This is a genomic window from Rahnella aquatilis CIP 78.65 = ATCC 33071 (assembly GCF_000241955.1).
Classification (GTDB): domain Bacteria; phylum Pseudomonadota; class Gammaproteobacteria; order Enterobacterales; family Enterobacteriaceae; genus Rahnella; species Rahnella aquatilis.
On sequence record NC_016818.1, the window covers coordinates 3,908,649 to 3,966,319 of the forward strand.

Consider the following 57,671-nt stretch of genomic DNA (forward strand, 5'->3'; position numbering starts at 1 on the left):
CGTTTTCCCGGCCACGGCGACTTTACCGATGTAGGGGTAAAATATCGTGCCGTCGGTGTTTACCCAGTTACCCGTATCGCTGGCGCTGCGGTACTGGCCTGCCGGCGTCGTCAGTTCAGGATGGTCCCACACAGTAACCATCAGCACATCACCGGAACCGATACGGTATTGGTAGTTTTGCAGTTGCATATCCAGCTCAGGGTTTGGCCGTGCCTGAACAGTGTCAGGGCGCAGTTGATCCACCAGACCTGGCGTCATCGGGTAAACGTTCACTAATTTATCAATGTCATAATTGCTATCAGTAGGTTGAACAACGTCTTTGTCCATTGTACTTAACGACTGCCCTGGAATAACCGTACATCCGCTCAGTAACAAAGCCCCGAATAATGCAGAAATCTTAAACGTTTTATTTTTCATAAAATCCATATCATGTGGTTCAACAGAAATTGATGTTGGCCATGACGCTAATGACTAGCAGCCAATACATGAGGGTGATGCATTATTTAAATGACTGTTAATAAGCACCGTCTTTTCTAAGCACAACACTTACCGTTTTAAATAAGATGGCAATGTCATTCCACATCGACCAGTTTTTTACATACCAGGCGTCAAGATAGACGCGGGTCTCGTAATCCACATCACTGCGACCACTTACCTGCCATAATCCGGTCATTCCCGGTTTGCTCAGCAAGTAATAATCCACCTCATCACTGTAACGCTCCAGTTCAGCGTTAATAATAGGCCTCGGACCAACAAGGCTCATCTCTCCTTTTAATACATTAAATAACTGCGGCAATTCATCCATGCTGGTTTTACGTAATAAATGTCCGATGCGCGTAATACGTGGATCGTTTTTCAGCTTAAATGTCTCATCCCACTCGGCACGCGCTTCAGGGTTATTTGCCAGCAATTCTTCAAGCACTTCTTTGGAATTAATGACCATTGAGCGGAATTTCAGGCATTTGAAAGGACGACCGCCTTTACCAATACGCTCGTGGCCATAAATCGCCGGGCCGCCATCTTTCCTCACTTTGTAGCTGATATACAGCAACAGCGGAGAGAGTATGGCAATAATACCCAGTGAAGCCGCAATATCGAAAGCACGTTTCAGGAAGCGTGATGACCATTTGGCCAGGTTCTGATGAACACGTAAGATCATCACTTCATGGCTGAAAATAAACGACATATCCGTGCTGTCGAGCGGCATACCGCGCAGGGTCGGGATCACAGAGACATACCGGTAGCCGTGGATCATAAACATCCGTAGCCAGTAATTGCGGATATCACCCTGGTGTGATTCCACGGCAACAATAAACTGCGTTTTTTTGTCGCACGGGGTTAATAACCACAGGTCATCGCAGAATATGATCGGGATGCCATTAATACTGTCGCCCGGTTTATCCGTCGGTTCACTGGATATAAATCCGGTGACATTTAGCCCGAGATTCTTCTCGCTTTGAATCGCTTTGAAGGCCTCATGGGCATTTTTACCGGTGCCGATAATAATCGCATCACGTCGCCAGATCCCCAGAACCGTTAATATGTGTTTAGTCATCATGCGGGCACAAGGGACAAGTATCAGCACCAGCAACCAGGTGAGGATCCACATATAGCGTGAGAAATTCCACTCGGCGAAAGCCATTACGGCAATCTCAATGACGGCAAAAATGACCAGCGTACGCAGGATTTCTTTCAGTTCAAACCAGAAGGTCTTACGGTAATAATAATGCCGTAAACGTATTGAGAACCAGCCAACACAGCAAAATGCCAGCGTCCAGTGTAATAAAATAAGGGCAGTAACATGTTCAGCGGGAATATAGTCATCAAACTCGCTGAGCATGAATCTTAATAATATTTTAGCGACATAAATCGACAGCACAAAACTGAAAAAATCCGAAAGAGCAAGGAACAGGCTTGAGTAAAAATTTCTGGTGAGAAATGTCATATTTCCCTCACAACAAGTATCGAAAATAATTATTACCTGAGGACATCAGGTTAATAGGCTTATAATAATGGACTTCATTAACTGTCTCCTGACATGCTGAAATATCAGAAAAAGAATAAATAAGTCATTTTGTAGGTGCCTGTCTATTCCAGTCAGGCACAACCTTTCATTAAGGCAACTGCGGCGTATCTCTGTCTGAAGTAATACCGTATAAACCGTACTGTCTGCCCAGCATCTGGCCACCATCACGCGTCAGCGGTGTCCAGCTGACCGTTGGCGTGCTGCGTGTTGGTTTGACCGTCAGCAAGTCCAGCGGAACAGAGATATAGAAACCTTTAGTAAAGGAACCTTCACCGTATTCCTGTTTCGAGACATTCGTCAGCGTCGCATAGGCTCCCACGGTGACACCACTGTCAAAGCGTTTGGAGAGATCCAGCGTGCCGCCCTTGTCTTTAGCCAGATATTGCCCGACGCTCATTTTCACCAGCACATCATCCATAAACGCTGGCCGCCAGTAGGCTGTCAGGTTGCCGGTGGCAGTTTTGTAATCGGTGAAACGCATCATGTCGTCCCAGTCGCGCTGTTTGACATAGTTGGCATCAATGCCCAGTGCCCAGTCAGAATCCAGTGGCCGGTAAAGCACTTCGCCCCCGACGCCGCCGTACATCATCTCCAGATAACCGCCATAAACTTGCCCGTAGAAACCGTTGCCCAAATACCGGAAGTAGTTGGCCTGCAGGTTATTCACATAAGCATCGTTCTGGACGTATTCACGGATATGCGTTCGTACGCGTGGCAGAGAAGAGTCATTACTGACGCCGTTATAGCGGAACTTATCGTAGTTATTGGCGATGTTGCCAAACACGCCGCCATCGACAAGCAGATGATCTGTCAGCCAGTAGTTGGCATCCGCCAGCAAGCCGACCTGATACATGTAAAAGTTTTCAGGGCCGCCGACGGACTGTCTCAATACCGGCGACAGGCTGTAATTAAACCGGTCTTTGCCGATAAAGAATCCCTGACCGACGTCCGTGACAGGTTCGATCCGTTGCGGGTTCAGGGATTGTTCCTGGCCCAGCGGATAACCCTGTTGCTGCTGGCGCAGACTCGCCACGCGGGTACGGGTGGTGACCATCGGCATGCCAAAGCGGTTTTGGGTAACATCCAGCGTGTCGACATTCTCCGGCAGATTATTCAGCATGATGAGATTGGCACGCTCTACGCCTTTGGACGTATTGCGATATTTATCCTGCTGACCCGTGACGTTAAGCGTGTTGTCACGAATGTCGATACGCGGTTCGCTAAACCCGGCATTTCCTTTCAGCTGAGCCAGCTGACCGGTCGCGACACTGTAATTAACCATTCCCGCGCTTTGCGGCTGTGGCTGATAGGCAGGAACCGGATCATCAATCTGATGAGGTACCCACTCGTTCATGTTACTGCGCAGGGTAAAACCGAACATAAAGGTATTGCCGCGCTCGTAGCTGGCGTTGACATCCATCCAGCTGGCCAGGCGATAAACAGCACCGAAGTTAAACTTACTGTTCTGTTTTAATGCCCCGGCGAAGTCATCGCGGTAATTATTGCCATCGTATTCCATTTTCAGGCGTAACGGCTGCCAGGGGGTCTGATACTCCACGCCACCGAATACCCCCGCAGGTCCGCGGAACATATCATTGAGTGAGATATCGCCGGTGGAATGGCTTTGCGCGCGGGTACAATATTTATCGCTGGCTTTGCAGAAAGGGTTCGTGATGTTGCCGCTGTTGCCGATATAACCCCAGCCGACCCCCAGCGTGAAATCTAACGGTCCGGCCGCTTTACTGGCGACCAGATACTCACTGTCGAACAGGCCCGTGCCGCCGATATCACGCTTGCCGAACGAGACCTGCGGCAGATAGTAGCCCTCTTCCCACAGCCTTAATTTCACATCGAAAGACTTGTCTTTATAGGTCTGGCTGCCGCTGAAGTTCGGATCACTACTGTAAAGCCGGTTACGCACGTCGGTATAACGCAGCGTGGTCTCCAGCCAGGGAAACAGCGCCATCGAGACCGAGTAAAAACGATAGAGATCGTTATCGCGGTAGTTGGCGCTGAATTCCCCTTCTTTGGGGACCCGTGCCGTCGGTGTTTGTAAAAGTCCCGCGCCGCCAAAGTCGGACTGCGAAGGGCCAAGAGGTTCATCATACGTTTGCGCCCGGGCAGCATTAGCGCAAACCACGGACACAGCAAGCAGGCTGAGAAGATATTTTGGTTTCATCATTCAGGGATCCGGTGCGTCAAAACAGAGATGATGTTCTGATTAAGGTTTTTATACTGGCGCGGCAGCGTCCAGTCAGAAAAACCGACCCAAATGATACTGCCCGGCTGGGCTTCAACGTGGCGATAGTTCCAGTACGCGACCGGTGCAACCCGGACGGCTCCATTGGGATCAATCACCACGGCTTCATTCAGATTGGCACCAGAAAGAAACTGATGATCCGCGAGATATTCACGCACCGTGCGTCCCGCGACCCACGGCTGCTTTCCCGTACCACTCACCGCCCCCAGCAGCAAGACGCTGCCGGGACGGGTTGCGGTATAGACACGATAATCGCCCTGTAACTGGCGGTTAGCGGCATTGTTGTTGAGGATCAGATCCGCATCCATCGGGGTAAACTGACGGCCGGTAACCCGCAACCCCTGCAACTGCTGAATAACGCGGTTAATGGTCTGCTGCGTATCGCCACTTTCGGTGGCCCCCCAGGCTTTCAGCTGGTTCTGCATGTACAGATACTGTTGCTGCGCCTCAGGCGTTGCGGCAGGCACGGCAATGACGGTGCCGGGCGCCCAGGACTGGCGGATCAGGTCAGACTCCGCCATCATCTGACGCATATCTTTAATATGGCTGAGTACCTGCGCAGGCTGCCCCTGAGAGGCGCTGGTGTATACGGCCACGTTACCTTCGGAAAATGCCATCCCCGGCAAGGCGCTAAACATGAATAAAAGCGTTTTTATTTTCATGCTGGTGGGATCCCCGCGTTGGCAGGTTTGAGCAATGTCATACTCACCGGCATAGCTGCTCCTAACCTCTGATGACTTTTGAGTACTAATCCGCTCTGCGGATCCACCCAGAACGTGTTTTGCCAGCGGTCACCCGTGGCCTGAAGCGTCACATCCTCGCGCCACACCTGGCAGGCAACGACTTTTCCGGGAAGCGTCAGGGTTTCGTCGTCCTGACGGCTGAAACGGGATGCCACCACCGATGACAAGGGCTGCCGGTTCTCCGTCCAGCGCATCAGGCGTGTCCAGCCCGCCCCTTCATGCAAACCGGCGGCATGCAGCAACGGGTCTTGTTGCAGGTTGGTAACTTCCAGCAGATCGCCTTGCGAATAACCGGTTGACCGGACCAGGCGACCATTTTGGGTGATAAATACCACCTGGTCGCCGGTACTCCATTTTTCGAAGCCATCCTGGAGATAGCCGACCACAAAGATTTGTGCTGACGTAGGCAGTTTTAAATAAATGCTGCCGTAAGGAATAGCGGCAATTCTTTGGGGTGGCACCACAACATCCTGCGGCCCCTTAACGGCAACCTTGAAAGTATCAACCAGACTGTTTTGCGAAGGGGTACATGCTTGTAACAAGAGGCAGAGGAACAATAAGGAATAGCGCACAAGTGATTCCCTATATCTTTATTATCATGTGGGAAAATAACCACACGGATGTGTGGTTATAATTAAGTGACTTAATTAGCGTGAGGTTGTGGTGGTAGTTGAGGTATTTGTGTTGCTATTACCATCACTATCATCGTTACCTACAGCAATCAGACCTGCGGCTAATATTGCGCCACTGGTGCCGACCACGGCCGCTACTGTTTCCCCTGAGCTGAGTTCAGCAGCAGATGTTGTCTGCGAATATAGCGGCAGCAACATCAGGGTAATAACAGAAAATATGAATTTTCTCATAATGACTCCTCTTCAATTGACAGACGAATTGTTCACCCAATAACCAATGGGCTCTTTGAGTATATCAACAGAAAATAATTATTCTACCCTTTAAGACCGCGCCATATTTTAGCTATGCTACCGCCCCTGGTTTACGGCTACCAATTTGCCAAACTATAATCCCGGTAATAATTCGCACAGGTTACCCTCGCCAAAATATTTCAGGCGATAGGTCCCGCACGTTTAAAACAACCGCAATAATTAGCTATTCGTGCTTATTATGGGGTTATTATAAACACTTGATCTTTTCAAAAAAATGACTGTACTAATTCATCCTGACTATAAGGTAACCATAATGTACCTTGCATAGCCCGAATATCACTGCCGCTTAAGTACTCAATATGCTGCGAATTCTCGACACCGTTGATAATAACGCCACTGCAATAAGGCCGGAGATGGGTGATCATTTTTCTTAGAGATTGAGTTCCCTGATGTTGCCAAAAAAAGACCTTACTGATTTTTATATATTCAAACTTTTCGCCCATCACAAGCGTAAGACTGGTGTTACCTGCGCCAAAGTTATCCAGCCATAAAGGACAACATGCAGCTAAAGACCGAAGCACAGGGCGTTCCTGCCCGGTATTGAATTCCTGAAAATCCTCACTCACTTCAAGTCTTATATAGTTGTGCTGCTGTAAAACCTTTTGTATAGCCTGATTGCTGGCAATGTGCACCGCAATCTCATAGTCAATATTGATCGACAATAAAAAGCCGTTGGTGATAAAGATGCTTTCATTCACACAGGCTGTCGTGACCTGCTCGAAGAAGTTCTTCACCTTCTCTTCAGCAGAGAGAGGCAAAGCGTAATCCTCTGAATTGCCGTTGCTTTCCCGTATGTTCCTTTTCTTAACCAGCTCAAAACCAAGCATCACTCCCGAGACGGACACGATGGGTTCATACATGAAGCCGGGATGACTTCTTTTGAGTGATCGCATTTCTTACCCCTGAAAAATAGCAACGCCTGGTGCACTGACCTGCACTGTGCAGGGTCGGCTTAAAAAGTTTTCTTTTTATCTGACAATTCTGTTACCCACGGCATGTTTGTGCAAAAAGAACAAAGCTGAACTGCTGCTGGCATCGACGCCTATTTTTCTTAATGAGTTGCATTTATGAACACTTATCGTTTTAACACTGAGCTTTAGAATATTTGAAATGCTGGTGACAGACAGACCAGACATCATCATCACCAAAACTTTTTCTTCCATCTTGGTAATATTATAATTGAATTCTTGCTTGTTAATCGCACTGCCCTGAAGCTGAATGAATTGCTCGACCGATCTCTCGACATCTGCCAGATCACTCTTCTTCTTAAGGAACTTAAACTCCTTTTTCAGTAAAAGTTCGAGCATTAACATATCAACCGCTGAAGACACAATCAGAATTCTCTCCGGGTCCAATATATTCAGATTTTCTCTTAAAAACTCATAACACCTGTGGAAGCCACCGCCTGACGGATCGATGATTAAGTAATCTTTCGCCAACAAGTTCACCCCATCGCTCTGGTCATATGAGATGACATTGTCAACGTAAGGCAGCTTCTTGGAGATTATTTCTTTTAACGCCAACTTGGTAAATTGGCACTCACTCCAGATTATTACCCGAGGCATTGGGCCGCCTAATTATGTGGTTTTAAAAACGCTCAAATTCTGCCTCGTTAATCCGGGGAAGAATAAAGCACTCTCAGAAAGAGATAAGAAAAAAGAATGTTTAGATCCGCTCTAAAACATATTTAAAACTTTTCAGTATCTGTACGTAGAGTAATACGCAGCCGAAACTCTTCAAATCGTTTTTCTCGCTCATAATAAGACCTAACAATAGGTTTGACCGATCGATTTACACTTTCTTATCGTTAAATGCATGCCTGTTTTCTAGGCGCATTCTTACAGTTATTCCCAATTAATAATCAAAATGTGACGTATACGACGCTTTTAGGCTTAGCGGCTCCAAAAATCTAAGAACTTTCTCAGTAAGAATCTCTCTCATTTAAACAACTCCACGAATGCACTTAATTATCTGAATTTTTGTTTTAAAACAGGATATTTCACTTTTTTAAGTATGATTTCAGATTTAGCTTTTTACGAAAGCTAAACATTTACATTTCATTACTGAGTCATTATCTGAAAATTCTCTCAAAAAAACTCACCTATTGCGCTTTTATACACAGTTGTGCATAGCGATTAACCGGGTAATTAAGCTATAAATTTTCCAAGAGTATTCCTAGTGATGGTGACAGACCATATTTAGCCTTTATTTTCAGACAAATAACAGTATTTATCCGATTTTATTATCCAGTAACAACATGGACTATTCTTATATAAAAGCCGTTTTAGCGTACATTATTGCAGTCAGGCCGGAACGATTAACACTGGAATCTGTATGGCTATCAGATAACTCGGATAAATATTAAAAAAACCAATTTTTCAATATGATGAATTTACACACAATGACGGGAAACGGATGGCCCATAAAAAACCAGCCTTTCGGCTGGTTGATGTTTTTGAGCAGGCTGATGACAGGTAAAAGAACGGTTTGTTTACGCTTATCCCGCGACGTCGCTGAAAACGCTGCGGGTCACATCTTGCACACTAAAAGCCAGGTCAGACCGGCGGAAAATAGCGTGGCGAAAAAGCTGCTGACGTTTTGATAGCGGGATTAACGACCTGTCATTCCCCTTTCGCCTGTCGGACTTTCCTTTCAACCGGCCTTCCGGCGGTATCGAAATACCGGCTCGGCCAGATTTTTTCTGGCGGAATACCCATTGCCTCTGCGATCAGCTTTTCCCCTTTCGGCCACGGACGCGTCAGGGCATTCGTCAGCGTTGATGAGGCAAGTCCTGCGGCACGCGAAACGGCGGCAAGCGTTGTCTTTCGTTTTCTAAGCGAAGCGATAATGTCGGCCTGGTGCCAGTCATGATTTTTCATGCCAGTTCCTCCAGACCCTGCGCCGTTCTCAGATACCGGGGTGCCTGTAAATCCGCAGCGAAGTAACTGACCAGATCATAAAGAAGCCCGGTCAGGGATTTTTCGGACTGAGCGCTGACCTCGCGGTTTATCAATATTTGCGTCAGGGTGAGACAGTATTCCGCCAGTTGTTCAGAATCAGGCTCAAAACGGGGGACAGAGGCAGGAATTGCATCTGCCGTCAGGCTGTTAATCAGATGAGGTGGAACAGGATTGTGCAGGCCGGATTGCAGCCTGTTCAATGCCGTGGCCAGAGAATCAGAGATTTGGCGGCGTTGCAGCGGATTGTCGCTTTCTAACAGCGCTTCAGCACATTGTTCGCAATGCGCAGCCAGCGCAGTGAAATCCGTGGCGACATTAAAAGGAAAGGCTTTTAAAGAATGAACTTGGGTTGGGGTCGTAGCCATAGTGGTAGTCTCTGGTAAGGGTTACCAGTAAAGTCAGGCAGGAGGTCAATCCCGGCACCTGATTTTGCAGGTGCGGGGAGAAGATACAACGGTGACGAAACCACGACAAGAAACACCGGCTGGTTTTCCAGGACGTCTCGCAAAAATTATTAACGCACCTTCTGTACCCGGACCGCCGCTAAAAAACAATGTGACGAAGAAGCGCGTTAATTATTCTGCTTATCTCTGCCGGTAAGCTTCGAAAGCGTAATAAATAGTAAAGGTAAAGATCTTTGAGGCAATACTGAGTAAGGACCGGATAAAGCGGATAAAACAATTATTATGCTGCATTGAGTTTATTTCTCATGCGAACCATAATTTTTATGAATTTGGGGCCATCTTTTATAAGGCCATATACAGAATCAGGAGAAATAATAATCCCGGCAATGCGCGTTGCAATATCATCAATGTCAGTCATGTAGTCCCTTAGCGATAAATAATTCCCATGTAAATTGTAGGGCATTCATCACTCCGCAACCAGACTCTTCATTGCGCCTGTCTGTCGCAAAACCTTTCCGGGATCACAACTTAATCATTAACACAAAACCTCAACTCTGCTCTGATACCAGTACCGCCATGGTGTCCGGTTCCAGCGCGCGAAAGATGTGTTCTACGTCGGCAGGATAGGAAATGTAATCTCCGGCATTCAGTTCTACCGGTGAATCCACCAGCCCGACCAGGGCGCGCCCCTGGGTGATGATGATATGCTCGACCGACCCCTGCGGATGCGGGCTGGAAATACGGTCGGCTCCCGGCTGGGTGGTCAGCAGATAAATATCCCGGCGCGCAGCGGGCGGACAGGTCGCGAGTAATACCGCTTTATAGTCCGCCAGTTCTGCCACCACCGCCGGGCCTTCACCCCGTCGGATCACCTGCATCTTATTCACTTCCGGCTCCATCAGGCGCGCAAAAGGAATATTCAGCGCCACACACAGCGCCCATAACGTTTCCAGACTTGGATTCCCGTTGCCCGCTTCAAGCTGGGAAAGCGTCGATTTGGCGATACCGGCACGGCGGGCGACTTCCGCCAGTGACAGACCAGCCCGCTGGCGTTCACGAACCAGTCCCTTCGAAATAACGCTAATAGGTTGTGACATAATCTTATCCTGATCAGTATAACGAACGATCGTTCGACTTGAAGAACGATGCAGATGCGTTCATTATAATGGAGACTTGTTCGTTATGGGATTAAATTATGTCTGCGCGTTTCTTTTCACCGCTGGGAAATGATGTGCTGAAAGCCATCTTTCTGGTGTGTCTGGCCGATGGTCTGGTCGGAATTTCTTATGGCTCACTGGCGGTAGCCGGCGGTTTCCCGCTGTGGGTGCCGCTGATGCTTTCGCTGCTGGTGCTGGCGGGGGCGTCGGAGTTTCTGTTTATCGCCATTGTCGGCGGCGGCGGCAGCCCGTTTGCGGCGGCGGCGGCCGGATTACTGGTCAATGCGCGCCATTTACCGTTCGGGATTGCGGTGAAGGATCTGGTGGGCAGCAAAGCCATGAGCTGGCTGGGTTGTCACATCATGAACGATGAAAGCGTCGTGTTTGGCATCTCGCAATCTACCCATGAAAAACGCAAAACTGCTTACTGGTTATGCGGCGCAGGCATCGCCCTGGTGTGGCCGGTCAGCGTGGTAGCCGGGGCGTACATCGGTCAGTTCATTGCGGATATCAAAGCTATCGGCCTTGATGCCGTGTTCCCGGCGATTTTGCTGGGATTGATTTTTCCGGCGCTGCGCAGCCGCAGAACGCGCATTCCTGCCACCTCAGGCGCGCTGATTTCGCTGGCGGCGGTGCCTTTCGTTCCGGCCGGTATGCCGGTGCTGTTTTCACTGCTCGGATTGCTGGCGTGGAGGAACCGAAAATGACCTCACACAGCCTGATGATCGCGGGAATTGCGCTGCTCGCCGCCGGAACGTTTCTGATGCGCGTGGCCGGTTACCGGCTGGGTTCACGCCTGAATTTCTCCCCCGCCACGCAGACAATGTTATCGGATGCCGCGACCACGTTATTGCTGGCCGTGGCCGCCACGTCGGCATTGTTCGAAGATCAGCATTTCGCCGGATTCGCACGGGTCACCGGCGTCGGCGTGGCGTTGCTTTTAGCCTGGAGAAAAGCGCCGCTGATGGTGATTATTATTGCGGCGGCAGCCGTCACGGCGCTGCTGCGCGGATTGGGCATTCCGTAAACAGAAACGAAAATGGCTCCCGCAGGAGCCATTTTTCACACCGGTGGTGAGTTACGCCACGTCTTCGTATTGCGGTACCGGATTGCGGAAACTTTTAGTCATGCAGGCCAGATATATAAAGCCGATTGCGCCCCAGATAAGCCCCAGCACCATCGAGCCTTCTTCCAGATTGACCCACAATGCGCCGACCGTCAGCGCGCCGCACAACGGCAACAGCAGATACTGGATATGATCCATAACGGTTTTGTTGCGCTTCTCGCGGATCCAGAATTGCGAAATTACCGACAGGTTGACGAAGGTAAAGGCCACCAGCGCACCGAAGTTAATCAGCGCCGTCGCCGTGACCAGATCGAAATTAATCGCCAGCAAGGCAATGGCACCGACCAGCAGCACGTTGAAAGACGGCGTGCGCCATTTCGGGTGGATATAACCGAAAAAGCGTTTCGGGAACACGCCGTCGCGGCCCATCACATACATCAGGCGGGATACGCCCGCGTGCGCCGCCATACCGGAAGCCAGTACGGTGATGCTGGAGAAAATCAGTGCGCCAAACTGGAACGCCCTGCCCGCCACCTGCAACATGATTTCCGGCTGTGAAGCGTCCGGATCTTTGAAGCTGGAGATATCCGGGAAATAGAGTTGCAGGAAATAGGTTGCCGCAATAAAGATTATGCCGCCGATGAGTGCCGTCAGGAATATCGCCCGTGGGATCACGCGCTCGGCGTCTTTGGTTTCTTCCGATAAATTACTGATGCCGTCAAAACCGGTGAAGGAGAAACACAAAATGGTCGCGCCGGTAATCATCGGTACGGTATGCGCATTTTCCCCCCAGAAGGGTTGGGTACTGGCCAGCGTGCCATAGCCGGTGCCGTGATCAACGCCATAAATCACCATGCCGGTGATCACCGTGATCAGCACAATCTGCAAGACAACCACCAGCGTATTAATGTTGGCGACCGTTTTGATGCTGCGCAAATTCGACAGCGTCATAAAACCGACCAGCACGACGACAAATATCCACGACGGCACTGACGGCACCAGCGCTTCAAAATAGATTTTCGCCAGCAGAATGTTGATCATCGGCGCGAACAGGTAATCAAGCAGCGACGACCAGCCGACCATAAAACCGACCACGGGATGAATGGCTTTTTGCGCATAGGTATACGCAGAACCGGCGGAAGGATAACGGCGCACCAGCTTGCCATAACTCAGCGCGGTGAACAGCACCGCGATCAGCGCGAAAGCATACGCCGTCGGCACATGGCCGTCCGTCAGGCCGGAGACAATACCGAACGTATCGAACAATGTCATGGGCTGCATATAGGCCAGGCCTATCATAACAACCGGAATCAGCGTAAGCGTTTTACGTAATTCCACGCGGGAAGCGGTACCTGTCACGGCATTATCCGACATGATGTTGATTTCCCATGACGGAGAACGCGGCATATTGAGAGTGCTGCACCATTTATGTTTCCTTGCGACAAGACTGTCGGTATTTAAAAGTGAATATCTATCCGGTACTTAGCCCGGCCTCTGGTATTTGAAGGTTTTCTTGTATGAAGAATGCGTCGTTCAATGACCGAATAACAGGCCATCCCCGTTTTGCGGGGCGCATATTTTGCCTTATTAAGTATTGAATTTACAAGCCGGATAAGAATAAACACGGTCAATAAATAAAACAGACAGCCAAAACGAGCACGTATTGCCAAAGCCGTCTGCCGGTGGTTTTGTTAATTGTTTTTATCCTGTAAAACAAAAATGAATTCCCGGTTATTACCGTTATAAAATATCGGCAGCGCCTGAGTGAAAATAACGACTGCGGCTGTTAATTAACATTCAGACAACATTACGCCGCGTCACGCCGCCGGTTTGACCTATGGGCAAAATCTGAAAATTTCACCCGTTGAGATGAGAGATGAATTTTCCTCGCTTTTGTGGTTAACAATTTGTGCTATAAATTTTATATAAGAAAAACCGATACCCTCTCTTTTCAGCACAGCAAAGATTTTCGGAGTGCAACGTGTCTCTTTCTATTTCTGAATGGACGATGGCTAATGACATTGAATGCTCGCATCTGACGGCGAGCAACGCTGCATTTCCGCGTCACACTCACGATGAATATGTCATCAGTGCCAATCTGAGCGGTACGGAAGAAATCTGGCTGCACGGTAAAACCGAACTGGTGCGCGGCGGCGATGTGACGATTTACAATCCGGCCACCGTTCAGTCGTCGCTGTTCGGTAACGACAAGGTCGAATTTCTCAGCGTGCATATTCCGCAGGCTTTACTGCGTCAGGTGTCGGTTGATCATAATCTGCGTTCCGATCATTGCGCGCCGGTGTTAACTGAAGGCGTGCTCAGTAATCCCGCGCTGTTTTCCGCGCTGTGTCATTACAAACGCACGCTGAACGATGACGATCAGGAACAGAATTTGTTGTGGCTGCTGGGAGCATTGCTGGAAGAGCCCGCCAGAGAGCAGGAACAATCTTTGCGGCCAATTACACTGGCGCTGGATTTTATGCGCGAACATCTGACCCGGAAAATCCACCTCGACACGCTGGCGCAAATCAGCGGACTGAGCAAGTTTCACTTTGTCCGCCTGTTCAGCCAGCACATCGGTATGCCACCGCTGCAATACCATATGCAGTTGCGTTTGCTCGAGGCCAGAAACCGGCTGCGTAAAAATAATAATGCGCTGGATGTGGCGATAGGGCTGGGCTTTTATGATCAAAGCCATTTCATTAATACATTCCGTAAGATGATGGGGATCACTCCCCATCTTTATTCGCTGTCACTTCATGCATCGCAGACACTTATACCAGGATGAATTCGCGATAACCGGTGATCACCACATACAGCGCGAAGTAAGAGAAGATCGCCGCTGAGGCCACATAAGAATATTTCAGCATTTTGGTGCCGAGCATTTTTCCGCCAAGGCTGCCGACGGAACAGATCACCATCGTCCAGAACACGCCCGCAATAAAGAAACCGCCCAGGAACCACGAGGCATTCACCGCGCTTCCCTGCCCCATGCGGGAAATCAGCGCACCACCGACGGCGGCAAACCATAAAATAGCCGTCGGCGAAGACATCGCCAGTACGATGCCGCGGCCAAAATTACGGATGACAGAGCGCGGCTGCACGCTGTCACCGGCGCCCAGATCCTCCGCCGGTGCCAGGGCGGCGCGGATCATTTTATAGGTAAACCACATCAGCATCAGCGAGCCACCGACCCACAGTATCCAGCGCACGCTCTGGTATTGCAGCAAAATCGTCATGCCCGCCAGCGCCAGCACCGCATAAATTAAGTCGCCGATGCAGGTGCCGATGCCCAGCCAGAATCCATGGAAATAACCGCGCTGCATCGCCAGCGTCATCATGGCGATATTCGCAATCCCAATGTCCAGACACAGCGACAGGCTGAGTAAAAATCCATTTGAAAACGGCATCATAACGGGACTCTCTTAATTAACTGGTTGTATTCAATCATGTCATTAGTGGTACCGAGGCGCGCCATCAGTATGTCGACATCTTCAGGGTGGTTGTGCGGACAATATTGCAGCATAAATGCCTGCGCACGCTGTGCATCGCCGCTCAGCAGTTCTTCACTCATCAGGCGGGTAAGATCTGCCATTTGCGGATAAAACAGGTCGGGGTGGAAATCAAGGGTCTCCGCCGACAGATCAATGCAGCCGTGTTCGCGCAAATAGTTGAACTGGATCCAGGCCGCCCCCGCATCCGGATAACTTAACGGGCCGCGGCGCAGGTAACGCAGCATTTCGAGGAAATAGATCCGCGCCAGCACGATCCGGTCGAGTTGCAAACCGGCGGCCACCTGCGGCGTGAGGCACATCAGCAAACCAAACTGATCGGCCAGCGCTTCCTGCACCATCATCGATCCCCAGCGGTCAATTTTGCTGAGTGCCGGGAAGACGTTTTCGTTACGCACCAGCGAATGCCCGAGGTCGTGCCCGCGGAACCAGGCAATCAGATATCGCTGGCACACCTGGCTGTCTGGCAGCATGCCTTCGGTCCAGCCCATTCTGGCGGCTTCGGTACGTGAAAACAGCTCGAACAACTGCTGATAAGTATTGGCAAACACCACCGTGCGTTTGACCGGCGAATACTTCAGCCCCTCGTCTTCCGGGAAGAAATAGGCAAAGTGTTTGGGATAGGTATTGGCTTCACCGGCAATGCCAAAGAGGTTGATAATTTTGTAGGCACAGCCCGGCATCGCCAGCAAATCGGCGGCGATTTCTTTTTGCAGATACAGCAGACTTTCCGGAAACAGGCTGTCCATCACGTCGGACACTTCCTGTAAAACCGGTGCAGGTTCGCCGAACCACGACGAGTAGAAACTCTGTCTGGATTTCCCCACCCATGTGGACGTGTTACCGATGCCCAGCACCAGTTGCTGTTCATTCAGACCCGCAATTTGCGGTAATACCTTTTTTCCGCAACTGTCATCTGCCAGCATTTCCGCGCGTAAAAACAGCCCGCGACGGGTATCAGGATCGTCAAACAGCGGCGCTAAACGGAAACACTGAATCGACATCTCTTCGCGCAGGGCATCCAGCAAGCGGCTTTCACAGGCCGCCTCGAGCTGGTTGATGGCTTCGGTCAGACGCAGGCAATAATGAATAGTTTGCAGAGCTTTAGGACTTAAATTTTCCGGCGCATCCAGATCCATCATGGAGACCTGATATGCTGCGGCGGCTGGCCAAAATGAGGTAGTAAACATAGTTTCAAACCCTTGAGCACAATGGAGGGAAACTACTTAAACACTCCCCCGCGGCGGGGTATTGGAAGAAATTGCGCATAAGTCTGAACGCCGGATATTGCCCCCGGCGACTACAGTTAAGCTAACGTCAGGGTGGGGTGACTGAGTTAGCCAGCCGCCAAAGTAATGCGCTGCATTTCGGGGGTTTTTCCGCAGAGTTCACTGTAAGTCTGAAAAGGCACAATGCAGACTTCTATACGTCTAAAACTTAGTGTAGGTTTTTACAATTAACTCCCACTCTGGTTACATTTAAGGAAACTCTGTTTATGCGCACTCCGTTTGTAGCTGTGACTCTCCTTGCCGCCACCCTGTTTTCTGCTGCCTCATTTGCCGGTGCGACGCTGGATCGCGTGACCCAAACCGGTGTGCTGCGCAATGCCATCGTTAACGATTACCCGCCGTTTGGTTTTATTGATGATAATAACCAGTTGGCTGGTTTTGACGTTGATGTGGCGAAAGCCGTGGCGCAGCGTATGGGCGTAAAACTTGAGATCATCGCGCCGGGCTGGGAAACCATTGTCGGCGGCAAATGGCAGGGTCGCTGGGATACCTGTATCTGCTCGATGACGCCAAACACCGAGCGCGCCAAAGTGCTGGATTTTCCGACGCCGTATTACAATTCTCCGGCGGTGTTAGTGGTGAATAAAAAAGACGACCGGATTAAATCGGCAGCCGATCTGAGCAATAAAAAGATTGGCGTCGGCATCGGTTCGACTTACGAAACCTATCTGCAAAAAACGCTGGTGATCCCTGGCAGCAAACCCATCGCATTCCCGTTCGATAACGTACACGCGATCCCAAGCGACGAAGAAGTGGCGTTCCAGAATCTGGCGCTCGGGCCGGGTGTGCGCCTCGACGGCGTGATATCAGATTTAGCCACCGCCAATGCCCGCATCAAACGCGCGCCGGTGTTTAAAATTGTCACCGAGCTTTACGCTGAACCGAACTGGGTGGCAACCGACAAAGGCGACGCCGAATGGGACAAGAAAGTGGCCGACACCATCAAATCGCTGCGCGACGACGGCACGCTGGCAAAAATCTCTCAGCACTGGCTGGGTGAAGATATTACCCGCGAGGTACCCTGATGCCACAAATCCCGGACAGCCAGCCGACAGTGGAAACGCCGGAGCGCTGGCACCACGCACACGCGTTTAAATTTAAAACCGGGCTGACGTGGCTGATTTTGCTCAGTCTGCTGCTCGGTACGTTCAGCAAAATGGGGCTGGACTGGAGCCTGATCAGCCAGAAATTGCCGTTCCTGCTTGGCCTGCGCCTGTCGCCGGACGGCTTTATTCAGGGGGCGGCGCTGACCATTATGATCACCGCCTGCTCGATGTTTTTCTGTCTGCTGATTGGCCTGATCACCGCGCTCGGACGGATGTCGGAAAATGCGCTGGCGTTTGGCTGCGCAACGTTTTATGCCTCGCTGTTTCGCGGCACGCCGCTGCTGGTGCAGGTGCTGATTATCTATCTGGCGCTGCCGCAGGTGGGTATCGTGCTCGGGGCGCTCAGCTCAGGCATTATCGCCCTGTCGATGAACTACGGTGCGTATCTGGCGGAAACCATCCGCAGCGGCGTGCTCTCGGTGCCGCGTGGTCAGCAGGAAGCCGCGCTGGCGCTCGGCGTGTCACGCTGGACGGTGGCGGTGCATGTCACCGCACCCCAGGCGCTGCGCATCATTATTCCGCCCGCCGGTTCGATGTTTATTTCGATGCTGAAGGATTCCTCGCTGGTCTCGCTGATGGGGCTGTGGGAGCTGAACTTTCTGGCACAGTCTTACGGGCGCAGCACCTACCGGTATATGGAAATGCTGGCGACCGCCGCCGCGATATACTGGATTATGTCGATTGTGTTAGAGCTGCTGCAAAGCCGCCTCGAACGCCGTTTCGCACAAGGTCAGCGCCGCTAAACGTTGTATTTTCAAATGTTCTGACTTTTTATCGCAGGTATATCATGGCCTTCCCTGAAGATTTTCGTTTAATCAGCTACCTTTCGCGCCTCGAACAGGCTGTGCGTTTTCCGCTGTCCTCTTCCTATCCTGAATCGATGAACCTCGATACGCTGTTTGAACTGGCAGGGAAAGAACACCGCGCGCCGTTCATGCAGACCATGCTGGATTACCCGCCGTTGCGCGGAACGCCGGAACTGCTCGATGCCATCGCCTCGACCTATAAAAATATTACCGCGCAGGACGTCATCAGTTTTGCCGGTGCCGACGAAGCGATTTACGCCAGTTTTCAGATGCTGCTCAAATCCGGCGATCACGCCGTGGTGATCACCCCGAATTATCAGTCGCTGGAAAGCGTGCCGTTATCGCTGTGTGACGTCACCGGCGTAGCGCTTGATGAAAATAACGACTGGGCGCTGGATACCAATCAAGTCCGCGACGCGCTGCGCGCCAATACCAAAGTGCTGGTGATTAACTTTCCGCACAATCCGACCGGCGCGCTGATTAACCGTCAGCAGCTCGACGAACTGATCGGGTTATGCCGCGATCGCGGGATCTGGATTTTCTCGGACGAAGTGTACCGGCTGACAGAATTTGATCCGGCAGACCGGCTGCCGCAACTGGCGGATGTTTATGAGCGCGGCATTTCACTGAACGTGACCTCAAAAGCTTACGGCTTGCCGGGGCTGCGCATCGGTTGGGTGGCCTGCCAGGATAAAGCGTGGATGCGGGAACTCGAGCGCATGAAGCAGTATCTGTCGATCTGTAATTCCATGCCCGGCGAGTTTCTCACCACGCTGGCACTCAATGCCCGCGCACCAATCCTTGAGCGGGTGATGGAACGCTCACGTCGCCAGCTCGTAACACTGACTCAATTCCTGGCACAATACCCGCACCTGTTCAGACTCAGCGTGCCGAAAGCCGGTGTGCTGGCGTTCCCACGTTTTACCGGTGAGCAAGGGGCAGAAGCCTTTGCCACACAACTGGTGGAAGAAGCCGGTGTGATGGTGATCCCTTCTGTCGCCTACGCGTCAGAACTGAACAGGGTGTCGGAAGATTTCCTGCGTATCGGTTTTGGTCGCGAAAATCTTGATGAAGCACTGGGCGAAATGGGGAGATGGCTGGACAAAAGCGGCCGGTGAAGGGATGAAAAAAATGGGCGCGGAAATCGCACCCATTTTAGTTTTCCCCGATAAACGGAAACCTGACTTGCTACTTACAGCTTACTGACAGGCTTTGATCTCTTTCCACTGTGACCATTCGCCGGTGAACGACGGGTTACCTGGCTCATTATTCTGAGTCCAGTAATTCGCGAGATACTCTTTCCCTTTCCAGTTAACACTTTCGCCGCCGTAATACACTTTACCGGCATCCCAGTTGTCGGCGCAGCCGGTGCTGGTGCCTTCCTCAGGGATCGGCAATACCTTCGGTGTCACCGTCAGCACGTAGGTTGCCACACTGCTTTTCTTCGCGTCGGAGACGGTGAGGGTAAAGTTAAAGCTCTTTTTAGTGGTGACGACAGGCGCGACAAAACTCAGCGACTCACGATCGTTACCCGCGAGCGTAGTGCCGTTTGGCAGCAACCAGCTGTAAGTCAGTTTATCGCCGTCAGCGTCGGTAGATTCTGCTGCATTGAGCGTCACATTCGCCTGGCTTTCCACATCACCAATCGGACCGGAGAGTTTTGCCACTGGCGCAGAATTACCGTCAACCGGGGCGGGCGTCGGCTCCGGTGTTGGTGTCGGCGCAGGTTCAGGCGCAGGTGTCACCGCTTCCTCTTTCCCGGCATCATCGACCACTTTCACGTTAAAGAAGTGCTGAACGCAGCGTTTGTAATCGCCCTCTTTAAACGCGGAGAACGGTGTCTGATAACCAACCAGTTGACAGGAATACGTCAGACCGGTTGGCGTTTCGGCGGACCATCCCCAGTCCTGTTCCCAGTACTGCGGCAGCGCACCGGCTCCACCTTCATCAAACTGTTTCATGTTTTTACAGCCCAGCACTTCATTAGCCGGAACCGGTACTTTCAGGTATTCCGCTTCACTTTTGTAATATGAAATACGGTTCAGGCCCTGGGCAATTTCCTGTGCGCCACCACATTCAACACCACCGTTGATGATCTGAATGGTCACGCCGAATCCCGGTACCAGACCGTTGGCTTTATCGCGGTCATTCGGCTGCCAGGTGCCGTCGATCACATGCAACATACTCGGCTTCGGTGCCTGCGGCGTCACATAGAAGAACACCGCGCTGGCGAGGTTCAGCCAGGTGTCAGCCACCAGCTCCGGTTTATCCAGCAGGGTTCTGACCGTACCAAACATCGCATCGGAAAACGGCCCGTAGTTATAGTTATACGAAAGCTGCTTGGCACCGCGACCGAAGTAACTGATAAAATCCCCGTCGGCATCTTTGCCGCAAGGCCAGGTTTGTCCCTGCCAGACGGCCGGATTGCACTCACCGTTATAGCCGCCTTTCTGCCCTTCTTTCCAGCCCATTTCGCGCAGATAGACCAGTCCCTGACGCCACTCGGCTTCGGGACGCCAGTTCTCGTGACCGCCGGTTTCCTGGGCGAAGTGGGCAAACATGGTCGCCAGCCCTTTACGGCAAATGGCGTCCGAATCACGCCCGTCGGTGTAAGTGCCGCATACTGCCGGGAACTTGCCGATGGCTTGCAGGAATTTGGTGTAGGTATAACTCGGATCACGCAGCGGGAAAATGTGTTCCCATTTATCACTGCCCAGAATGCTGTCCACACGCTTTACGTTGGCCGGATTATCACTGCGGCCGGGGGCGATTTTGTCGACGGAAGCATTATCCAGTGTGCGGATAGACGCCTTCACTTCCTGCATCAGCGGATTTTGAGTCAGGCTGTTTTCTTTTTTGATCAGATCACTTTCTTTGATGACATAAGGGTCTGACGTATCGGCTGCCATTACCGGAGCAATAGCGGTCATCAGACAGGAGAGTGTAATAAGATTCAAAAGGTATTTATCTTTAGTTCTGCGCATAAGAACAACCTTATATAAAGAGTCGAAGTTAAATGCCGAAAATTATTTTCCGCATAAGATTAACCGGTCAGAGTTTCCGCACTGATCCCTGCCCTGTCAGTCAAAAGGCTAATCGCATACACGCATCCAGGCTAATAAAAAACCAGGCCATAAACATCATAAAAAACGGATGATATTTATTAAAAACCCCTTATAAATTCATTCGAGGTGCAATAAAAAATGCGGACTGATCACCCGGAATCAGCCCACATATTTATAAATAAATTTTGAACATTCAGTGAATAAATTCGTTTACTGTTGGGCCAGCGCAAAGGGTTCCGCCAATTTTTTCACCCGTTCCCTACTCTAATTAATAGTGGCCCGCCTGACACACCGCCTATACCGGAGACTATCAGGATCATATTAACCCCCATATCCCTTTTGATGAAAACAATGCTTAGCAGAAAACCGATGGAACTGAAGACTGATCATGACGAAAACCTTAAAGGTTAATTAATAAACATTCAGATAACGGCAACAATGATAATCCCGCTCTCATCAAAGCAATCATTACTTCAGTTCAAAAATTAATTTTAATAATCCGGCGCTAATTTTTATTAAAAAATCATTAAAAAATAAAAAACACTCTCTTAAATCACGTTAACCGCATTGCTTGCCACATTTTTCATATTGATTCTGCGCTTTTCAGCTGTGACATCACCAGATGAACATAGCGTCGTTTACTGCTGTTTGTAAGGTAATTCATGTAAACCGGGGAGTCATTTATTGAAATTTCTTCTGGCAGATCAAAGTACTTTAACTTGCAATGCCGCTCCCTGATAAAGTAATCCGCAAGCACTCTGGGTAACACAGTGAGCATATCACTGCGTTCGAGCGCGCTGATGATACCGTTGATAGAAGAAGAGCGGTAAATGACTTTAACCAGGCCCGCGTATGGGGTATTAATCGTCAACGTCGTGCCGAGAAGGCCGGTAAAATCATTATAAACACCGTCGTTATAGACAGCGTGAGGTAATGCGTAGTAATGCATCAAAGCCAGTTCTTTTTGGTTTGACAATAAACTGTTGGCACCGCATAAAATGACGAACTCATCCATGGCATCAATTTTAATTGAGGTGATTTTATCATGTTTCAGGTCATGATGAGAAATAATGACATCAATATTGGCCTGTAACAAACTCCTTACCATTTCATCACTCTTAATATTCGTTGAATTAGAAAATTCGACCTTTGCTGACTTTACACTGTCGTTCTTATACATCCGGTTAAAATAATAATCCTCCAGAACATCCGGACACATTACCCGTAATATCGCTCCCGAGGGCCCTTCGGTTCTTGATGAGTGTAAAACATCTTCAATAATTGTAATGGCGTTTACAAATGAATCATGGATATCCAGCGCAGTGGCGGTGGGTTTCAGACCCGTGGCCGTGCGGTAAAACAGTTCCTCACCCAGATGTCGTCTGAGTTTATTTATCGATAAGCTCACAGCGGAAGGCGTGAGATTGAGATTTTCCGCTGCTTTTGAAATATTCCCAGAAATAATCACTTCGTTCATTATTTTGATCAGATTGTAATCGAAATTAATCGCCCTAGGCTCACTCATTATTTACTCTCCAGATAAAGGGGGGTTTACTGCGAAATAAATAATACAACTCTTTATGCATGCAGTTTTCATAAAAATCCATCTTTAATTTTGAGAAGCATTTTAAGTGTCATACACGTTAATCACATATTCAGATAATACTTAAAGACTTATCCGTCCCTTCATCCAGCCGTAAACAAACGACTCATTTGCACTACGCCCTTCAGCCAGTTCCAGATAGCGTTGCCCCTGGCTGCAATTGAGGGAAGTGACGAGCACACAGGTTCCCTCGTCGCCACGTTTCTCAATGAATTGTGTTAACGCCTTTAGCGTACCGGGGCCGATTTTTCCGTCCACCGCGATATCGGCATAGTGTGCTTCATCGTGATTAAATACATTCAGCCAGCGTTGCAACCATCGGATTCCCACAACCGGTCCCATGTTGGTGCCGGTATCGCACAGCTCCAGCGCCAGCGCGGGTGCAATGGCATACACTTTGTCGAATCCCGGCTGATACCAGTAATTCTTTTCAAGGATCAGATAAGCATCTTCTTTCGTGAAATCGGTCATTTTCCCGGTATAGCCATAACTGCGGGCCGTTTTTTCGGTGATACCCCAATGGGTCGGACCGCCGGTATCATGCGGATGGTCAACATATCCACCTTCGTTTTCCAGTACAGAATTAATCACGGGGTTGGTAAACATAGGTATTCCTCCGGACAACAGTTAAAGTTGAAGCGTCAGGAACAACGCGGTACCGAGCAATAGCACTGACACTACAGAACCAAACACCAGCAGCCATGGCCTGAGATTTTTGACTGCTGATGGTTTCTCTTCGATAACTTCGACAGTGGCTGAGGTACTGACACGGATGCCTGATTTCGGCACAGTAATAAAGAATTCATCCAGCCCGGCAAATTTAAGATCACGGCGGATTAAATAAAGGGTCTGGGTCAAACTGGCATCGCTGGTGAATTTACTGCGGCTTCCCCATAACGCGACAGAGATAGCCTCTTTCTCAATCACTTCATCCTTTGCATGTTCAATAATATAGCTCAGACAACGTGCTCTCATTGAGGTCAGTTTAATGTTCACATCACTATGAAGTTTTTTAAACTCCTTGGTTTTTTCATTAAACACATATTCGTTATTTATAAGATATACAGCCATCATCTTCGCTCCTCCATTATTTCAGCCATCTGACTTACCCTCTTAATCTTTGCTGATGATTAAGCGTATCTGTTTTTATTATTTTCACCACAGGCAATAGGATTAATATTAAGTATTTTAGTTAAGATGAGACTGAACCCAAAAAAATGGGGGGTTATTAAGTAAAACTCAAAAACAACTTAATTGTCACTCAACACACAGGAAGCACGCAACAATCTGAAAATCAATGCTTTTTATGATTAATTTGTGATATGTCTTTTTATCATCAACGTGATTATTGATGACAATAAAACCCGCCAAATTTCGCCATCCGAAAAACAACTATAAATTTTATAGTAGTCAATTTTATTTATCTCGCAATATGATTTGTCGGCTTTTAATTTCGGGTCAAATATATCCACCAGCAGCAACCGGCTGTTTATCTACTCATTCAAAATTTAGGAAAATACTATGCCTACCAGCAAAATCATTAAGACCGATGAGTTAACCCAGTCCTCTTATACTCTGGACGGCTTTAATCCAGCCACAGAAACTGAAAATTACAGCTATACGTCGGCACGTGTGACGAAACCGGTTTATAACAAATACAATACGGCGAATAAGCCAAAAGTATTTGGCTATTATACCGACTGGTCACAATATGATGGTCGTTTGCAAAATGCACAGGCAGGCAAAGAAGCCCGCGGCCGCGGTTTTGACCTCGCAAACATTCCACCTACGGCTTACGACAAAATCATCTTTGGTTTCGTTGGGATTGTTGGCGACCAGGGTGAAAAAGCCAATACCGTGGCCAATGCCGCACAACAACTGGGTAAAACCACCCATCAGGCGACGTTCCTGGATCCGTGGGGTGACTTTGGATCCTCCGTCAATAACAACCTTAACAATCCGGGCTGGGTGGAACTTTCTCCGGCCAGCGCGACGCAAGCCAATGTAAAAGGTCTGGTCGGTGGCTTACGTGACCTGCAAAAACGCGCGAAAGCAGTGGGTCATGATCTGGTGCTTTCGATGAGTATTGGTGGCTGGACGTTAAGTAACGGCTTCCACAATATGGCAAAAACCGCAGAAGGTCGTTCCATCTTTGCGAAAAGTGTTGCCAGTCTGTTCACCCGTTTCCCGATGTTCAGCGAAGTGGATATCGACTGGGAATACCCGGGCAATGCGGGTAACAACAACCCGTATGATGATAATGATGGTGCGAATTATGCGCTGCTGATTGCTGAAATCACTAAAGAGATGGCTGCCATCAAACGTTCTGATGTAAAAATCAGTATTGCCAGTTCCGCTGTGGTCGCCATTCTGGAAAAATCCAACGTTCCGGCCCTGCTTAAAGCCGGTCTGTATGGCGTTAACCTGATGACCTATGACTTCTTCGGTACGCCGTGGGCAGAAAAATTGTCGCATCACACCAACTTGCATGCACTGGTTGAAGGCGGCTGGGGCATTGACACCATCATTGATTATCTGCTGGCGAAAGGGTTCCCGGCTGACCGCATGAACGTCGGGTATGCCGCTTATTCACGTAACGCGCAAAATGCGGTGCTGGAAAGCTATTCTCCTTTAGAAGGTACCTATGCTCCTGTTGAAGGTAAAACCACCCTCGGTACCTTCGAAAGCGGCACCAGCGAATGGTATGACCTGGTGAATAACTATCTGGATCTGGAAAACCAAAGAGGCCGTAACGGCTTCGAGGTGTATACCGATCAGGTTGCCGATGCAGATTATCTGTATAACAAAACTACCGGTATCTTTATGTCAATCGACACCCCGCGCTCCGTGCGTGCCAAAGGGCGTTATGTCATTGAAAGAGGGCTGGGTGCACTGTTCACCTGGACTATCGATCAGGACAACGGTCTGCTGGTCAATGCGGCACGTGAAGGGCTGGGTTGCACCGTACAGAATCAGGTCATTGATATGTCACCGTTCTACTTTGAAGGGGTGAATATCGACGGTCAGGTACCGGATGATGAAGTGCCAGCAGAAACCAATACTGCGCCAACTGGCGACATTGAGTTGCAGGTATTCAGCGGTGCCAAAGTGCGACTGAGCGCGGCAGGCTCTGCCGATAAAGAGAACGATAAACTCACCTACAAATGGAGCGCACCCGCGGCTATTGCACTGTCCTCGTACAATGCAGTCACCGCAGACTTCACGGCGCCGGAACTGGTCAGCCAGTCTGACTTCAACTTCACGCTGGTCGTCACCGATGAACAGGGTGAAAAATCGGTATCGAAAAGCATCGTGGTAACAGTACTGGGTAACGCAGCCGTTGAGCCAGAGCCAACTCCGGAACCGACACCTGAGCCGACGCCTGAGCCAACTCCAGAACCTACGCCTGAACCGACACCAACGCCTTCAGCGGGCAACTATGCCGCCTGGGATGCCAGCAAGGTGTACAACACCGGCGATAAAGTCAGCCTGAACGGTAAGGATTATATGGCCAACTACTGGACGCAGGGCAATGAGCCGGGCAAAGCAGAATTTACCGGCGAATGGTCACAGTGGAAGCAAATCTGATTTATTTCTGACACGTTCAAACACGTCAGAACACGCATAAAAAACTCACGGGGCCTTGTGCCCCGTCTTTTATAGGGATGTGGCATCACCCAACACCTTTTTTTCGGTCAGGAAATCGATAAATACCCGCACTTTCGGCAGCATATGGCGGCTGCTCGGCCAGACTACCGAAAATTTCCCACCTTCTTTCAGATACGCGGACAGTACCGAAATCAGTTCACCGGACGCCAGATATGGCCGCACGATAAACTCCGGCACATACGCCAGCCCCAGTCCCTGTACCGTCGCCTGTAAAATCGACTCCAGATTGTTACTGCTCAGTGCCAGCGGCAGTTCCGGCGGTGTCACGCTGGTCATCTCCCATTCCTGCCATTGTCCGTTGCCCGGAAAGCGGTAGCGCAGACAAGCGTGCTGATAAAGGTCGTCAGGCGTAAGCGGCGCAGGATGTCCGGTAAAATAATGTGGTGCGCCGACAATCGCAAACCGAAACGGCCCGAGGCGTCGCGACATCATCTGTGAACTGTTCAGTTCCCCGCTGCGGATGGCGATATCAAATCCTTCATCGATGACGTTCACCATACGGTCGCTAAAATCCAAATCCAGCTCGACGTCGGGATAACGCCGGCGAAATTCCGGCAGATGCGGCAGCAGCATGCGGTAACCGATGGCCGGTGCGGTGATGCGTAATTTGCCGCGCGGCGCGGCAGAAATCCGTACCAGTTCCTGCTCGGCGTCTTCCAGTTGCATCACGATATTCTGGCAGCGTTCGAAAAATAGCTGGCCTTCATCGGTCAGGCTGATGCGCCGTGTACTGCGGTTGAACAGCCGTACACTGAGTTTTTCCTCAAGGCGTGCCACGCTTTTCCCGACCGCCGAAGCCGAAATGCCCATGCGCTCCGCCGCCGCCGCAAAACTCTGACTTTGCGCCGCGCGGACAAAGGCCAGCAGGCCGTTGAGATTTTCCATTTTCACCCCTGTTTATTCGAGCGATTTAGTCCGTAATCCTCGGACTTATAGCCTGTTTCCGCCATATTGCCGACATTTTATCATCATCGCTAACCATAACTCGTTGGGGAAACCAATGCACTCATCAACTTCAACTTCAACTTCAACTTCAACAACACCATCAACGGGCAACCTGCGCGTACTGTTTACCGTGTGTCTGGCAGGTGTGATTTTGCCGCTCAATTTTGTCAGCGGGGCGGTGGCAACCCCCGCCATTGCCCGTGAACTCGGTGGCAGCGCGCAGGCACTGAGCTGGATCACCAATTCGTTCATGCTCACATTCGGCTGTTTTCTGATGGCCGCAGGGGCGCTGGCCGATGAACTGGGGCGCAAAAAAGTGTTCGTCAGCGGCGTTTCGCTGTTTGCGCTGTTGTCGTTACTCCAGGCTTTCAGCAGCAGTTTGCTGTGGATTGATTTACTGCGCGCAGCGCAGGGCGTCGCCGCTGCCGGGGCACTGGCCGGCGGTGCGGCTGCTCTGGCTCAGGAATTCGATGGCGCAGCGCGTACCCGCGCATTCAGCCTGATGGGCAGCAGTTTTGGCGTCGGACTGGCCTTCGGCCCCTTTCTCGCGGGCGTGCTTATTGCAAACTTCGGCTGGCGTTCGGTATTTTTCTCCGCGACAGTGATTGCGGTTCTTTCCCTGATCACGGGTGCCGGAAAAATGCGTGAAACGTGCAATCCGCAGGCGGCCGGCATCGACTGGCCAGGCACCTTTTCCTTCACCGCCATGCTGGGGTTGCTGACCTGGGCGCTGATGGAAATTCCACAATCGGGACTGTCCAGCACGTTGGTGCTTGCTCAGCTGGGTGGCGCGGCGCTGTTACTGGCCGTATTTGTGGTCGTCGAATTGCGGGTGAAAAACCCGATGCTGGATTTATCCCTGTTCCGTTATATCCGTTTTATCGGTGTGCAGGCACTTCCGCTGGCGACCGGTTTCTGTTTCGTGGTGCTGCTGGTGGTGTTACCGATGCTGTTTATCGGCGTTTCAGGGCTGAGTGAGGAACGCGCCGGGCTGATGATGATGGCGCTTTCTGTGCCGATGCTGATTGTACCGCTGCTGGCGGCATGGCTGACGCGCTGGATTTCAGCGGGCGTATTGTGCACCTCTGGATTAGTGATTGCCGCTGCCGGTTTGGGCTGGCTCAGTCAGGCGGTGCTGGCGCAGGATGTCGCCGGTATGATTGCGCCGATGGCGATCATCGGCATCGGTACCGGTTTGCCGTGGGGGCTGATGGATGGATTGTCGGTGAGCGTGGTGCCGAAAGAACGTGCGGGTATGGCAACCGGTATTTTCAGCACCACGCGCGTGGCCGGAGAAGGCATCTCACTGGCCATTGTCGGCGCTATTTTGTCGACGTTAACCCATAACGCACTGGCGGCGCATTTTACCGGCGATACGGTCAGTTCAGGGGCAATCAGCCAGGCGGCGCAACGGCTGGCGACCGGTAATCTTTCCGTAACGCAGCAGCTTATTACGCAGGCCAGTACGGCGCAGCTTCAGCAGCTTTATGCCGCATCACTGCATCCCTTACTGCTGTGTCTGATGGCGATTACGCTGTTCTCAGCGCTGGTGGTGATGCTGGCGCTGCGCGGTTGAGAAGGATATTACAGCGCTTTCAGCGTCTTGACGGTAGCATCCACGTCAATTTCATCTTCGGTGAACACATAGGTGCTGTTCTGGAAAGTGGTGATCAGCAGCTTTTTCATGGTGCGCATCTCCGCTTTTTTCTCTTCTTCCTGCGGGCGGATACGGTTCATCAGCAACCCGACGGAAAGCACGGCGTTTTCTTTGTCGATTTTGGTTTCAGCAGGCACTTCTTCGTTAAACGCCAGGAAGGATTTGATGCTGGTGATTTTGATACGCTCACCGGCGATAAAGATGTATTTGCTTTCCGGCTCCACTTTCACCGCAAAGGCGGAAAGGCCTTTGTTGTTGGTGGTCGGCTCAAAGGTGACTACCGCATCTTTTTTAATCAGCTCAGGGTTTGCAACTTTAATCACGTGGAAATAACGGTTATCGCCGTTTTCATCTTTGATAAAACCGAAACCTTTATCTTCAAACCAGGTTGTGATTACGCCGTTCATCGCTTACCGCCTAAGTAATTATTTATTCAACATGTCATTTTTTTGCAGGGCGGCAGTGTAAAGCAGAATGCGGACAAAGTCCTGTGCTTTACGGCCTGATCCCCACGCAATTACGTCGCTTTACGGAACGTAAGATTAAACCGGTAAGATCCGGTCAGCGGATGCTCGCCTGCTTTAAGCGGCAATACGCCGTGATAACGCAGTCGCGACGGGCCACCCCACACCACAATATCGCCATGCATCAGCGGCACACGCTGCGTTTTATCACTGCGTTCCATGCCGCCAAACTGGAAAACAGCCGGTAAACCCAGCGAGACAGAGACGATCGGCTGGCCGAAGTCGTGCTCGTCTTTGTCCTGATGCAGGCTCATTTTCGCCCCCGGCTGATAGCGGTTGATCAGACAGGCATCCGGCGCGAAGCCTGCAAAACCCGCCTCCTCCGCCGCGCTGACGGCAAGCCGGCGAAATAACGCCGGCATCGGCGGCCATTGCTGATGACTTTCCGGCGAGGTGGACTGGTAGCGATAACCCGACCGGTCCGTCACCCAGCCAACATCACCGCAATTGGTCATCGCCACCGACATCGCATAACCGCCCGGCGTGGCGCGATATTGAAAAGGCACCAGCCCGGCGATCCGGTCAATCTCCGCGAGCAACGCCGCATCATCGGCCAGCGCCGCACCGCGCAATACCACCGCGCCCGGGCACAGTTCTTCGCGCCAGTTGGGGTGAAAATCGGGGTGATCAAACAGATCCAAATTCATATCAGCCTCCGTGTTCACGCATCTGTTAAGTATAACAGCCGATTTGAGACTGAGGCAGATTGTCGGGATGGATCGTTTCAGCTAAGGTTCATTAAGAGGCCGTAAGGTCATAAAGAACATCTTAAAAGGAGAATGAAATGAGTCGGGAAATTAACAAAGACACGCAGTTGTGTATGTCCCTTTCCGGTCGTCCGGGCAATTTCGGTACCCGTTTTCATAACAGCCTTTATCAGGCCCTGGACCTGAACTTCGTCTACAAAGCGTTTTCCACCCAGGACATCGAAGCCGCTGTGAAAGGCGTGCGCGCACTGGGCATTCGTGGCTGCGCGGTCTCGATGCCGTTCAAGGAAGCCTGCATTCCTTTTCTCGATGAGCTGGATCCTTCCGCCACCGCCATTCAGTCGGTGAATACCATCGTCAACGATGACGGCTTCCTGCGCGCCTACAATACGGATTACATCGCAGTCGCCAAACTGCTCGACAGCCATCAGGTGCCGCGTGATGCCGTTTTCGCCCTGCGCGGCAGCGGCGGCATGGGCAAAGCCGTGGTTGCGGCCATTCGTGACGCCGGTTTCAAAACCGGCTATATCATTGCCCGTAACGAAGCCAATGGCCGTGCGCTGGCGGAAGAGTACGGTTATGAATGGAAAGCTGAGGTCGGCGATGTAGCCGTCGATATGGTAGTGAACGTCACGCCAGTCGGCATGGCCGGCGGACCGGAAGCAGAGGCTCTGGCCTTCGAACCGGCGGTCATCGACCGCGCCAGCATCGTGTTTGACGTCGTCGCGCTGCCGGTAGAAACACCGCTGATCCGCTACGGTCGCGAACACGGCAAGAAAGTGATTACCGGCGCGGAAGTCGCCACATTACAGGCCGTCGAGCAGTTTGTGCTGTATACCGGCGTTCGCCCTTCGGATGCACAAATCGACGCCGCAGCGGCACACGCACGCCGCTGATTCTGTCGATTCACACAGCATAACGCCCTGACTTTCCCGGTCAGGGTATTTTTTTCCCTGCTTACCTTCACAATTTCAGGCATTTCCCCTCCCATTTTTATTGCCGATATTTATGCACATTTTTATGCATGTAAATTCATTAACATATAATGATCATTCATTGGCTAATAACATTCAGGTTACTTAATTTTGTTTATCGTTGTACCGCTATCACAATACGCCGCTTATTCTGCTCAGAATATCATCGTTCACAATTATCTGAGGGATATCTTGTTTACATTTTCGTTGTTGCTTTATGCTTTTATTATTCACTTTATTGCGAATTTACTGCATAAAATATGAATAATAATTTGTGATAACCCCTTTTTTGTGATTTTCATCACAATATAAACCTTTGCGGGCGCTAAACTTGCCGCGCTTATTCAACTTAATAAGGTCGATGGCAAATGGAAAATAATAATCGAAAAATGGCACATATACGACGAACCACGCATCTTATGATGATGGCTCACCGCAGTTGTTTTAACTTCGCCTTCTTTAACTTCCGATAACCTTCCCTCTTTACGTTTTTATTCCGTATTGCATCACGCCCCATGCCCTGAATTTTATATCGCCAACATGGCGATGGCATACTTTTGTCTTTCTTTTGCAAAGACTGAATCTGGCCTGACAACATAACGGATAATAACCCGACACAATTTCACAAAATGAACCTGATACCCTGTAATATTCCTGAAATATTACAGCGGATTCGCACACTTTTATTTTGATGAAATATAACTTTCAGAAAGTGGAGACATTTTCTGCGGGACAATATCGTCAAAAAAATGAGAAAAAATGAAAACATTAAGAATAGCCGCTCACCCTTCCACCCTGGACTGCTTTGAAACGTCGAGGGAAATTATTGCTCTCCATCAGACCGATTTTACCGACGTCGCTGCCGCCGTACTTTCTGTGGAAGACGTGCAGCGCGGCATGATTGCGCATCTGACAGAAATCGGCCTGAACATTCCGCTGTTCGTAGCGGTATCTTACGGGGAAGAGCTGAATACCGATGTTTTACCGGCGCTGCAAGGCGTGTTCGAACTGGGCAGCAGCAACACACATTTTTACGGCAAACAGCTTGAAGCCGCCGCCGTAAAATATGAAAGCGAGTTGCTGCCCCCGTTCTTCGATACCCTGACGAAATACGTAGAAATGGGCAATGCCACCTTTGCCTGTCCGGGTCATCAGGGCGGTGAATTCTTCCGCAGACACCCGGCTGGCCGCCAGTTCTTTGATTTCTTTGGTGAAAACCTGTTTCGATCAGATATGTGTAATGCTGATGTGAAACTGGGCGATTTGCTGATCCATGAGGGCGCGCCCTGCGAGGCACAGCAACACGCTGCCAGAATCTTTAATGCGGATAAAACTTACTTTGTCCTGAACGGCACTTCAGCCTCTAACAAAGTGGCCACTAACGCGCTGCTGACCCGTGGCGATCTGGTGCTGTTTGACCGCAACAATCATAAATCTAACCATCACGGTGCGCTGATCCAGGCGGGCGCTACGCCGGTGTATCTGGAAACTGCCCGAAACGCTTTCGGCCTGATTGGCGGCATTGATGCGCATTGTTTCGACGAACGCGCATTACGTCAGCAGATCCGTGAAGTCGCGCCGGAACGCGCCAGCCAGCCGCGCCCTTTCCGTCTGGCCATCATTCAGTTAGGCACTTATGACGGCACAATTTATAACGCCCGCCAGGTGGTCGATAAGATCGGCCATCTGTGTGATTACATTCTGTTTGATTCGGCATGGGTCGGCTACGAGCAGTTTATTCCGATGATGAAAGACTGCTCGCCGCTGCTACTGGAACTGAATGAAAACGATCCGGGGATTATCGTCACTCAGTCCGTGCACAAACAGCAGGCCGGGTTCTCACAAACCTCACAAATCCATAAAAAAGATAAACATATCAAGGGGCAGGATCGCTATTGTAACCACAAGCGTTTTAACAACGCCTTTATGCTGCACGCCTCCACCAGTCCGTTCTATCCGCTGTTCGCCGCCCTGGACGTCAACGCCAAAATGCATGAAGGCAAAAGCGGTCAGCGCATGTGGAAAGAGTGCGTCCGGGTGGGGATTGAGGCCCGTAAAATGCTGATGGCGTCCTGCCATCTGATCACACCTTTCGTTCCGCCGGTGGTGGACGGCAAACCGTGGCAGTCCCACGACACCAGCAGTATTGCCAGTGATTTGCGCTTTTTCAACTTCGCGCCAGACCAGAAGTGGCACGGGTTTGAAGGCTATGGTGAGGCACAATATTTTGTCGATCCGTGCAAGCTATTACTGACCACACAGGGCATTGATACCGAAACCGGCGCATACAGCGAATTCGGTATTCCGGCGACCATACTGGCGCACTATTTGCGTGAAAATGGCATCGTGCCGGAAAAATGCGATCTGAACTCTATTCTGTTCCTGCTCACCCCCGCCGAAGATATGGCAAAAATGCAGCATCTGGTGGCACTGATTGCCCGCTTCGAACAACATATCGAACAGAATTCCCTGTTGTGCGATGTGCTGCCCACCGTTTACCGAAATCATCAACCACGTTATCAGAATTACACGCTGCGTCAGCTGTGTCAGGAAATGCATGATTTATACGTCAGCTACGATGTGAAAACATTGCAGAAAGAGATGTTCCGTAAAGCGTATTTCCCACGCGTGGTGATGAATCCTCAGGATGCCAATATTCAGTTCGTCCGCGGCAATGTGGAATTAATCCCGCTGGTGAAAGCGGAAGGTCGGATCGCAGCGGAAGGTGCCCTGCCTTATCCTCCTGGCGTGTTGTGTGTTGTGCCGGGAGAAATATGGGGAGGCGCGGCACAACGTTATTTCCTTGCACTGGAAGAAAGCATCAATTTATTACCCGGTTTCGCCACCGAATTGCAGGGCGTTTATATCCGGCAGGATGAAGATGGCTGGAACCGCGTTTATGGCTACGTCATTAAACAGGAAACACCCTCATTACTGGCTGCACGATAATAAAAGGAAATAATCATGAGTAAGTCGAATAATAAAATGGGGGTTGTGCAGTTAACAATTCTCACGGCAGTCAATATGATGGGTTCCGGTATTATTATGCTGCCCACCAAACTGGCCGAAGTCGGAACGATTTCTATCGTTTCCTGGCTGGTCACAGCCCTCGGTTCGATGGCACTGGCCTATGCCTTCGCCAAGTGCGGAATGTTCAGCCGTAAATCCGGCGGCATGGGAGGTTATGCAGAATACGCCTTTGGTAAATCCGGTAATTTCATGGCGAATTACACCTACGGCGTGTCACTGCTGATTGCCAATATTGCCATTGCGATTTCCGCCGTGGGTTACGGCACCGAGTTGTTCGGGGTGGCACTGCCGCCACTGGGGATTTGTATTGCGACTATTGCGGTACTGTGGATCGCGACTGTCGCGAATTTTGGTGGCGCGCGGATCACCGGACAAATCAGTTCCATTACCGTCTGGGGGGTCATCATCCCGGTGGTCGGCATCTCCATTATCGGCTGGTACTGGTTTAGCGGCGAAGCCTATCTGGCGGCGTGGAACCCGCATGCAGAGCCAACATTTAAAGCCGTCGGTGCCTCTATCTCAATGACATTGTGGGCATTTCTTGGGCTGGAATCGGCCTGTGCCAATACGGATGTAGTGGAAAACCCGGAGCGAAACGTGCCGATTGCCGTCATGGGCGGCACACTGGGCGCGGCGGTGATTTACGTGGTGTCCACCAACGTGATTGCCGGTATTGTACCGAATATGGATCTGGCGAATTCCACTGCGCCATTCGGGCTGGCGTTCTCACATATGTTCAATCCGACGGTCGGGAAAATCATCATGGCGCTGATGATCATGTCCTGCGTCGGTTCACTGCTTGGCTGGCAGTTCACCATTGCCCAGGTCTTCAAATCCTCCGCCGACAGCGGCTTCTTCCCGAAAATATTTTCTAAGCTCAATAAGGCAGATGCCCCGGTGAAAGGGATGCTGACTATCGTGATTTTCCAGAGTGTGCTGTCGCTGATGACCATCAGCCCGTCACTCAGCAAACAGTTCGATACGCTGGTGAATCTGGCGGTGGTGACCAATATCATCCCGTATATCTTGTCGATGGCAGCACTGGTGATCATCCAGAAAGTGGCGAAAGTACCGGAAGGAAAAGCCAAAATCGCCAATGTCATTGCCGGTATCGGTGCGTTATACAGCTTCTATGCCCTTTACAGTTCCGGCCAGGAAGCCATGATGTGGGGTGCAATCGCCACCTTCCTGGGCTGGACGTTGTACGGACTGGTGTCACCGCGTTTTGAAATGGCCGGTAAGAAAGGATAACCGCAATAAAAAAGCCCCGGTGCAACTGCCGGGGCTTTGACGCTTGCCTTTCCCGTTTACCGCACCAGACACGGCCTTTTTGGATCAAACTTCCAGTCCGGCACCAGGAACTGCATGCCCTGTGCATCGTCCCGCGCGCCCAGCCCCATGCCTTTGTACAGCTCGTGCGCCTTCATCACCTGATCCATATCCAGCTCAACGCCCAGACCCGGTTGTTCCGGCACGCGCACTTTACCGCCTTTGATCTGCAACGGTTCTTTGGTCAGGCGCTGATTGCCTTCCTGCCAGATCCAGTGGGTGTCGATGGCGGTGATTTTACCCGGCGCGGCGGCGGCCACCTGTGTGAACATCGCCAGCGAGATATCAAAGTGATTGTTAGAGTGCGAACCCCAGGTCAGCCCCCATTCGTGGCACATCTGCGCGACGCGAACTGAGCCCTGCATGGTCCAGAAGTGCGGATCCGCCAGCGGAATATCCACGGATTTCAGCTGGATAGTATGGCCCATCTGACGCCAGTCGGTGGCGATCATATTGGTGGCCGTCGGCAGCCCGGTTGCCTGACGGAATTCGGCCATCACTTCACGCCCGGAGAAGCCCTGCTCAGCGCCGCACGGATCTTCGGCATACGCCAGCACACCGCGCAGTTGCTTGCCAAGCGCGATGGCTTCATTCAGCGACCAGGCGCCGTTAGGATCGAGCGTGATCCGCGCCTGCGGGAAGCGCTGCGCCAGCGCCGTCACGGCTTCGGCCTCTTCGCTGCCTGCCAGCACGCCACCTTTCAGTTTGAAATCATTGAAGCCATATTTTTCATACGCCGCTTCAGCCAGACGCACGACCGCCGCCGGTGTCAGCGCCTCCTCATGGCGCAGACGATACCAGTCGCAACTGTCGCCCGGCTGGCTCTGATAGCCCAGCGAGGTTTTATTGCGGTCACCGACGTAGAACAGATAACCGAGCATGTCGACTTCATCACGCTGCTGCCCGTCACCCAGCAACGAGGCCACAGTGACACCCAGATGCTTGCCAAGCAAGTCCAGCATGGCGGCTTCGATCGCCGTCACGACGTGGATGGTGGTGCGTAAATCAAAGGTCTGCAAACCGCGGCCTGACGCATCACGATCGGCGAATTTCTCCCGCACGGCGGTCATCACATTTTTGTATTCACCCAGCGTTTTGCCAATCACCAGCAATGCGGAATCATCCAGCGTCTGACGAATTTTCTCGCCGCCCGGCACTTCACCGACGCCGGTATTCCCGCTGCTGTCCTTGAGGATCAGAATGTTGCGGGTAAAGAAAGGGGCATGTGCGCCGCTGAGATTAAGCAACATGCTGTCGTGCCCGGCGACCGGGATCACCTGCATGGAGACAATTTTAGGTGTAGATGAAGAGGTCATGCTTACTCCTTAGTAAAGTCAGATTCCGTTAACCGCGCCCCAGAGCCGGGCGCTTGCGATCGAATGTCCAGCCGGGGATCAGATACTGCATCGCGGCGGCATCGTTGCGCGCGCCGGTCGGCAGTTTCCGGTGCAGCTCATGAGCGCGATGGATTTGGTCCATGTCGATCTCCACACCCAGCCCCGGTTTTTCAGGCACTTTGATTTTCCCGTTCACAATTTGCAGCGGCTCTTTGGTCAGGCGCTGGTTGCCTTCCTGCCAGATCCAGTGCGTGTCAATCGCCGTCGGTTTACCCGGCACAGCCGCGCCGACATGGGTAAACATCGCCAGTGAAATGTCAAAATGGTTGTTCGAATGGCAGCCCCACGTCAGGCCCCATTCATCACAAAGTTGTGCGACACGCACCGCACCATGCATCGTCCAGAAGTGCGGATCCGCCAGCGGAATATCCACTGACTGCAACATGACTGCGTGCTGCATCTCGCGCCAGTTGGTGGCGATCATGTTGGTGGCCACCGGCAAACCGGTGGCGCGGCGGAATTCCGCCATCACTTCACGGCCTGAAAAACCCTGCTCCGCACCGCACGGATCTTCGGCATAACTGAGGATGCCGTGCAGGCCTTTGCACAAACCGACGGCTTCATCCAGCAGCCACGCGCCGTTCGGATCGACAGTAATTCGCGCATCGGGAAAACGTTTTGCCAGCGCCTTGACCGCCTCGATCTCCTGCTCGCCAGGCAGTACGCCGCCTTTAAGTTTGAAATCTTTGAAGCCATAACGATCCTGTGCCGCTTCGGCCAGCCGCACCACCGCTTCACCGTTCATCGCTTCCTGATGTCGCAGGTGATACCAGTCGTGGTCACCGCGCTCCCCTTCCTGATACGGCAAATCGGTTTTCTGCCGGTCACCGATATAGAACAGATAACCGAGCACTGTGACTTCATCACGCTGTTTACCCGGCCCGAGCAGTTCACACACCGGCACGCCGAGGAATTTACCCATTAGATCCAGCAGCGCGGCTTCGAGTGCGGCGACGGCGTTAACGCGCAGTTCGAACGTCCAGGCACCTTTGCCGAATGAATCAAAATCCGATGACTGATTGCCGGTGTGGATCTGATGCACCAGCCGGTTCATGCGCGCCACTTCCTGGCCCTTCACCTGAGCAATGGCCTCCACCAGCGTGTTGTAAATCACCTCGCCGCCCGGCGCTTCGCCCACACCGGTATTCCCGGCGCTGTCTTTGAGGATCACGATATTGCGGGTGAAGTAAGCACCGTGCGCGCCCCCGATATTCATCAGCATGCTGTCATGCCCTGCCACAGGAATGACCTGCATATCCGTGATGACCGGCGAGGATGGCGTACTCATCATAATTCTCCTTTTCTGCTGCCTGCACCGGCATACGGGCGAAGCTGGATACGTTCGATTTTTCCGACAATAAACAGATAGCTGACCACGGCGAGCAGCGCGTGGATGCCGACATAAATCAGTGCGCCGTTGAAGGAACCGGTCGTTCCGATAATGTAGCCGATAGCGATCGGTGTGATGATGCCGGAGACGTTACCGAACATGTTGAACAATCCGCCGCTCAGTCCGCTGATTTCTTTCGGTGCGGTATCGGCCATCACCGCCCAGCCCAGCGCACCCAGACCTTTACCGAAGAAGGCGAATGCCATAATACCGACCACCATCCATTCGGTATCGACGTAGTTGCAGAAAATCATCGACATCGACAGCAGCATGCCGATCACAATCGGGGCCTTACGCGACAGTGTCAGGTTGCTGGTTCTGCGCATCAGCCAGTCGGAAATGATCCCGCCCAGTACGCCGCCGAGGAAGCCGCAAATCGCCGGTACCGAGGCCACCATGCCCGCTTTAAGTATCGACATGCCGCGCGCCTGAACCAGATACACCGGGAACCAGGTGATGAAGAAGTAAGTCAGCGCGTTAATGCAATACTGGCCGATGTAAATGCCAATCATCATGCGGGATTTCAGTAACTGCTTAAGCTGGAAGGTTTTTTCACCTTTGACCGCGGCTTTTTTGGTGATCTTCTGATCCATATTGATCAGCGCACCACCGGCTTCCATGTAATCAAGTTCCGCCTGGTTTACACCCGGATGATCTTTCGGATCGTGGATGACTTTCAGCCAGATGAAGCTCAGCACGATCCCAAGACCGCCCATGAAGAAGAAGACATGTGACCAGCCCACTTCATGGGTCAGCCAGCCCATAATCGGCGCGAAAATAACCGTGGCAAAGTACTGCGCGGAGTTAAAAATAGAGACTGCGGTGCCACGTTCCTGAGCCGGGAACCAGGCCGCGACGATACGGCTGTTGCCGGGGAAGGAGGGCGCTTCGGCCAGACCGACCAGAAAACGTAAGGCAAACAATGAAACGACAATGCCGAAGCCGCTGAAGACATCAACAAAGCCCTGCAACAGGGTGAATAAAGACCAGATGAAAATGCTGTAGAAATAAACTTTTTTCGAACCGAATTTATCGAGCAGCCAGCCGCCGGGTATCTGTCCGATGACATACGCCCAGGAAAATGCCGAGAAGATATATCCCATCCCGACGGAATCCAGCCCGATATCTTTGGCCATCGCCGAACCGGCAATGGATAATGTGGCGCGATCGCCGTAATTAAATGAGGTGACAATAAATAACATCACCACTATCCAGTAGCGCGCGTTAGTTCTTTTTTTGACGGCACTGGCTGCTGAAACGGTAGTTTCCATGGTGTTCTCCGGAATTAATGACAACGCCTCTAAACAGAGATAAAAGTCATTCCATTCACAGAACTGTAGGGTTCAGAGAGGAAGGAACGCAGCCAGTATATGAACAACATTCCTTTTACTCATTGGGCAATCTTCCAAGCATAAATTGCCCTTTGCATTTATCCTGAGGCAAATGCCCAGCGCCGTGCGAGTTGTTTCACAAAATAATGAAACAGCTGTGATGGCTGTCACAAATGGTTGTTATCTAATTGCAGCGCCACGTACAGCAATAAACGATCGTCGAAATTCCCGAGATCCAGACCGGTTAATTCCGAGATACGGTTAAGGCGATATTCCAGCGTGTTACGATGAATATACAGGGCCTTAGACGTCGCGGTAGGCTGAACATTATGGTGGAACCACGACGTCAGCGTGCGGCGCAGTAATCCGTTGCCATCCGTCGCTTTCAGACGCGCCAGCGGACGCACCAGTTCGTCGGCCTGCCAGCCGCCGCGCAGGCTGTCGAGCAACACGGGTAAGATCAGATCCTGATAAAAGTAACAACGCTGTTCCGGCATCCGCTGTTTGCCCACAGTCATGGTGGTGCGTGCGGTGCGATAAGAACGGGCGATGCTGCCGGGGCCGGTAAAGAAGTTGCCAAGAGAAATGCGCACGCGCAGGCGGCCGGTTTCGGTCATGCGTGACAGCAGATGATCAATGCGCTGGCGGTGACCGTCCGGATCCCAGCGATCGTAGCTGTTCAGCGCCGGTTTCAGCACCACCATCTCGGTGAGGGAAACGATAGCGATCAGGTTGTCGCGCTCCGGCGTGGTCAGCAGGGTTTGCAACTGTTGCAGTTCCGCCATGGCAGAATCCACACCGAGCTGTCCGCTGTCGACCTCCACCACCGCAGCGACGCGCGGCCGGTTCAGGTCGATGCCCAGACGCTGCGCCCATTCCATCAGCGCCGGAGAAAGCTCGTCTACGCGGATTAAATTCAGCACCAGTTCTTCACGCAGACGGCTGTCCTGCGCCAGCATATGCAGCAAACGCGCCTGTTCGAGCATCATTTCGGCGGTCATGCACACCAGTTCGCCATACTGACGCAACTGCGACGGATTGCCCGTCAGACCGATAACGCCAACGATCTGGCCGTCGATACGCAGCGGCAGGTTGATGCCCGGACGAACACCGTGCAAATGCCGGGCAACGCCTTCGTCGATGTCGACAATGCGCTCCTGCGAAATCGCCAGCAATGCCCCTTCGTGCAATTCACCCAGACGCTGATCGTCGCCGCTGCCGATAATCCGTCCGCGGCCATCCATGACATTCACATTACTATCAATAATTTGCATTGTGCGGGCAACAATTTGTTGCGCCAGCTTTGCATCGAGATGATACGCCGACATGGAGCCCCTGCCTTGCCTGTTTTATCGTTGTTAAAGCAGCATACTCAGGCGGCGATGCCCGTACATTATGCAAATGCCCAAAGAGCGAAAGCACCTATTGAAGTTGCGGGTAACATCACATTTTTAAGCAAATGCCCAACCTGGCCCTGCATAATTCCCATCATTTATGGGCGTCATTGAAAAACAGGCAATAAATATCCTCCGGCATAGCCGGAGGTTTTTCATATGCGCCTGTAAGGCTCTGTTACCAGCCGCGCCCTAACAGGCGCATAGCAATCTGACATTTGCATCCAAATTCGTTACTTACCGCCCGTAAACGGGCTCCCTGGATACGGGATTGATAACTGTTCCCCTAGTTTATCCTGCTCCAGTTGGTGCTTTATGTATTCCTGGATCTTCGATGTATTTTTACCCACTGTATCTACATAATACCCTCGGCACCAAAACTCCCTGTTCCTGTATTTGAATTTAAGATCACCAAATTGTTCATATAGCATCAGACTACTTTTGCCCTTCAGATACCCCATGAAGCTCGATACACTCATCTTCGGCGGGATTTCCACAAGCATATGGATGTGATCTGCACAGCATTCTGCTTCCAGAATGTGCACATTTTTCCATTCACACAGTTTTCTTAAAATACTCCCTACTGCACGGCGTTTCTCGCCGTAGAAGACCTGCCTTCGGTATTTAGGCGCGAAAACTATGTGATATTTACAGTTCCATCGGGTGTGCGCTAAGCTCTTTTCGTCCCCCATTGGGACCCCCTTTTGATTTCTTGTTTGACCAATGCAGTTGCCAGACCGCAAGGTGTTTTAACAAATCAAAAGGGGTTTTTATATCCGGCTCAAAGCTGGAAGCTTTACGGAACCCCCAGCCTAGCTGGGGGTTTTCTATAGACAAAAAAAAGCACGCCGGAGCGTGCTTTATGCGAAGTACTGCGGGCAGAAATTACTGTGCCAGCAGGTAAATTGAGGTGTTGCCACGCTGGATATCCAGCGCCAGAACGTTTGGCTTGGTGTCGAGAATTTTACGCAGCTCACCCAGATTGGTCACTTTCTGCTGATTCACACCCAGAATGACGTCGCCTTTTTTCAGGCCGATGCGTGCCGCCGTTGAGCCCGGTTTCACTTCATCGACTTTCACGCCTTTCTGATCGCCCGCTGCGCCGTTACTCAGTTCAGCCCCTTCGATGCCGGTATAAATGTTGCCGGATTCAATTTTCGGTGTCTGAGTGCTTTGCTCGATGGTCACTTCAACGTTCATCGGTTTGCCCTCACGCAGCAGTCCGAGGGTCACTTTGGTGCCGATTGGCAGAGTGCCGATATCCGCGCGGAACGAAGCAAAACTGCTGATCGGTTTGCCGTTCATGCTCAGTATCACGTCACCGGCTTTAATGCCCGCTTTCTCCGCTGCAGATTTCGGCATGACCTGGCTGATGAATGCGCCGCGCTGTGCATCCACCTTCATGGCTTTCGCCAGTTCGGAATTCAGCTCAGTCCCCATGATGCCCAGTTCACCGCGTTTCACCTGACCGAATTCGATCATTTGTTTGGACAGGTTTTTCACCATGTTACTTGGGATCGCAAAACCGATACCGATGTTGCCGCCGTCCGGTGCCAGGATCGCCGTGTTAAGGCCAATCAGTTCACCGTTCAGGTTCACCAGCGCACCGCCGGAGTTACCGCGGTTGATCGCCGCATCCGTCTGGATGAAGTTTTCGTAGTTCTCAATATTCAGGCCGGAACGACCCAGTGCAGAAACGATACCGGAAGTCACGGTTTCGCCCAGACCATACGGGTTACCGATTGCCACGGTGTAATCACCCACACGCAGTTGTTCGGAGTCCGCCATCTTAATGGCCGTCAGGTTTTTCGCATTCTGTAACTGAATAACCGCGATGTCAGAACGCGGGTCCTTGCCAATGACTTTCGCCTCGAATTTGCGGCCATCATTGAGCTGTACGCTGATTTTGGTGGCGTTATCAACCACGTGGTTGTTGGTGACCACATACCCTTTGTCGGCATCAATGATGACGCCGGAACCCAGCGCACGGAAATCTTCTTTCTGTTCAGGCGCAGGCTGGCCATCCGGCCCCTGACCGCCGCCCTGACAAACCGGAGAGCCCTGGAACGGCGAACCGTCCTGGCACAGCGGCGAATTCTGACCAAAGAATTGCTGGAACTGCTGACCCATGCGCGGCGTTTTTACCGGCGCACTGCCTTCAACGTTAACGCTCACCACAGAGGGCATCACTTTTTCAAGCATAGGTGCCAGACTGGGAAGCTGAGTGGTGCTGGTGCTGGAAGACGCTGTTTCAGCAGCCAGTGCAGAAGAAACCGGGGCCATTGCCATACCGATACTTAACGCTAATGCGCTGAGGAATAAACTCGATTTTTTCATTTTTCAGGATCTCTTAAAATTATTGTGGCAACCAGATTAGTCGCATTGCTTGGTAGTCGTGATACTGAGATGTAATTAATAGCGTGAAGTTCATCAGGGTCGAAATGACAATGGTAAAAAATTATTGTCAGCATTTACAAATGGCGATTTTTCAGACAGTTCCGTAAAGAAAATTAAAGAGAGTTCAATTTAATCCTTAACGTTAGCCTGACTAATTCGTATTACGGGTAAACTATTCAGCGGCCATCAGCCTGCGATATTCGTCGTAGGCATAAAGGTCGGTCATTCCGCTGATATAATCCTGAATCATTCGCGCACGATAATAAAACTCCTGTGCGGCATGTTCCGCGACCGGTAATCCTTCCAGCGCCGCTACGGCATTGTTGTAAGCCAGACGATGTTTGGCAGAAACCTTATGCAGCAGACGGGTTTCAATAGGATATTTCCTGTGCGTATCTTCCTGAACCAGCTGATTAAAATCTGTAAGCGGCATATCCAGCAACGGGCTGTAAATATCGAGTAATCCGCTGATCACCCGATAGCCTTGTAATTCCAGCTCCTCCACTTCGGGATGATTGAATACCTGTTTGAAGGCCACTGCTTTATAAATCTCTAACAACCGGTTGGCCTGGCTGTCATCTTCCAGCAACGCATGATTAAAGGTGCCCTGATAAATATCTTCTATATTATCAATGAACCGGCGGGCAGCATGCGGCACCAGTTGTTTCACCGTCTGAACGCGCAGCTCCATAAAGAAGTAATCCACCGGATTACGGAACGTTTTCGCTTTATCCATTTTCTCGTAAGCAGTGCGAACCACTTTATCGAAGAAGTCGTTTTTCTCTATCGCTCCCCACTCACGACACAGATAATTATAAAGCTGTTCAACGCTGAAAATACTTTTCTCAACCGCATCTTCCAGATCAGCAATGCAGTAAGAAATATCATCGGCCGCCTCCATAATGTAGGTAAGCGGAAAGCGGTTAAATTCACCCAACCCAAGTTCGCTGCGCAGTTTTTTGATGAACGGCTCTTCCGCCAGATAAAAACCCGGTTTTTTCATCAGGTAATCATGCGAAGGCAGTTTGGTCATTGAATACGCAGGGCGGGTATATTTCAGAATGCAGGCGGTCTGACTGTAAGTGAGATTGAGTTTCAGTAAGGTGAATACCAGCCGGATGGCCTGCGCATTGCCTTCAAAATTAGACAGGTCGTAGCGGATTTTACTGCGCAACTGGTTCAGTTCAGCGTCGCCTGGCGTCAGGCGCAAACAGGTGACCAGACAGGCATCAGTTTCCTGCGGCGTTTCGCCACAACCGGCGGTATCCATCCGCCTGGCGAACCAGTTGTTAATGGCGGATTCACCAAAATGGCCGAACGGCGGATTGCCGATGTCGTGCATCAGGCATGCCATTTCGACCACACTTTCAAAGGGGTCGGTCACCTCGTCCAGCCCGTAAGATTCCAGCTTTTCCTGCCAGCGCAGGCGATGCAGAATCTCTTTAGCAATGTGACGCCCGACCTGCTGAACTTCAAGGGAGTGCGTCAGGCGGCTACGAACGGCGGCGTTTTTCTCCAGCGGAAAAACCTGTGTCTTTTGTTGCAGGCGGCGGATGGCAGCCGAGTTGATAATGCGCCCGCGATCGCTTTCGAACTGACGAACGACGTCATAAGCATCGCGTGCCTCGATCGGGGCGCTGAAAGGACGCTGAAAATTGAATTTCGCTTTAAAATCGATCCCGGACATGATTTCCCACCTTTTCAGCCACTCACACACCAGGCCGATGCGCTTTTTGCATTAACAACCTGCATCCCAAACGGATTATTTCTTACCTTTAGCCATGATAGACTATCGCACATTGTTTTCGTGATTAAACCGTCAATTCCGCACAGGCTGCGGCTCATTCCAACCACATCTGCGAGTATTCATATGAAAGTAGGCATTATCGGTGCAATGGAGCAGGAAGTGACCCTGCTGCGCGACAAGATTATCAACCGTAAGACTATCGAACGCGCAGGCTGCGAAATCTATACCGGCCAGTTAAATGGCGTGGACGTGGCGCTGCTGAAATCCGGCATTGGTAAAGTGTCTGCGGCCATGGGTACCACACTGCTGCTGGAACATTGCCGTCCTGATGTGGTGATCAACACCGGTTCCGCTGGCGGTCTGGCGAAGACCCTGAAAGTCGGTGATATCGTCGTGTCTGATGAAGTGCGTTATCACGATGCTGACGTCACCGCGTTTGGCTATGAACCGGGCCAGATGGCCGGTTGTCCGCCTGCGTTCACCGCTGATCCGGCGCTGATTGAACTGGCAGAAAACTGCATCCGTGAACTGAACCTGAACGCCGTACGCGGTCTGGTTTGCAGCGGTGACGCGTTCATCAATGGCGCAGCGCCTCTGGCACGTATCCGCGCAACCTTCCCGACCGTGGCGGCTGTCGAAATGGAAGCCGCGGCTATCGGTCACGTTTGCCACCTGTTCGGGACACCGTTTGTGGTCGTTCGCGCCATTTCTGACGTCGCTGATGGTGAATCTCACCTGAGCTTTGAAGAATTCCTGGTTGTCGCCGCACAGCAATCCACCCTGATGGTGGATGCGATGCTGACAGCACTGGCGGCTTTTGAAGAATAATGATGCACCGGTTCTGTCTCATACTGATGTGCCTGCTGCTGCCTGTGGCGGCGACTGCGGCACCGGCGCAACGGGTGATCAGTCTGGCACCCAATCTGACAGAACTGGCATTTGCCGCCGGTCTGGGTGATCGGATAATCGGAGTTAGTGCTTACTCCGATTATCCGCCGCAAGCCAGCAAGCTCGAACAGGTGGCGAACTGGCAGGGGATCAACGTCGAACGTATTGTGACGCTGAAACCTGACTTAGTGCTCGCCTGGCGGGGCGGCACCCCGCAACGTCCGCTGGATCAGCTGATTTCGCTCGGCATCCCCGTTATCTATCTTGATCCGCAAAATGCGGAACAGGTGGCGCAGGCGCTGGAACAGCTTGCGGTGTACAGCCCATCTGCGGAAAACGCAAAACGCGCTGCTGCTGATTTTCGTCAGCAATGGCAGGCGCTGAAGCTGAAATATCATCGCCAAAAGCCCGTTTCTGCCTTTATTCAGTTCGGCACCCAGCCACTGTTTACCGCCGCCGCGACCACCATGCAAAGCGAAGTGCTTAACGTCTGCGGGGGTAAAAATATTTTCGCCGACAGCCGTGTGCCCTGGCCTCAGGTCAGCCGGGAACAGGTTTTAAGCCGTCATCCTCAGGTTATTGTGATATCAGGCGGAAAATCACAAAAACAGGTGATCGAGGATTACTGGCGCTCCATGCTCAGCGCGCAGGTTATCGCACTGGATCCCGACTGGTTCAGCCGGGCCGGGCCGCGCATTCTCCTGGCTGCACAACAACTTTGTCCGCAGCTTGCCGCCCTGCCTGAAGGGTGAATGCTTACTTACCTGAGCACCCTTTTCATCCGCCGATTAATCAAAAATAAAAAAGCCCGTCTGCATAGCAAACGGGCTTTTTCTTTAAGACGGATATTTAGATACTAAAGGAAGAACCACAGCCGCACGTCGTTTTGGCATTCGGGTTGGTCACCACAAAACGTGAACCTTCCAGACCTTCGGTGTAATCCACCGAACCGCCGACCAGATATTGCAGGCTCATCGGGTCAACCACCAGCGCCACACCGGCTTTTTCGATGGTCATGTCGCCATCATTAATTTTGTCGTCAAAGGTGAAACCGTACTGGAAACCGCTGCAACCGCCGCCGGTGATATACACGCGCAGTTTCAGGTTCGGGTTTTCTTCATCGGAAATCAGGTTTTTCACCTTGCGCGCCGCGGCCTCAGTAAACTGTAACGGCAACGCGGTTGTTTCATTCAACAATGCTTCACTCATAATTTCTCACTCCCAATCCGCATTTGTTCAGGCCGCCGGATTGACTGTCTGAATAATATACTCATTATCTTATACCTGAGTTAATGCTTCAAGTATGGGCATTTTTGGCTGCGCTGTCCTGCTTATTGGTGCCTTCGGCGACGAAACCGTCCTGCGCTTTTTCGGCATTCTCACGTTCCTGCTTCTGTAAGGTGCGGGTCAATATGGCGGAATACAAGGGTTTACCGCCCAAAAACTGCGCCAGCAGGGTCGCGCCCAGACAGGTAATGATCATCGGTAAAATCAGCTGATAATTATCGGTCATCTCCAGCACCAGCACGATGCCGGTCAGCGGTGCACGCACGCTGGCGGCAAATAACGCGCCCATTCCGGCGATGGCAAAGGTGGCAGGCTGAATGCCGTATTGCGGGAACCACGCCAGTGCCGCCGTGCCAAATGCTGTGCCGAGCAACGTGCCCAGCGCCAGCATCGGGGCAAAAATCCCGCCCGGTGCGCCGGAGGCAAAGCACAGCAGCGTAGTCACCACGCGGACAACAAAGATCACCAGCAACATCATCAGGCTGTATTTTCCTGCCGCCGCCAGCGGGATCAGCGCAAATCCACCGCCGGTGACTTCCTGATGCACCAGCCCGAGCAGGCCGCAGAATCCTCCCAACATGCCGCCGATAAGCAGGATTTTTCGCAGATTTCCGCCATGCACGCGGGCAAACATATCCTGCGTGCGGAAAATCAGCGCATTGAAACTGACGCCGACCACACCAAAGACCATGCCTAAGACGAGATACAACCACAGCGTATTGAGCGGCGCACTCGCCAGCCTGCCGACTTCAATCACCGCGCCGTCGCCGTTGAAAATACGGAAAACAATGCTCGACATGATCACGCCGATAAACACGGCTTTTATCGAAATCAGGCTGTAACGGAACTGCAGTCGCATCTCTTCGAGAATGAACAGGATACCGGCCAGCGGCGCGTTAAATGCCGCAGAAAGCCCGGCCGCCGCACCGGTTGCCAGTAACGAATGCCGCGCCTCCGCGCTGCGCAGCCGGAAAATATCGACCATCATTTTCCCGACATTCGCGCCCATCTGCACCGTTGGCCCTTCCCTTCCCAGCACCATACCCGCGCCGAGCGTGCCCATGCCGCCAAAGAATTTCACCGGGATCACGCGCCACCAGCGCACCGGCCGTAGTTCCTCCAGCGCGCCTTCGATTTCAGGAATACCTGAACCGCCCGCTTCAGGCGCATAACGCCGGACCAGATAATAGCCGACCATCGCCAGCGCGGCGGAAAACACAAACGTCAGCGGCCACAGCAGGATCCAGTAATCACTGAAGACGCCCAGCCCGGAAAGCCGGACCGCCATCACCCGGTTCACCGCTTTTTCGAATGCCACGCCGAGTAAACCGGCGACCGTGCCAACCACGGCGGCGACAAGCAAAATGGTGACCGGCGTTTTATCGCGACGCAGTACAAGGCGCAGGATTTCGCTACGTTTGCGCGGGCCGCGCACGGGCGCATCCGCTAAAATTTCAGTGTCTGATTCATTCATCACGCAAAGTGAAATACAGAAAAGGTTATGGAAGATGAGTGGATTTAATCATACAAATTACCGTCCTGACAGGATCTGCAACAAAATGCCGCACGGTTTACGGTTTGATAACGCCGCTCAGTTCACTAGAATGGGCGCGTTAATCTTTCCATGACATATTACCCCAGCAATTCAGGAGCCGAATAATGAGTAAGTCAGAAAGTCTGTTCACGCAGGCGCAAGCGCTAATCCCGGGCGGTGTTAACTCGCCGGTACGTGCCTTCTCCGGCGTTGGCGGCGTCCCCTTATTCATCGCGCGCGCTGACGGCGCTTTCCTGTTTGATGCCGATGGTAAAGCCTACATCGACTACGTGGGTTCATGGGGGCCGATGGTGCTTGGCCATAACAACGCCGAAATCCGCAATGCGGTGATTGAAGCGGCTGAGCGCGGCCTGAGCTTTGGTGCGCCGACCGAGATGGAAGTCAGAATGGCCGAACTGGTGACCGGTCTGGTACCCAGCATGGACATGGTGCGCATGGTGAACTCCGGCACCGAAGCGACGATGAGCGCAATTCGTCTGGCGCGTGGTTTCACCCATCGCGATAAAATCGTCAAATTCGAAGGCTGCTATCACGGCCATGCCGACTGCCTGCTGGTGAAAGCCGGTTCAGGCGCACTGACCCTCGGGCAGCCAAACTCTCCGGGCGTACCGGCTGATTTCGCCAAACACACGCTGACCTGTACCTATAATGATCTGGATTCTGTCCGCGCGGCGTTCGAACAATTCCCTGACGATATCGCCTGTATCATCGTTGAGCCGGTCGCTGGCAACATGAACTGTGTGCCGCCACTGCCGGAATTCCTGCCGGGTCTGCGCAAGATTTGTGATGAATTTGGCGCACTGTTGATCATCGACGAAGTCATGACCGGTTTCCGTGTGGCGCTGGGCGGTGCTCAGGAGTACTACGACGTCACGCCGGATCTGACCTGCCTGGGCAAAATCATCGGCGGCGGGATGCCGGTGGGCGCCTTTGGTGGTCGCCGCGATGTGATGGAAGCGCTGGCACCGACCGGTCCGGTCTATCAGGCGGGTACACTTTCCGGTAACCCGATTGCCATGGCAGCCGGTATTGCCTGCCTGACGCAGGTCGCACAACCGGGCGTTCATCAGACCCTGACCGAACGCACCACCCAACTGGCCGAAGGCTTGCTGGACGCGGCACAGAAAGAAAATATTCCCTTCGTGGTGAACCACGTCGGCGGCATGTTCGGGCTGTTCTTCACCGATGCACAAACCGTCACCTGCTATCAGGACGTGATGAAATGTGACGTTGAGCGTTTCAGGAAGTTCTTCCATCTGATGCTGGAAGAAGGCGTTTATCTGGCGCCTTCGGCGTTCGAAGCAGGCTTTATGTCTCTGGCGCATACGCAGGAAGATATTCAGCGCACGATTGATGCCGCACGTCGTTGCTTTGCAAAGATTAAAAAATAAAAACGCCTTTCATATTTGCGGGGGATATAATTCCCCCTCATTACATATAATTAATTTATTTTATTTAGAACGCCATAAAAATTATAATTCCTATTGCTTTCATCAATCATTATGAATATCAAAAAGGAATTTTTTTTAATGGAATTTAACAACAATCTGCTTTCGGAGTGCAATACCGCTATTCTGACGAAATCCCGATTTTCTTTAGTCATAATTGCTTTTTATACTGCACTGCCCATTTTTCTCGCCGGAGGGGGTGTTCCTGCTGCAATGGCTTCGTCCTTCCCTCAAAACACATCGTCGCTGTCTACAGCCCCATTCAGTGGTACAGATCAGACATTTACAGTTGATGAAAATGTTAGCGACGCCACTGGCGTTGGGATAACTGTTAGTGGCGACGGAAATACCTTAGATATAAATGCAAACGATTCAGGAGTAGTGCCTGTAATATCAGGAGTGAGTGGCGTTGCCTTTTACGGAGGAAATGTCACCCTTAATAACAATGCAAATATAATCTCGACCGGCACAGAATTAAGTGGGAAGGATGCTGGTGTTAATATCCAGGGAAATGGCACCGTTAATAACGGAACTTCCGGTTATATCGAGTCACAATCCGATGGTATTTTCCTGTCAGATTTTTCTACCGTGAATAATAGCGGTGTTATTAAAGCATCGAATCCTACTTCAACCCGTACCGGTGTGTATTTCACCAGTGGTGGCAACTATAACGGCAACGAAACGGGCATAGTTGATAGCACTGGCTACGGGGTTGTGTTCAATTCCAGTCAGGCAGGAGATCCGCAAAGCCGGATGCTGAATTCAGGCACGATTAGCGGGAATGTAGATGGCGTGTTGGGAAGGGGAAACTCTGCCGGAACCATCATCAATCAGGCTGGAGGAACGATCAGTTCTGCGCAGGGTTCAGGCATCGTAATTTCTGATACCGCCAGCTTCGACATTGTTAATTACGGCACGATATCAGGGGCTGGGGGGGCGATTGACTACGCAGGCACTGGCAGCAATTCACTGGCACTTAGCACCGGCTCCGCGCTCAATGGGGATGTTATCAGCAGCACTGCGGACACCAATACGCTGGTGCTTTATGAAACCGGCACTGAAGATGCCAATTTTACAGGTGCTTCAGCCAGTACGGGTTTCAAAACGCTGACGATGGACGGCACTGACTGGACTCTGTCCGGCGATATCAACCTTACCGGCAGCGATGAATCAACATTGTTAGTTAACAGCGGTAAGCTGACACTGAGTGGTAATGTCACCTCGGCGGGAAATACCCAAATTAATACGGGCGGCGGAATGTTGGTCGACGCTACCGGTTCCCTCACCACGCCGGAAATTAATGTCGCCCAAGGTGCCTGGTTTGCGTCCCAGGGAAGTGTCACCGGAGACATTAATAACAGCGGTACAGTGATGGCTTATAATGCCCTCACCGGCGAAGAGTCAGAGGCGGCAGGCACAACAACTTTGCAAGGAAATATGTCAAACAGCGGTTCATTAGTGCTGGGCGGTGGGCAAACCGGTAATACCTATGTCATTACAGGTGACTATACGGGGGATAACGGAACCGTTGTTATCAACAGCGAACTGGGTGGCGATGATTCACTGACCGATAAACTGGTGATTCAGGGTAACAGCTACGGGCAATCCTCCCTGACCGTCAATAATATCGGTGGAATGGGGGCGGAAACCCTGCAAGGCATGGAGGTGATAAGCGTTGATGGCACTTCTGCCGGGCAGTTCTCGCTGGGAAACCGCGCGGTTGCCGGGGCTTATGAATACAATTTATTTCAAAATGAAAATGATGGCAGCTGGTACCTGAGCTCGGCAACAAGCCCGACTCCGACACCCGATCCAGAACCTACTCCTGAACCGGAGCCGACACCGGACCCAGTTCCCGACCCGACACCGGCTCCTGTTCCCGACCCGACACCGGACCCTGTTCCCGAACCATCGCTTTACCGCCCTGAAACCGGCGCGTATCTCGGTAACCAACTGGCGGCACAGCGGATGTTTACTTTACAACTGCATGACCGGGACAGCGCACAAAAGAGTGAAGATGAACAAGCCTGGGTACTGCTCCACAGTGACGCGACTCAGCTCAATGCTGCCGACGGTGAGTTATCGCTTGATACAAACAGTACTGCCCTGCAATTAGGCACCAGCCTCCTGACTCAGGACACGGTGAATGGCGGTCAGTACCAGTTGGGGATCATGGCAGGCATCGGTGACAGCAGAACCAAATCTCATGCTGACGGTGATCATTACAGAGCAACGGGTAAGGTCAACGGGTACAGCATCGGAGGCTATGCTACCTGGTATCAGGACGTGAAAAATCAGAAAGGATGGTATGTCGACAGCTGGGCGCAATACGGATGGTATGACAACAGCGTACAAGGCGATGGCCTGGACCCAGAGAAATACCGCAGCCAGGGCGTGCAGGCTTCAGTGGAAACGGGCTATCTGCTGGCTTTCGGCCAGTCCGCAACCCGTGAATGGACGGTTGAGCCTCAGGTGCAGGCTGTCTACAACCGTTATGACAGTGAAAATCATACCGAAACCAACGGCAGCCGCATTACCGGCGGCAGTGATGATTCACTGCTAAGCCGGGCTGGGGTTCGTTTATCAAATCGTAACGTCAATGACAGTAATGCACTGACACCTTATGTGGAAGCGAACTGGGAAAAGGGTCAGTACGTTGACTCCCTGGACTTCAATGGTGACACCGTGAGCAATGATGCCCCGGAAAATCGCTATGGATTACGGGTAGGTCTGACCGGAAAAGTCGCGAAAAACATGCAGATTTGGGGACAGGCTGGCTCTTATATTGGTGAGAAAAATTACACCAATTATCAGGCAGCCGTGGGCGTGAAAGTTAACTTTTAAGTCCGGACTGACAATGTGAAAGGGCGCTCACCAGAGCGCCCTTTTTTGTTACTGTGCCTGCTTTCTCAGCAGATAAATAAAGTATGGCGCGCCGATAAAGGTCGCGAGCAAACCGGCAGGGATTTGATCCGGGAAAATGATCATGCGCCCGCACCAGTCCGCAAAGACCATCAGCAAGCCGCCAAGCACGCTGGCGACCATCCACTGCGGCATCGCCCTGCGAAATCCCATCATGCGGGCCATATGGGGTGCCATCAGCCCGACAAAACTCAGCGGTCCGACCGTCAGCGTTGCCGCCGCTGTCATCACCGCCGCCAGCAATAAAATCGCCACGCGGGTGGGCGTCAGCGCCAGCCCGACTGATTTCGCCGTCACGCTGCCCAGCGGCAAAATATTTATCCAGCGACAGCAGAAGGGAACCATCACCATCAGCACCCCGGCCAGAATCAGCGTGCGCCACGCCGCTTGCGCAGAAACGGAATAAGTCGAGCCGGAAAGCCAGGTCAGTAAACCCCCCATGCGCGGATCGCCGCTCGCCAGCAGCAACGTCATCAGCGTGGTGAAGGCCGTACTGAGCGCAATACCGGTCAGCAACATACGTTCCGCCGAGAAGCTGCGCAGCCCCGAGGCCACCATAATCACCAGCAGCGTCAGCGCCGCACCGGCACTGCCCGCCGGCAGCAGCCATGCAAAGGCATCGCCCGGCACGATAAACATCATCACCACCACGCCCGTTGCGGCACCAGAACTGATCCCCAGCACTTCCGGGCTGGCCATCGCATTACCGGTCAGTTTCTGGATCAGCACACCGGATGAGGCCAGCATCACACCTGCCGCCAGTGCCGCCAGAACACGCGGTAAGCGCCATGGCAGCAGAGCCTGTAAATCGGCACCGGTTGACCAGCTCCAGCCGGTGGCGTTGCGTCCGGCCATCAGCGCGACCATCAACCCGAGGAACAGCACGGCGAGCGCCAGCGACACCCAGCGCATCAGATGCTGACGTTCATCTGGCACGTGATCGCCCTGATCCATTGGCGGCGGTGTCATGTTATTGCGCAGACGCGGCAGCAGCCATAACAGCAGCGGTGCCCCCACCAGCGCAGTCGCGGCACCGGTCGGAATTTCCATCCAGAAGGTCGTGATAAACTGCATCACCTGATCGGTAAGCCACAACAGCAGCGCACCGATCACCGGCGCAATGATCAGCCGGGCAGTCAGACGACGTGCACCCAGCATTTTCGCCAGTAATGGCGCAAACAGACCGATAAAGCCGATAATCCCCACCGCATTAACCAGTTGCGCACTCATCAGAATCGCCAGGGTCAGAACAGCCAGACGTGCCGCTGACAGCCCGAGGCCGAGGTTTTTGGCGACGCCGTCATCCAGCCCCAGCAACGTCATCGGGCGCTGCAACAAAAATGCCAGCAGCCAGACAATGATCACGCGCGGCAGCAGGAAGTTCGCGATATCCCAGTCCTGTTGGTTCAGCGCCCCGCTGCTCCACATGTACAGGCTTTGCAGGTTCTGATAGTTGAAGATGCCAATCAGGCCGTTCACCGCACCGCAATATAAGCCGAGTACCAGACCGGCGAGGATCAGCGTGACCGGTGACATGCGTTTGCCCCAGGCGATACCAAATACCAGTGCGCCAATCACCACCGCCCCGGTCATGGCGGCAAACTGCTGAGTGATCATCCCGCCCGGCAGCGCCCATAAAGTCGCAACCGTCAGGCCGAGCTGGGCACCCGCCGAGACGCCGAGCGTCGCGGGTTCCGCCAGCGGATTGCGTAAAACCTGCTGGAACAGCAAACCGACCAGCCCCAGCCCTGCGCCCGCCAGCAAGGCCACGGCAACGCGTGGCAGCAGGCTATAATGGAAAAGCATCTGCTGAACATTTTCGATATCAGGCTGCCACAACGCGCCGCGCCACTGCGCATAAGGCAGTTGCTGATGCAGGTTGTATAGGCTGAGCGCACCGGCGGCCAGCGCAAGCAGTATCAGGAGAATCAGCGAAACGCTGAGCGAACGGCGGTTCATACCGGCTTCCTCAGGGTGCGGGTTAACATCTCGCAGAAATTCATCGCGCTGAAGGTGGCGCCGTAATACCACACGGCAGGTACGATGCTGAACTGGTTCGCCCGCACGAACGGCATGGATTTCCACAGCGGCGTTTTCGCCACGGCATCCATCATATCGGTGTTGTCATGTTCAAAACACAATACGCGGGCATTTTTAATGCTGGCCAGACGCTCGACGCCGACCGATACGCTGCCCCAGAAACTGCCTTCCCCGACCCAGGCGTTGGTCAGCCCGAGTTCGCCCATCACTTCATGGAACATGCTGCCTACGCCAAACACCAGAACGTGGCGCGTATCAATGAAGGTGATTAACAGCAGCGGCTGATGCGCGACCGGCTTCAGTTGTTCGCGGGTTTGCTTGAGCGTGTTGCGATAAAGCTGCAAATGCGCTTCGGCGCGATCCTGTAACCCCAGGCGATCCGCCAGTTTATGCAGGGAACTGATGGCCAGATTGAGCGGTTTTGCCGAACCGTCATTGGCTTTAACATCCAGCACCGGCGCGATAGTTTCAAGCTGGCGGGTGGTCGGGCCATAACCGGTGGTGATCAGCAACAGCGAGGGATTCAGTTGCTGGATAAGTTCCATGTTAGGTTCGGTGCGCTGACCGACGTCAATCACGCCCGGTCCCAGCGGCGGTTCAGCCACCCAGATGTTGTAATTACGAATATCGGCAATCGCCAGCGGCATCACGCCGAGCGCGATCAGCAGCTCGGTGGGCAACCATTCAAGGGTCACAATGCGGCTGAGATCGGGACGCGATGCAGACAGTGCAGGCAGCGACGTCAGCAACGGGGAAAGCGCCATCATCTGCAACAGACGGCGGCGCGTGATCCCGGAAATAGATGAAATATCAGACATATCAGTATACGAAGCTCACCGGTGCGCCACCCGCAGGATGCGGGAGGATCCCCATCGGAATGCCATAAATTTGTTCCAGCACGTCGCCGCGCATCATCTCTTCCGGTGTGCCCTGGGCAATCACTTCACCGCCGCGCAACGCCATCAACTGATCGCAATAGCGCGCGGCCATATTCAGATCATGCAGCACAGCGATCACCGTTAAGCCTTTTTCACGGCTCAGACGCTGGATCAAGGCCAGCACGTCTTTCTGATGGGCGATATCCAGCGCAGAGGTCGGCTCATCGAGCAGCAGGCAACGGCTGTCCTGCGCCACCATCATTGCCAGCCAGGCGCGCTGACGTTCGCCGCCGGAGAGGCTGTCCACCAGACGGCGGGCAAACGGTTTGAGGCCGACCAGCGCAATGGCTTCTTCGACCTTTTCTTTGTCCTGATGTTTAAAACGACCCAGTGCGCCGTGCCACGGATAGCGGCCAATCGACACCAGTTCCTGCACGGTCATGCCTTCTGCGGCGGGAAGCTGCTGCGGCAGATACGCCACCTGACGCGCAAAGGCTTTGCTGTCCCACTGCGCCAGCGGCGTTTCATTGAGGTAAATCGTTCCGGATGTCGCAGACTGATGCCGCCCGAGCATTTTTAATAACGTCGACTTTCCTGATCCATTGTGACCAATCAGGCCGCACACTTTTCCCTGCGGAAAGCTCAGCGATAATGGCGCGAGAAGCGTGCGTCCCGGGACGGTGAAACTCACATCCAGCAGGCGAAAGACGCTTTCTGGCAGCGATGAAGACGGATGTACGTTGTTATCAGGCATAAGATTTTCTACGTTGACATCTGTAAGTGGAAAGGGAACGGGCACGACCTGCGTGCCCGGATTGTCGTGCTTACATACTGACGATTCGAAGACTCTTAAAAACGGAAGGTTGCGGTTGCAACCACCTGACGATCTGAACCCCAGTAACAGGCGTAATCGCGGTAGCAGCTGGCAACATACTCACGATCCAGCAAGTTATTAATGTTCAGACCGACAGAAGAACCTGGCATGCCGAAGCGAGCGAGATCATATTTCACCGTCGCATCAACCAGCGTGTAAGAGGAAACATTGAATGCCTCATTCTCTCTGGATGCATTCACGCCGTTTGCGGTGTAGAAGCTCGAACTTGCTCCCACATAGCGCACACCAGAACCGAGCGTCAGGCCGCTAAGCGCAGTTTCGTGGAAGGTGTAATCCGCCCACAGAGATGCCATATTTGCCGGGACTTCGACAGGGCGTTTGCCTTC

At 52.1% G+C, this 57,671-nt stretch carries 51 protein-coding genes (2 of these 51 cut by a window edge); 16 read left to right on the forward strand and 35 right to left on the reverse strand.

The genetic code is table 11. From position 1 onward, the window contains the following. The 12 genes from RAHAQ2_RS17755 to RAHAQ2_RS17810 form a co-directional block, all read right to left on the reverse strand. Nucleotides 1-417, reverse strand: the 5' portion of a protein-coding gene (locus tag RAHAQ2_RS17755; RefSeq protein WP_015698551.1) for a polysaccharide export protein. It extends 717 nt beyond the left edge of the window; only the first 417 of its 1,134 coding nucleotides appear in the window; it begins with the start codon at nt 415-417; the stop codon falls past the left edge of the window. A 97-nt stretch (nt 418-514) separates the two neighbouring features. After that, the gene (gene wbaP, locus RAHAQ2_RS17760; protein WP_015698552.1) at nt 515-1,945 is read right to left on the reverse strand and encodes an undecaprenyl-phosphate galactose phosphotransferase WbaP; all 1,431 of its coding nucleotides are present in this window, start codon (nt 1,943-1,945) and stop codon (nt 515-517) included. A gap of 169 nt (nt 1,946-2,114) precedes the next feature. Beyond that, entirely contained in the window at nt 2,115-4,205 is a 2,091-nt protein-coding gene (locus RAHAQ2_RS17765; protein ID WP_037040305.1) for a YjbH domain-containing protein, read from the reverse strand. Then, entirely contained in the window at nt 4,205-4,948 is a 744-nt protein-coding gene (locus tag RAHAQ2_RS17770) for a capsule biosynthesis GfcC family protein (protein ID WP_015698554.1), read from the reverse strand. Before RAHAQ2_RS17770 ends, RAHAQ2_RS17765 begins: the two co-directional genes overlap by 1 nt. Further along, nucleotides 4,945-5,601, reverse strand: coding sequence for a YjbF family lipoprotein (locus RAHAQ2_RS17775; protein WP_015698555.1), 657 nt, complete (start codon nt 5,599-5,601; stop codon nt 4,945-4,947). Before RAHAQ2_RS17775 ends, RAHAQ2_RS17770 begins: the two co-directional genes overlap by 4 nt. Before the next feature lie 75 nt (nt 5,602-5,676). After that, nucleotides 5,677-5,892 (reverse strand): hypothetical protein, encoded by a 216-nt coding sequence (locus RAHAQ2_RS25125; protein WP_015698556.1) that lies wholly within the window; start codon nt 5,890-5,892, stop codon nt 5,677-5,679. A 287-nt stretch (nt 5,893-6,179) separates the two neighbouring features. Beyond that, nucleotides 6,180-6,866 carry an EAL domain-containing protein gene (locus tag RAHAQ2_RS17780; RefSeq protein WP_015698557.1) on the reverse strand — a complete coding sequence of 229 codons (687 nt, stop codon included), beginning with the start codon at nt 6,864-6,866 and terminating at the stop codon, nt 6,180-6,182. Nucleotides 6,867-6,941: 75 nt separating this feature from the next. Further along, nucleotides 6,942-7,538, reverse strand: a complete 597-nt coding sequence (locus tag RAHAQ2_RS17785; RefSeq protein ID WP_015698558.1) for a helix-turn-helix transcriptional regulator — start codon at nt 7,536-7,538, stop codon at nt 6,942-6,944. A gap of 1,056 nt (nt 7,539-8,594) precedes the next feature. Next, nucleotides 8,595-8,852, reverse strand: coding sequence for a helix-turn-helix domain-containing protein (locus RAHAQ2_RS17795; protein WP_015698559.1), 258 nt, complete (start codon nt 8,850-8,852; stop codon nt 8,595-8,597). Beyond that, on the reverse strand, nt 8,849-9,298 hold the full coding sequence (locus RAHAQ2_RS17800) for a hypothetical protein (protein ID WP_015698560.1): 450 nt from the start codon (nt 9,296-9,298) through the stop codon (nt 8,849-8,851). Before RAHAQ2_RS17800 ends, RAHAQ2_RS17795 begins: the two co-directional genes overlap by 4 nt. A gap of 319 nt (nt 9,299-9,617) precedes the next feature. Further along, on the reverse strand, nt 9,618-9,755 hold the full coding sequence (locus RAHAQ2_RS25725) for a hypothetical protein (RefSeq protein WP_156105441.1): 138 nt from the start codon (nt 9,753-9,755) through the stop codon (nt 9,618-9,620). 130 nt (nt 9,756-9,885) lie between these two features. After that, a complete protein-coding gene (locus RAHAQ2_RS17810; protein ID WP_013576895.1) occupies nt 9,886-10,434 on the reverse strand; it encodes a helix-turn-helix domain-containing protein in 549 nt (182 codons plus the stop codon). A 98-nt stretch (nt 10,435-10,532) separates the two neighbouring features. Here RAHAQ2_RS17810 and RAHAQ2_RS17815 point away from each other — a divergent pair, with 98 nt between their 5' ends. Both RAHAQ2_RS17815 and RAHAQ2_RS17820 read left to right on the forward strand, forming a co-directional pair. Then, complete coding sequence (locus tag RAHAQ2_RS17815) at nt 10,533-11,201, forward strand: AzlC family ABC transporter permease (protein ID WP_015698562.1); 669 nt, start codon at nt 10,533-10,535, stop codon at nt 11,199-11,201. Further along, nucleotides 11,198-11,521 (forward strand): AzlD domain-containing protein, encoded by a 324-nt coding sequence (locus RAHAQ2_RS17820; protein ID WP_015698563.1) that lies wholly within the window; start codon nt 11,198-11,200, stop codon nt 11,519-11,521. Before RAHAQ2_RS17815 ends, RAHAQ2_RS17820 begins: the two co-directional genes overlap by 4 nt. A 51-nt stretch (nt 11,522-11,572) precedes the next feature. On the opposite strand, the gene RAHAQ2_RS17825 is transcribed toward RAHAQ2_RS17820, so the two are convergent. Continuing rightward, nucleotides 11,573-12,934 carry an APC family permease gene (locus tag RAHAQ2_RS17825; RefSeq protein WP_015698564.1) on the reverse strand — a complete coding sequence of 454 codons (1,362 nt, stop codon included), beginning with the start codon at nt 12,932-12,934 and terminating at the stop codon, nt 11,573-11,575. 607 nt (nt 12,935-13,541) lie between these two features. On the opposite strand from RAHAQ2_RS17825, the gene RAHAQ2_RS17830 reads away from it, so the two are divergent. Next, entirely contained in the window at nt 13,542-14,348 is an 807-nt protein-coding gene (locus tag RAHAQ2_RS17830; protein WP_015698565.1) for a helix-turn-helix transcriptional regulator, read from the forward strand. On the opposite strand, the gene RAHAQ2_RS17835 is transcribed toward RAHAQ2_RS17830, so the two are convergent. Both RAHAQ2_RS17835 and RAHAQ2_RS17840 read right to left on the reverse strand, forming a co-directional pair. Then, nucleotides 14,335-14,973, reverse strand: coding sequence for a LysE family translocator (locus RAHAQ2_RS17835; RefSeq protein WP_015698566.1), 639 nt, complete (start codon nt 14,971-14,973; stop codon nt 14,335-14,337). The two genes, RAHAQ2_RS17830 and RAHAQ2_RS17835, sit on opposite strands and share 14 nt — an antisense overlap. After that, nucleotides 14,970-16,262, reverse strand: coding sequence for a hypothetical protein (locus RAHAQ2_RS17840; protein ID WP_015698567.1), 1,293 nt, complete (start codon nt 16,260-16,262; stop codon nt 14,970-14,972). The genes RAHAQ2_RS17835 and RAHAQ2_RS17840 overlap by 4 nt, the downstream gene beginning before the upstream one ends. Nucleotides 16,263-16,567: 305 nt before the next feature. On the opposite strand from RAHAQ2_RS17840, the gene RAHAQ2_RS17845 reads away from it, so the two are divergent. From RAHAQ2_RS17845 to RAHAQ2_RS17855, 3 genes are read left to right on the forward strand one after another with little or no spacing between them, the layout of a single operon-like run. After that, the gene (locus RAHAQ2_RS17845) at nt 16,568-17,386 is read left to right on the forward strand and encodes a transporter substrate-binding domain-containing protein (RefSeq protein ID WP_015698568.1); all 819 of its coding nucleotides are present in this window, start codon (nt 16,568-16,570) and stop codon (nt 17,384-17,386) included. Next, complete coding sequence (locus tag RAHAQ2_RS17850) at nt 17,386-18,210, forward strand: amino acid ABC transporter permease (protein ID WP_015698569.1); 825 nt, start codon at nt 17,386-17,388, stop codon at nt 18,208-18,210. The genes RAHAQ2_RS17845 and RAHAQ2_RS17850 overlap by 1 nt, the downstream gene beginning before the upstream one ends. A gap of 44 nt (nt 18,211-18,254) precedes the next feature. Then, the gene (locus RAHAQ2_RS17855) at nt 18,255-19,391 is read left to right on the forward strand and encodes an aminotransferase class I/II-fold pyridoxal phosphate-dependent enzyme (RefSeq protein ID WP_015698570.1); all 1,137 of its coding nucleotides are present in this window, start codon (nt 18,255-18,257) and stop codon (nt 19,389-19,391) included. A gap of 81 nt (nt 19,392-19,472) precedes the next feature. Here RAHAQ2_RS17855 and RAHAQ2_RS17860 read toward each other — a convergent pair whose 3' ends face one another. The 4 genes from RAHAQ2_RS17860 to RAHAQ2_RS17875 all read right to left on the reverse strand — a co-directional run bounded on the left by RAHAQ2_RS17860 (nt 19,473) and on the right by RAHAQ2_RS17875 (nt 24,015). Beyond that, nucleotides 19,473-21,257, reverse strand: a complete 1,785-nt coding sequence (locus RAHAQ2_RS17860) for a chitinase (RefSeq protein ID WP_015698571.1) — start codon at nt 21,255-21,257, stop codon at nt 19,473-19,475. 664 nt (nt 21,258-21,921) lie between these two features. Beyond that, nucleotides 21,922-22,863 carry a LysR family transcriptional regulator gene (locus tag RAHAQ2_RS17865; RefSeq protein ID WP_015698572.1) on the reverse strand — a complete coding sequence of 314 codons (942 nt, stop codon included), beginning with the start codon at nt 22,861-22,863 and terminating at the stop codon, nt 21,922-21,924. Between the two features lie 141 nt (nt 22,864-23,004). Further along, the gene (locus RAHAQ2_RS17870) at nt 23,005-23,547 is read right to left on the reverse strand and encodes a glycoside hydrolase family 108 protein (protein WP_015698573.1); all 543 of its coding nucleotides are present in this window, start codon (nt 23,545-23,547) and stop codon (nt 23,005-23,007) included. Nucleotides 23,548-23,568: 21 nt separating this feature from the next. Continuing rightward, nucleotides 23,569-24,015, reverse strand: coding sequence for a winged helix-turn-helix domain-containing protein (locus RAHAQ2_RS17875; RefSeq protein ID WP_015698574.1), 447 nt, complete (start codon nt 24,013-24,015; stop codon nt 23,569-23,571). A 447-nt stretch (nt 24,016-24,462) separates the two neighbouring features. On the opposite strand from RAHAQ2_RS17875, the gene RAHAQ2_RS17880 reads away from it, so the two are divergent. Continuing rightward, a complete protein-coding gene (locus RAHAQ2_RS17880; protein WP_015698575.1) occupies nt 24,463-26,529 on the forward strand; it encodes a glycoside hydrolase family 18 protein in 2,067 nt (688 codons plus the stop codon). Nucleotides 26,530-26,598: 69 nt separating this feature from the next. Here RAHAQ2_RS17880 and RAHAQ2_RS17885 read toward each other — a convergent pair whose 3' ends face one another. Then, nucleotides 26,599-27,495 (reverse strand): LysR substrate-binding domain-containing protein, encoded by an 897-nt coding sequence (locus RAHAQ2_RS17885; RefSeq protein ID WP_015698576.1) that lies wholly within the window; start codon nt 27,493-27,495, stop codon nt 26,599-26,601. A gap of 115 nt (nt 27,496-27,610) precedes the next feature. On the opposite strand from RAHAQ2_RS17885, the gene RAHAQ2_RS17890 reads away from it, so the two are divergent. After that, entirely contained in the window at nt 27,611-29,131 is a 1,521-nt protein-coding gene (locus RAHAQ2_RS17890) for an MFS transporter (RefSeq protein WP_015698577.1), read from the forward strand. An 8-nt stretch (nt 29,132-29,139) separates the two neighbouring features. On the opposite strand, the gene RAHAQ2_RS17895 is transcribed toward RAHAQ2_RS17890, so the two are convergent. Together RAHAQ2_RS17895 and alkB are read right to left on the reverse strand one after the other, a co-directional pair. Then, nucleotides 29,140-29,619 carry a cold shock domain-containing protein gene (locus RAHAQ2_RS17895; RefSeq protein WP_015698578.1) on the reverse strand — a complete coding sequence of 160 codons (480 nt, stop codon included), beginning with the start codon at nt 29,617-29,619 and terminating at the stop codon, nt 29,140-29,142. A 110-nt stretch (nt 29,620-29,729) separates the two neighbouring features. Beyond that, nucleotides 29,730-30,383, reverse strand: a complete 654-nt coding sequence (alkB, locus tag RAHAQ2_RS17900) for a DNA oxidative demethylase AlkB (RefSeq protein WP_015698579.1) — start codon at nt 30,381-30,383, stop codon at nt 29,730-29,732. Nucleotides 30,384-30,520: 137 nt separating this feature from the next. Here alkB and RAHAQ2_RS17905 point away from each other — a divergent pair, with 137 nt between their 5' ends. From RAHAQ2_RS17905 to potE, 4 genes are all read left to right on the forward strand, one after another. Further along, nucleotides 30,521-31,339, forward strand: coding sequence for a shikimate 5-dehydrogenase (locus RAHAQ2_RS17905; RefSeq protein ID WP_015698580.1), 819 nt, complete (start codon nt 30,521-30,523; stop codon nt 31,337-31,339). Nucleotides 31,340-31,806: 467 nt separating this feature from the next. Further along, nucleotides 31,807-31,890 (forward strand): leader peptide SpeFL, encoded by an 84-nt coding sequence (gene speFL, locus RAHAQ2_RS25585; protein ID WP_420802817.1) that lies wholly within the window; start codon nt 31,807-31,809, stop codon nt 31,888-31,890. Nucleotides 31,891-32,176: 286 nt separating this feature from the next. After that, nucleotides 32,177-34,366 (forward strand): ornithine decarboxylase SpeF, encoded by a 2,190-nt coding sequence (gene speF, locus RAHAQ2_RS17910; RefSeq protein WP_015698581.1) that lies wholly within the window; start codon nt 32,177-32,179, stop codon nt 34,364-34,366. 15 nt (nt 34,367-34,381) lie between these two features. After that, nucleotides 34,382-35,698 carry a putrescine-ornithine antiporter gene (gene potE / locus RAHAQ2_RS17915; protein WP_015698582.1) on the forward strand — a complete coding sequence of 439 codons (1,317 nt, stop codon included), beginning with the start codon at nt 34,382-34,384 and terminating at the stop codon, nt 35,696-35,698. Nucleotides 35,699-35,754: 56 nt separating this feature from the next. Here the strand turns inward: potE and gudD are convergent, their stop codons facing one another. The 7 genes from gudD to dgt form a co-directional block, all read right to left on the reverse strand. Beyond that, nucleotides 35,755-37,092: a glucarate dehydratase gene (gudD, locus tag RAHAQ2_RS17920; protein ID WP_015698583.1), complete on the reverse strand. Its 1,338-nt coding sequence runs from the start codon at nt 37,090-37,092 to the stop codon at nt 35,755-35,757. Between the two features lie 28 nt (nt 37,093-37,120). Continuing rightward, a complete protein-coding gene (locus tag RAHAQ2_RS17925; RefSeq protein WP_193785487.1) occupies nt 37,121-38,464 on the reverse strand; it encodes an enolase C-terminal domain-like protein in 1,344 nt (447 codons plus the stop codon). Continuing rightward, on the reverse strand, nt 38,461-39,834 hold the full coding sequence (locus RAHAQ2_RS17930) for an MFS transporter (RefSeq protein WP_015698585.1): 1,374 nt from the start codon (nt 39,832-39,834) through the stop codon (nt 38,461-38,463). Before RAHAQ2_RS17930 ends, RAHAQ2_RS17925 begins: the two co-directional genes overlap by 4 nt. A gap of 227 nt (nt 39,835-40,061) precedes the next feature. Then, nucleotides 40,062-41,222 (reverse strand): CdaR family transcriptional regulator, encoded by a 1,161-nt coding sequence (locus RAHAQ2_RS17935; protein WP_015698586.1) that lies wholly within the window; start codon nt 41,220-41,222, stop codon nt 40,062-40,064. A gap of 299 nt (nt 41,223-41,521) precedes the next feature. Next, nucleotides 41,522-41,980, reverse strand: coding sequence for an IS200/IS605-like element IS1541D family transposase (tnpA, locus tag RAHAQ2_RS17940; protein ID WP_014333746.1), 459 nt, complete (start codon nt 41,978-41,980; stop codon nt 41,522-41,524). Between the two features lie 193 nt (nt 41,981-42,173). Continuing rightward, nucleotides 42,174-43,625, reverse strand: coding sequence for a serine endoprotease DegP (gene degP / locus RAHAQ2_RS17945; protein ID WP_015698587.1), 1,452 nt, complete (start codon nt 43,623-43,625; stop codon nt 42,174-42,176). 232 nt (nt 43,626-43,857) lie between these two features. Further along, the gene (gene dgt, locus RAHAQ2_RS17950; RefSeq protein WP_015698588.1) at nt 43,858-45,372 is read right to left on the reverse strand and encodes a dGTPase; all 1,515 of its coding nucleotides are present in this window, start codon (nt 45,370-45,372) and stop codon (nt 43,858-43,860) included. Between the two features lie 183 nt (nt 45,373-45,555). Here dgt and mtnN point away from each other — a divergent pair, with 183 nt between their 5' ends. Further along, nucleotides 45,556-46,260: a 5'-methylthioadenosine/S-adenosylhomocysteine nucleosidase gene (gene mtnN / locus RAHAQ2_RS17955; RefSeq protein ID WP_015698589.1), complete on the forward strand. Its 705-nt coding sequence runs from the start codon at nt 45,556-45,558 to the stop codon at nt 46,258-46,260. Next, the gene (gene btuF / locus RAHAQ2_RS17960; RefSeq protein WP_015698590.1) at nt 46,260-47,072 is read left to right on the forward strand and encodes a vitamin B12 ABC transporter substrate-binding protein BtuF; all 813 of its coding nucleotides are present in this window, start codon (nt 46,260-46,262) and stop codon (nt 47,070-47,072) included. Before mtnN ends, btuF begins: the two co-directional genes overlap by 1 nt. Before the next feature lie 97 nt (nt 47,073-47,169). Here btuF and erpA read toward each other — a convergent pair whose 3' ends face one another. Both erpA and clcA read right to left on the reverse strand, forming a co-directional pair. After that, the gene (gene erpA / locus RAHAQ2_RS17965; RefSeq protein WP_013576932.1) at nt 47,170-47,529 is read right to left on the reverse strand and encodes an iron-sulfur cluster insertion protein ErpA; all 360 of its coding nucleotides are present in this window, start codon (nt 47,527-47,529) and stop codon (nt 47,170-47,172) included. Between the two features lie 88 nt (nt 47,530-47,617). Next, nucleotides 47,618-49,081, reverse strand: coding sequence for a H(+)/Cl(-) exchange transporter ClcA (gene clcA / locus RAHAQ2_RS17970; RefSeq protein WP_015698591.1), 1,464 nt, complete (start codon nt 49,079-49,081; stop codon nt 47,618-47,620). A 185-nt stretch (nt 49,082-49,266) separates the two neighbouring features. Here clcA and hemL point away from each other — a divergent pair, with 185 nt between their 5' ends. Together hemL and RAHAQ2_RS17980 are read left to right on the forward strand one after the other, a co-directional pair. Further along, a complete protein-coding gene (gene hemL / locus RAHAQ2_RS17975; RefSeq protein ID WP_015698592.1) occupies nt 49,267-50,553 on the forward strand; it encodes a glutamate-1-semialdehyde 2,1-aminomutase in 1,287 nt (428 codons plus the stop codon). Between the two features lie 138 nt (nt 50,554-50,691). Then, nucleotides 50,692-53,454: an autotransporter family protein gene (locus RAHAQ2_RS17980; RefSeq protein WP_015698593.1), complete on the forward strand. Its 2,763-nt coding sequence runs from the start codon at nt 50,692-50,694 to the stop codon at nt 53,452-53,454. A gap of 48 nt (nt 53,455-53,502) precedes the next feature. On the opposite strand, the gene fhuB is transcribed toward RAHAQ2_RS17980, so the two are convergent. The 4 genes from fhuB to fhuA all read right to left on the reverse strand — a co-directional run. Beyond that, a complete protein-coding gene (fhuB, locus tag RAHAQ2_RS17985; protein ID WP_015698594.1) occupies nt 53,503-55,491 on the reverse strand; it encodes a Fe(3+)-hydroxamate ABC transporter permease FhuB in 1,989 nt (662 codons plus the stop codon). After that, the gene (fhuD, locus tag RAHAQ2_RS17990) at nt 55,488-56,390 is read right to left on the reverse strand and encodes a Fe(3+)-hydroxamate ABC transporter substrate-binding protein FhuD (protein ID WP_015698595.1); all 903 of its coding nucleotides are present in this window, start codon (nt 56,388-56,390) and stop codon (nt 55,488-55,490) included. Before fhuD ends, fhuB begins: the two co-directional genes overlap by 4 nt. A gap of 1 nt (nt 56,391) precedes the next feature. Continuing rightward, complete coding sequence (fhuC, locus tag RAHAQ2_RS17995; protein ID WP_015698596.1) at nt 56,392-57,204, reverse strand: Fe3+-hydroxamate ABC transporter ATP-binding protein FhuC; 813 nt, start codon at nt 57,202-57,204, stop codon at nt 56,392-56,394. Between the two features lie 95 nt (nt 57,205-57,299). Further along, nucleotides 57,300-57,671 carry the 3' end of a ferrichrome porin FhuA gene (gene fhuA / locus RAHAQ2_RS18000; RefSeq protein ID WP_015698597.1) on the reverse strand. 1,857 nt of this gene lie beyond the right edge of the window, so 372 of the gene's 2,229 nt are visible here — the last part of the coding sequence; its start codon lies beyond the right edge, outside the window — the gene reads right to left on this strand; it ends in the stop codon at nt 57,300-57,302.

Bases quoted from the DNA above. Each gene is read 5' to 3' on its own strand.
- wbaP (WP_015698552.1), bottom strand. From the start codon at position 1,945: ATGACATTTCTCACCAGAAATTTTTACTCAAGCCTGTTCCTTGCTCTT.
- RAHAQ2_RS17765 (WP_037040305.1), bottom strand. From the start codon at position 4,205: ATGAAACCAAAATATCTTCTCAGCCTGCTTGCTGTGTCCGTGGTTTGC.
- RAHAQ2_RS17770 (WP_015698554.1), bottom strand. From the start codon at position 4,948: ATGAAAATAAAAACGCTTTTATTCATGTTTAGCGCCTTGCCGGGGATG.
- RAHAQ2_RS25125 (WP_015698556.1), bottom strand. From the start codon at position 5,892: ATGAGAAAATTCATATTTTCTGTTATTACCCTGATGTTGCTGCCGCTA.
- RAHAQ2_RS17780 (WP_015698557.1), bottom strand. From the start codon at position 6,866: ATGCGATCACTCAAAAGAAGTCATCCCGGCTTCATGTATGAACCCATC.
- RAHAQ2_RS17785 (WP_015698558.1), bottom strand. From the start codon at position 7,538: ATGCCTCGGGTAATAATCTGGAGTGAGTGCCAATTTACCAAGTTGGCG.
- RAHAQ2_RS17795 (WP_015698559.1), bottom strand. From the start codon at position 8,852: ATGAAAAATCATGACTGGCACCAGGCCGACATTATCGCTTCGCTTAGA.
- RAHAQ2_RS17800 (WP_015698560.1), bottom strand. From the start codon at position 9,298: ATGGCTACGACCCCAACCCAAGTTCATTCTTTAAAAGCCTTTCCTTTT.
- RAHAQ2_RS25725 (WP_156105441.1), bottom strand. From the start codon at position 9,755: ATGACTGACATTGATGATATTGCAACGCGCATTGCCGGGATTATTATT.
- RAHAQ2_RS17810 (WP_013576895.1), bottom strand. From the start codon at position 10,434: ATGTCACAACCTATTAGCGTTATTTCGAAGGGACTGGTTCGTGAACGC.
- RAHAQ2_RS17815 (WP_015698562.1), top strand. From the start codon at position 10,533: ATGTCTGCGCGTTTCTTTTCACCGCTGGGAAATGATGTGCTGAAAGCC.
- RAHAQ2_RS17820 (WP_015698563.1), top strand. From the start codon at position 11,198: ATGACCTCACACAGCCTGATGATCGCGGGAATTGCGCTGCTCGCCGCC.
- RAHAQ2_RS17825 (WP_015698564.1), bottom strand. From the start codon at position 12,934: ATGTCGGATAATGCCGTGACAGGTACCGCTTCCCGCGTGGAATTACGT.
- RAHAQ2_RS17835 (WP_015698566.1), bottom strand. From the start codon at position 14,973: ATGATGCCGTTTTCAAATGGATTTTTACTCAGCCTGTCGCTGTGTCTG.
- RAHAQ2_RS17840 (WP_015698567.1), bottom strand. From the start codon at position 16,262: ATGTTTACTACCTCATTTTGGCCAGCCGCCGCAGCATATCAGGTCTCC.
- RAHAQ2_RS17845 (WP_015698568.1), top strand. From the start codon at position 16,568: ATGCGCACTCCGTTTGTAGCTGTGACTCTCCTTGCCGCCACCCTGTTT.
- RAHAQ2_RS17850 (WP_015698569.1), top strand. From the start codon at position 17,386: ATGCCACAAATCCCGGACAGCCAGCCGACAGTGGAAACGCCGGAGCGC.
- RAHAQ2_RS17855 (WP_015698570.1), top strand. From the start codon at position 18,255: ATGGCCTTCCCTGAAGATTTTCGTTTAATCAGCTACCTTTCGCGCCTC.
- RAHAQ2_RS17860 (WP_015698571.1), bottom strand. From the start codon at position 21,257: ATGCGCAGAACTAAAGATAAATACCTTTTGAATCTTATTACACTCTCC.
- RAHAQ2_RS17865 (WP_015698572.1), bottom strand. From the start codon at position 22,863: ATGAGTGAGCCTAGGGCGATTAATTTCGATTACAATCTGATCAAAATA.
- RAHAQ2_RS17870 (WP_015698573.1), bottom strand. From the start codon at position 23,547: ATGTTTACCAACCCCGTGATTAATTCTGTACTGGAAAACGAAGGTGGA.
- RAHAQ2_RS17875 (WP_015698574.1), bottom strand. From the start codon at position 24,015: ATGATGGCTGTATATCTTATAAATAACGAATATGTGTTTAATGAAAAA.
- RAHAQ2_RS17880 (WP_015698575.1), top strand. From the start codon at position 24,463: ATGCCTACCAGCAAAATCATTAAGACCGATGAGTTAACCCAGTCCTCT.
- RAHAQ2_RS17885 (WP_015698576.1), bottom strand. From the start codon at position 27,495: ATGGAAAATCTCAACGGCCTGCTGGCCTTTGTCCGCGCGGCGCAAAGT.
- RAHAQ2_RS17890 (WP_015698577.1), top strand. From the start codon at position 27,611: ATGCACTCATCAACTTCAACTTCAACTTCAACTTCAACAACACCATCA.
- RAHAQ2_RS17895 (WP_015698578.1), bottom strand. From the start codon at position 29,619: ATGAACGGCGTAATCACAACCTGGTTTGAAGATAAAGGTTTCGGTTTT.
- alkB (WP_015698579.1), bottom strand. From the start codon at position 30,383: ATGAATTTGGATCTGTTTGATCACCCCGATTTTCACCCCAACTGGCGC.
- RAHAQ2_RS17905 (WP_015698580.1), top strand. From the start codon at position 30,521: ATGAGTCGGGAAATTAACAAAGACACGCAGTTGTGTATGTCCCTTTCC.
- speFL (WP_420802817.1), top strand. From the start codon at position 31,807: ATGGCACATATACGACGAACCACGCATCTTATGATGATGGCTCACCGC.
- speF (WP_015698581.1), top strand. From the start codon at position 32,177: ATGAAAACATTAAGAATAGCCGCTCACCCTTCCACCCTGGACTGCTTT.
- potE (WP_015698582.1), top strand. From the start codon at position 34,382: ATGAGTAAGTCGAATAATAAAATGGGGGTTGTGCAGTTAACAATTCTC.
- gudD (WP_015698583.1), bottom strand. From the start codon at position 37,092: ATGACCTCTTCATCTACACCTAAAATTGTCTCCATGCAGGTGATCCCG.
- RAHAQ2_RS17925 (WP_193785487.1), bottom strand. From the start codon at position 38,464: ATGATGAGTACGCCATCCTCGCCGGTCATCACGGATATGCAGGTCATT.
- RAHAQ2_RS17930 (WP_015698585.1), bottom strand. From the start codon at position 39,834: ATGGAAACTACCGTTTCAGCAGCCAGTGCCGTCAAAAAAAGAACTAAC.
- RAHAQ2_RS17935 (WP_015698586.1), bottom strand. From the start codon at position 41,222: ATGTCGGCGTATCATCTCGATGCAAAGCTGGCGCAACAAATTGTTGCC.
- tnpA (WP_014333746.1), bottom strand. From the start codon at position 41,980: ATGGGGGACGAAAAGAGCTTAGCGCACACCCGATGGAACTGTAAATAT.
- degP (WP_015698587.1), bottom strand. From the start codon at position 43,625: ATGAAAAAATCGAGTTTATTCCTCAGCGCATTAGCGTTAAGTATCGGT.
- dgt (WP_015698588.1), bottom strand. From the start codon at position 45,372: ATGTCCGGGATCGATTTTAAAGCGAAATTCAATTTTCAGCGTCCTTTC.
- mtnN (WP_015698589.1), top strand. From the start codon at position 45,556: ATGAAAGTAGGCATTATCGGTGCAATGGAGCAGGAAGTGACCCTGCTG.
- btuF (WP_015698590.1), top strand. From the start codon at position 46,260: ATGATGCACCGGTTCTGTCTCATACTGATGTGCCTGCTGCTGCCTGTG.
- erpA (WP_013576932.1), bottom strand. From the start codon at position 47,529: ATGAGTGAAGCATTGTTGAATGAAACAACCGCGTTGCCGTTACAGTTT.
- clcA (WP_015698591.1), bottom strand. From the start codon at position 49,081: ATGAATGAATCAGACACTGAAATTTTAGCGGATGCGCCCGTGCGCGGC.
- hemL (WP_015698592.1), top strand. From the start codon at position 49,267: ATGAGTAAGTCAGAAAGTCTGTTCACGCAGGCGCAAGCGCTAATCCCG.
- RAHAQ2_RS17980 (WP_015698593.1), top strand. From the start codon at position 50,692: ATGGAATTTAACAACAATCTGCTTTCGGAGTGCAATACCGCTATTCTG.
- fhuB (WP_015698594.1), bottom strand. From the start codon at position 55,491: ATGAACCGCCGTTCGCTCAGCGTTTCGCTGATTCTCCTGATACTGCTT.
- fhuD (WP_015698595.1), bottom strand. From the start codon at position 56,390: ATGTCTGATATTTCATCTATTTCCGGGATCACGCGCCGCCGTCTGTTG.
- fhuC (WP_015698596.1), bottom strand. From the start codon at position 57,204: ATGCCTGATAACAACGTACATCCGTCTTCATCGCTGCCAGAAAGCGTC.